The sequence below is a fragment of the Algoriphagus vanfongensis DSM 17529 genome, from assembly GCF_000429465.1.
In the GTDB taxonomy this organism is placed as follows: domain Bacteria; phylum Bacteroidota; class Bacteroidia; order Cytophagales; family Cyclobacteriaceae; genus Algoriphagus; species Algoriphagus vanfongensis.
The window spans coordinates 691,570-749,240 of sequence record NZ_AUBX01000009.1; the positions used below are offsets into that span (position 1 = coordinate 691,570).

The following is a 57,671-nucleotide window of genomic DNA, read 5'->3' on the forward strand; positions in this document are numbered from 1 at the left end:
AAGCCATTCATGACCGGCATCTGCACATCCATCAGCACTATGTCAAAATGAGATTTTTTGACCATTTCTACAGCTTCTTTTCCATTTCTTGCTATTTCATATTCGAAGCCCAGCTGATCCAGCATCAAAAGCATCAATTGTAGATTGAGATCATTGTCCTCCGTCAAGAGGATTTTGAGTGGATGAAGTTTGCTATTTTGTCTTACTTCAGACCAGGAGATACTTTTCTTCGCTTGCTGCAAAGTAGATCGATCAAGGAGCTGCATCATAATCGAAAAACGGAAAGAAGAACCTTTGCCTTCTTCACTTTCTATCAGTAGTTCCCCTCCCATCAGTTCCAGCAGCTTCTTAGCAATAGCCAAGCCCAGACCTGTCCCCTGGTAATTTCGGGTCGCAGAACTGTCAATTTGGTAAAAGGGATCGCTGAGGCGTTCGATATGTTCTTTTGATATTCCGATTCCTGTATCACGAACCAAGCAATTCAAGAAATAGGTACTTCCTCCTACAGAATCTAGCGTCAGAATTACGTCTACTTTGCCATATTCAGGTGTAAACTTGATTGCATTTCCGACCAAATTGAGGAATATCTGATTGAGTTTGACTTTGTCTCCCTCCACCATAAACTCCTCCACATTCGGTTTCTGAAAGGTAAAATCAATGTTTTTTTGCGCTGCAAGGCCCGCAAAAGACTTGGATTGAATTTCGAGTTCTTCGATCGGATTGTAGATTTCCTTGAATAATTCAGCTTTCCCCGCCTCAATTTTAGAGTAATCCAAGATATCCTTAATGATCCCCAGTAGCGTATTGCCTGAGTTTTTGATGATATCTACATACTGCTTTTGAATCTTGCTAAGGTGCGTTTCCTCCAGCAAATCAATGATGCCTAATAGCCCGTTCATCGGCGTCCGGATTTCATGACTCATATTTGCCAAAAACTCTGACTTGGCCTTACTCGCCTGATCGGCAGCATTCATGGCGTCAACGAGTCCTTTTTCCCAGATTTTTTGTGAAGTGATGTCTTTGGAAATCGACATCATTTTTTCAGAATCCAATGGGAAAAATCGCATTTCGAAATGTCTTTCCTTCCCAGAAGTGAGCAATTTCACTGTAACAGTTTGTATTGACTGATTCTCTCGCGCCTCGTCAAACGTCTTGCGCAATATTTTCGCTTCTGACTCCTCCACAAAATCCTCCAGATATTTCCCCAAAGAATCACGCGTAAATTCCTCCTGAGCCTCTTTGTCCTGTCCATGAAAATCAATCACGGCACCTTCATTGTCATAAATGAAAATGGTATCGGGAATATTTCCAATCAAAGTACGAAGACGGTTTTCACTCTCTACGAGATTAATCCGTGACTGATACTGATCTGTGATATCGGTGCAGATCCCCATCCCACCATTGAACCTTCCCTCTTCGTCAAAGATCAATTTTTCAAACACACGAACCCGTATCTTTTTTCCATCTGCCCGTTCAAAATCATATTCGACATTGATCAGATCTTCTCCCTCCGACAGTGCTCCAAATACAATTTCACGTACTTTGAGCGCATCTGGATCTTTGATAGGATACTTAAAGGCATCAATAAAATCCTGAGGACTATGACCCAATGTTTCCTCCACCTCTGGGCTTACACGGGTGATTTCTCCTTTGTAATCATGAAAAAAAACAAAGCCTTTCAGCTCATGAAGCAGCATTGACTGCTGGTCGAAAAGCTCCTGAATTTCCTTGATACTTGCTTCTTGAGAGCGCTGAAAGTCCGTATTGCTTTTCAAAAAAACAGCAAAAAAGCCTACAGTAAGCACCAATAAGACTACAAAACCCAGAAAAAGAAAGAAATAGGTTTTATATATCCCACTAGTCAAACCTTCTGTAGGAATAGCAAAAATCAACGTCCCGTTTTTATTGGAAAGGATGAAACTAAAAGGATACTGAGCTACAATGCCACTGGACTCGACTCCATTCCTGACCCAAGAAGCTTCATAAAAACCCTTCAGCCCAAGAGCAATATCCTCCATTAAAGCCGGAGTGTCTTGCGGATCCCAATCAATGGAATTATTTAATTTGAAAAGTTCGGAGTCAAAAATCATAAATTTTCCTCCGCCAGGATTCAAATAGTAATTGGTGACATAGCCTTCGGTAAATTCCACGAGATTCAGCGAATACAAGACTCTGAACCCTTTTTTACCTAAGATCAAGTGGGAAAATTCCTTTTGATCCACTTGGGGAAAAGCTTTTTTACTCTGATTTCTAAAAAAATCATTTCTCTCATTCATCGAAAAGACCAGCACAGAGTCTTTCATGTCGACCCAAACCGAATCCAAAAGTTTGGGAAAACCATTGAAAAGTCTCCTGGCAGCATAGGTAAACTCCTCATCATAATCATCGAGCTCATGTCCGGGGTCTTCCAAAAAATTGATCAGTTCCTTGGACTCCTCTTCAAAGCGTCTCACTTCCAGCTCCAGTCCTCTCGCCGCTAGTTCAGTTTGTTTGTTGAGAAACTCCTTCCTCGAGTCTATTTGGGTATTGAAAATGGCTGTAAAAAAGCTCAAACCCAAGATAATCACCAAGAGTACCAAGACAGAACCAATCACCACGGTTAGCCAAAAATCCAAACGAATGGGAAAGTTCTTCTTCATCAGGTATCAAAATTAATTTTGATAGCATACCAATCGATCAATGTAAACTTGGTACTGATGGCATCCAGTAGAAAATCCTCTTCTTCAAACACAAACTCCTCTTTACTTTCAAGCAAAAATGCTTTTGCCATCGCCCGCACCTCACGACTCTTACTATTGAAGAGGTTGAAATCGGAAATCCTGAAATTATCCGAGCGAATTGTCTCTCGATACACATGGTTTTTAAGAGGTGGTAGACTCAAAGCCTCAATAGCCGCAGAGGTGCCTCCCACGATATCTCCCTTCCCTGACACCACCAAATAGTCTCCGGGCAGATTATCCAAAAACTCTTCGATAAACTGCTCAATCTGAATGTCTATTCCTATCACAGAAAATAACTCATCCTGCTCATAAACTGGATGCACCAATGACAGGATCCAGCCTTTGCCGGCAGGGTCAACGTAGGGATCAGGGATCCACACGGGGCCTTTCTCAGGATTGTGTGCCAAATCACCTTCATAGTAGAAGTTAAAATCTGTCAGGTCGATACCCGAATCCAAAATATTGGGAGCATCATATGCAGGAAATACGCGCGACACCTGCTGAGCAGAATTCACATAAACCTGAGCGACAATCTGAAACTTATAAAATGTAGAAGCGAAAGCCGAATCCAATGCATTGGTCATGCGAACTTCTTGCCTCGCACGCTCATAATCGATGACATTCTCAGTAATGACTATCGAACTTTTGAGCGAATCCGAATCTGGTGTATTGGAGGAATAATACCCAGCAAAATGATAGCGGTCTGATTGATGGGCCTGAAGTATTTGCTCTTTCTTTTGTAGAATTCGTTCATGATAATCAGCCAAATTGCTGATCTCTCCCATCAGGACTCTAGCTTGCACCTCAAATGACTCGATCAATATTTCCAGTTGTTGCAGCTGCTCCTCTTTACTTGTAGACTCCTGACTGGAGCAAGACACTAGGGTAAAAAATACTAGAAAGAAGAGACTGGGTTTGAGGTTCATTCAAGGTGGCTTTGCGGAAAATTAAAGATTTTCCACCTGAGCACGAAATGATTTGCCCATTTCGTTGAACCTTCCTTTTACTTGATCAAAAAATTGCCCTTCAAAAAATACGTCTAGCTCCTTCTCTTCCAGCACATCATACTCATCCAACTTAAATGTCTGCTCCATAGGACCCAGCTCATATTTGATGATATATTTATTGTTCCAGGAGAATATGCTGATCCGCACATCCTCCCGAGACATTTCTTTGACTACCCTCATGCTCTTCTCACTTCTGAGCTATAGGTTATAGTGGACTTAAGCGATGAGGCCACGGAGCAATATTTATCAACAGACAGTGCCACCACTTTGGCAAACTCCTCCTCAGTGGCATTGGGTGATACCAAGATAAATTTCAAATGGATGTCGGTGAAAAAAGCCGGTACCCCATCATTTCTGTCTCCTTCAACCTCCACAAAGAAGTCCAGTACCTCTTTCCTCTTCTTTTTCATCATCAATACTGCATCCACAGAGGCACAACCTCCCAAGGCAGAAAGTAGCATATCCATCGGAGACTGCGCTTTTTTCTGATCAGGATCATACATATCCATCTGGACGACATTACCTTGAGGGTTGACAGATTCGTATTCATGATCTGCCTTCATTTTGACAGTTACATTTCTTTTAGCCATAGCTTTGATTATTATTCTTTTTTGAAAATCTCCAATTTCGAGATTAAGTTCCTTACATATTTCTACGGTACTGCCCTCCTACTTCATAGAGAGCATGAGTGATCTGACCCAAAGAGCAATATTTACTCGCCTCCATCAATTGCTCAAATACATTTTCATTGCTTACAGCAGCTTTCTTCAAGGCTAGCAGCAATTCCCCCTCTTTGCCTTGATAAGCAGCGTGAAGGTTTCTCAAAGTATTGATCTGATCTTCTTTTTCAGACTGGGTAGCCCGGATGACTTCACCTGGGACGATGGTAGGAGAACCGTCACTGGACAAAAATGTGTTGACGCCAATGATAGGATACTCTCCTGTATGCTTCAATGTCTCATAATGAAGACTTTCTTCTTGGATTTTGCCACGCTGATACATGGTTTCCATAGCTCCTAGCACCCCTCCACGCTCTGTGATTCTATCAAATTCCAAATACACTGCCTCCTCTACCAAGTCTGTCAGTTCCTCGATGACAAAAGCTCCCTGCAATGGATTTTCGTTCTTAGCTAAGCCCAATTCTTTGTTGATAATCAATTGGATAGCCATGGCTCTCCGTACTGATGCTTCAGTTGGCGTGGTGATAGCCTCATCATATGCATTAGTATGCAGAGAATTACAATTATCGTAGATCGCATAGAGTGCCTGCAAAGTCGTACGGATGTCGTTGAAATCGATCTCCTGTGCATGTAGCGATCTACCTGAAGTCTGAATATGGTATTTGAGCATCTGAGATCGCTCATTGGCTCCATACTTTAGCTTCATCGCTTTGGCCCAGATTCTTCTGGCCACTCGACCGATCACCGCGTATTCCGGATCAATCCCATTGGAAAAGAAGAAAGAAAGGTTTGGTGCAAAATCATTGACATCCATTCCTCTGGAAACATAATACTCTACATAGGTGAATCCATTGGAAAGTGTTAAAGCCAATTGGGTAATCGGATTGGCTCCGGCCTCCGCGATATGATAGCCCGAAATAGAAACTGAATAGAAATTGCGGACTTTGTTTTGGATAAAATAATTCTGAACATCCCCCATCAGTCTCAAGGAAAATTCTGTAGAAAAGATGCAGGTATTTTGAGCCTGATCTTCTTTGAGAATATCAGCTTGTACAGTTCCTCTAACTTTCGCGATGGTATCCGCTTTGATTTTTTGATAGATCTCTTGAGGCAAAACCTGATCACCTGTCACACCCAGTAGCATCAGACCCAAACCGTCATTCCCCTCAGGTACAGCTGCATTGTATTGTGGTCTCGAGAGGTTCTTTTCCTTGTACAGTTGCTCTATCTTCGAGTTTATTTCCTCTTTCAGTCCATTTTCCCGGATATAGACTTCACACTGCTGATCAATCGCAGCATTGAGGAAGAAAGCCGTCATCGTTGCTGCAGGTCCATTGATTGTCATCGACACAGAGGTCAGGGGATCCACGAGATTGAACCCTGAATACAGCTTTTTAGCATCATCCAGACAGCATACGTTCACTCCAGAATTACCGATTTTGCCATAGATATCCGGTCTATAGTCAGGATCCTCCCCATAGAGGGTCACAGAATCAAAAGCAGTGGATAGCCTTTTGGCAGGCATGTCTTTGGACACATAATGGAAGCGCTTATTGGTTCGCTCCGGACCACCTTCTCCGGCAAACATCCTAGTCGGGTCCTCCCCTTCTCTTTTAAAAGGAAATACGCCCGCGGTGTAAGGAAACTTACCAGGGACATTTTCTCTTAGACCCCACTTGAGTAATTCGCCCCATGCCTCATATTTTGGCAGGGAAACTTTAGGAATACGCGATTCGGACAGCGAAGTATGATATGTCTTGATTCTGATTTCCTTGTCTCGAACTTTAAACACATAGTAATCATCCGCATAGTTAGCCTGCTCTGTTGGCCAGTCCTCCAGCCATTTTTTGTTTTTGGGATCTAGCCCGAGAGCTACTTGCGCATAGACTTCTTCCAGTTCTTTGATCAGCCTATCCTTGTCTGCCACATCCATCTGTTGGATTGCCTGAATGGATTTCTGGATAGAATAAAGTTGCTGAGCGATTTCCTTTTGATCTTCTACCCATTGATCATAGTTTCTATTGGTCTCTGTGATCTCAGATAGATAGCGCGTTCTGGCCGGTGGAATGATGTAAATTTTTTCAGACTCTCCGGCGGTCAGTTCAAAAGTACTTTCAAATCCATCATAAGATTGCGAGATCCGCTGAATGATAGACTTGTACAGGCTATTCATTCCTGGGTCATTGAATTGTGAAGCGATGGTGCCAAAAACCGGGAGGTCTTCATCGTTCGCTTCCCAAAGATTATGATTGCGCTTGTATTGCTTTTTGACATCTCGAATAGCGTCCAAAGCTCCTCTTTTATCGAATTTGTTGAGCGCTATCACATCTGCGAAATCCAACATGTCGATTTTTTCCAGCTGGGATGCAGCACCGTATTCGGGTGTCATCACATAGAGAGAAAGATCAGAGTGATCGGTGATCTCCGTATCGGATTGACCGATACCGGAAGTTTCCAAAATCACCAAATCAAACCCGGCTGCTTTGACTGTATCTACAGCATCCTGTACATATTTAGAAAGGGCCAAATTCGACTGTCTGGTAGCCAAAGAACGCATAAAAATGCGAGGATGATTGATAGAGTTCATCCGAATTCGATCTCCCAAAAGCGCTCCACCTGTCTTTCTTTTTGAGGGATCTACAGAGATGATAGCCATAGTTTTGTCCTCAAAGTCCATCAGAAAACGACGAACCAACTCATCTACTAAGGAGGATTTCCCTGCTCCACCCGTACCAGTGATTCCCAAAATAGGAATTTTGGATTGCAGGCTCTGGCTCCGCACTTTCTCCAAAAGCAACTGAGATTCCTCTGGAAAATTCTCAAATGCTGAGATGGCACGAGCGATTGTCTGCTTGTCATTTTTATCCAACAGGTGATCAGCCGAGATATTTTCACCTACTGCGAAGTCGGCCTTTTGAACCAAGTCATTGATCATTCCCTGAAGCCCAAGCGCTCTGCCGTCATCTGGTGAATAGATTCTGGCAATGCCATAGTCGTGCAGCTCTTGGATTTCATCTGGCAATATGGTACCTCCCCCGCCTCCAAAAATCTGAATATGTCCCGCTCCTTTTTCTTGTAGCAGGTCATACATATATTTGAAAAACTCCACATGGCCACCTTGATAGGATGTGATGGCGATTGCTTGCACATCCTCCTGAATCGCACAATCCACGATTTCCTGTACAGAGCGATTGTGTCCCAAATGAATCACTTCACATCCCGTAGACTGTATGATCCGCCTCATGATATTGATGGCGGCATCGTGTCCGTCAAACAAAGATGCGGCGGTGACTATTCTGATGTGGTTTTTGGGTTTATAGATCTCTGGTGTGATAGACATTGATATTGGGTATATTCTTTACGCTGTAATCTAAATTTGGGAAAACCGACAATCGATTTTCATCTGCGAATATAGCAAATTATGAAGCTGGCTCGGACTGATCAGAGATTCAAAACAAAATAATATTTGGAGCAGAAAGTTGAGAATCATCCCAAACCTTGATTTTTGTCAGCAATATTTTAGAAATTAGAAAAGTACTTTGACCTCATAACTTTTAAAACTATGCTCAACTATACCACTCCGGAAGAGGCAGTCAAAATCATCGAAAGCCATCAGCGTGTCTTTGTCCATGGCAGTGCCGCTACCCCGACGACCTGTCTCCATGCCTTGGCAGCCAGGAGAGAAGAACTGAAAAATGTAGAAATCGTAGCGATCACTACACTAGGCGACATGCCTCTCGTGGCTCCAGAGTGTAAAGGGAGCTTTTTCATGAATTCACTTTTCGTTTCCACCAATGTACGCCAAGCTGTCAACTCTGATCAGGGAGGCTATGTTCCTATTTTCCTTTCAGAAATCGGCTATCTTTTCCGGAACAAGATTTTACCGATTGATGTAGCTATCATTCAGGTTTCCGAGCCTGATGCACATGGCTATTGCTCCCTCGGCACATCAGTAGATATCGCAAGACCTGCAGTGGACACAGCACGATACATCATCGCCCAAGTCAACAAACAAATGCCCCGAACTCACGGGGACGGACATATACACTCTTCGAGATTCACCCATGCAGTCTATGTAGATGAGCCCTTACCGGAAGTGGACTATGCCGAAAAAATCACCGATAAAGAGATTCAGATCGGCTATCATATCGCTAGTCTAATTGAGGATCAATCCACTCTACAAATGGGCATTGGCGCTATTCCAGATGCAGTTCTGAATGCACTTCACCATCACAAAGATTTGGGAATCCATACCGAGATGTTTTCCAATGGTATTTTGGACCTGATGAAAAGTGGTGCGGTCACCAACTCCTTTAAGAAAAAGCATCCTGGCAAAGTAGTAGCTGCTTTTGCAGCAGGAACCAACGAACTCTATGAGGTACTGCATGACAATCCGGAATTTTCATTTCATGAAGCAGCCTATGTCAATGACACCCATGTGATCCGCAAAAACCCAAAAGTGATCTCTATCAATTCCTGCGTAGAAATAGACCTGACCGGCCAAGTTTGTGCCGATTCCATCGGAAGTTTTCACTATTCAGGAGTGGGAGGACAAATGGATTTTATGAGAGGCGCCTCCCTATCTGTTGGCGGCAAGCCCATCATGGCATTGACTACGACGACTAAAAAAGGAGCTTCTAAAATCGTCCCTTTTCTCAAAGAAGGTGCAGGTGTCGTGACCACCCGAGCCCACATGCAGTACGTCGTGACAGAGTTTGGGATCGCCAATCTCTATGGTAAAAATCTAAGGCAGCGCGCCTACGAACTCATGAGGATTGCTCATCCTGACCATCATGAGATGCTCGAGCAAGCAATCATCGCAAGGTTCGGGAGCTTTATATATCCATTTAGATAAAAAGTAATCTGTTTGAAAGGTTTTATTCGGTGACTTAGTAGATTAGCAGGATACTCTAAACCCTCCTAACCTATGTCACCGAAGAATTATGTCTTTTTCATTTCTATCACTGCTGCATTAGGCGGATTTTTATTTGGCTTTGATACTGCTGTCATCTCTGGTGCAGAGCGGGCTATACAGGAAATATGGCAGCTCAGTGATTGGATGCACGGATTGGCTATCGCCTCGGCGCTATATGGTACAGTCATCGGAGCACTCTTTGGAGGAATTCCTGCAGATCGATTTGGGAGAAAAAAGAGTCTTCTATGGATTGGCATCTTCTACTTGGTCTCAGCATTTGGCTCAGCCATTGCCTGGGACGTGAGTTCTTTTACTTTATTTAGATTTTTGGGTGGATTGGGTGTAGGTGCGTCTTCAGTGGTGGCACCTATGTATATCTCTGAGATTGCCCCCGCCAAAAACAGAGGTTTGCTGGTCGCCTTGTATCAATTCAATATTGTTTTTGGAATCGTGATTGCCTACCTGTCCAACTATCTGATCGGCACAGCGGAACTCGCCCAGGAATGGCGCTATATGCTGGCTGTAGAAGCTATCCCGGCCTTGATATACAGTTTGATGATATTCCGGATTCCTGAGAGTCCAAGATGGCTCATTACCAAATCAAATATGGTAGACAAAGCCAAGCAAATCCTCCAACGAACAGATCCAGAAGGTGTAGATCGTGCTATTCAGTTGGTTTTGGAAGAGGAAAAAAAGGAAAAATCCAAAGGCAGTTTTTCCATGCTCTTCCAAACAAAATACCTTTCCAGCACCCTTTTGGCCGTTATGTTTGCATTCTTCAATCAAGTCTCAGGCATCAATGCCATTATCTATTTTGCTCCAAGGGTTTTTGAAATGGCGGGCATTTCCACAGAAAATGCTTTGATTTCGACCATCGGTATAGGTATCGTCAATCTCTTGGGCACTTTTTTGGGATTATACCTGATCGATAGACTGGGTCGAAAAATCTTGATGTACATCGGATCATGTGGATACATCATTTCACTTTCATTGATGGCCTATAACTTCTTGGGGCCTGGCATTCCCAGCTTTTGGTTACCGATCTTTGTTTTCGGGTTTATAGTCTCCCATGCCATTGGGCAGGGTTCGGTGATTTGGGTATTTATCTCAGAGATGTTTCCCAATGAACTTCGAGCTTATGGACAATCCTTAGGTTCCTTTACGCACTGGATTTTGGCAGCCGTCATTGCCAATGTATTTCCTTTCTTTGCCAATGAATTTGGCCCAGGCTATATTTTCGTGTTCTTTGCAGTGATGATGCTCGGGCAGCTACTTTGGGTATGGCGCAAAATGCCGGAAACCAAAGGCCGTTCGCTGGAAGAAATACAAAAAGAATTACATCCTAGCTATGACTAAGAAAGCAATCGTATTTGGAGAAATGCTCTGGGACTGCCTTCCCTCAGGTAGAAAACCCGGCGGCGCTCCCATGAATGTAGCACTCAATCTCCATCAACTTGGCTTGGATACTCAATTGATCTCTGCAGTCGGACAGGATCCTGATGGGACAGAACTACTCTCCTATTACAGCAGCTTTGGCATCTCTGATCACTTGATTCAGCGTACATCTGACCATGCTACTTCCAAAGTGCTCGTCAATACCAAAGATCCAGAAAATATTACTTACGATATTTTGCCGGATGTAGCTTGGGATCATATCAGTCCAAGTCCAAACACCATTGAAGCTGTTCGCAATGCAGATGTTTTTGTATTTGGGACATTGGCAGTAAGAAGCCCAGGAAGTCTTCAAACCCTGCTCCAACTGCTTCCTGAGGCACAGTTGTGTGTCTTTGATGCCAACCTACGGCCACCGTATTATGATTTTGAAGTCATTGAATCCTTGCTCGGATACACGGAGATTCTCAAAATCAATGAGGATGAGTTGCTTATATTTTCAGATTATTTTAATACATCCTCAGTCCCAGAGGAATGCTGCCAATTTCTTCTCCATCATTTTCCCATTCAATTGATCTGCTTGACTTTGGGCGCCAATGGAGCCAAAATTTTTCAAAACGACACTGTTTTCTCTCATTCTGGCTACAAAATAAAGGTCAAAGATACGATAGGCGCTGGGGACGCTTTTTTGAGCGGATTCATTTCGACGTATTTACAAAAGAAATCACCTGAGCAAATTTTGGATTTTGCCTGTAAAATCGGGGCATTCATGGCTACTCAAGAAGGCGGAGCTCCCAAATATCAAGTTGCTCAGATTATGGAAATCGAATAGCCCAAAGCTCTTTCTTCAAGAATAGGAACCATTCATCCCTTTTTGCAACTTTGTTTCAATTTTTCTGGTTTAATGATTTCAAGGACTCTATTTTTGTGTCGTGAAAAAAATTAAGCTAGTACTTCTTTTCCTGTGTGGCCTCGCTAATCTTTCCTTTGGTCAAGACTGCAACCTAGCCATCAGAGGGAAAGTCATTCATTTAGAAAACAATGAGTCGATCCCTGGAGCCTATATCTGGATAGAGGAAATTAAAAATGGGGCGATTACTGATTTGGACGGCAATTTCCAAATTTGGAATCTTTGCCCTGGTACCTATACAATCAAGATCCAATACTTGGGGCATCAGGACATTACTGAAACGATTGAACTAAAGTCAAATTCTTTCAATAAAACCTACCGGATGGAAGACAGCGCTCTGGATCTGGACGGTGTGGAAGTGCATGGTCACAAAGATGCTGTTCAGACTACATCTACAGTATCAGCACTTTATGGAGAAGGACTTTTGGAAGCAAGAGGTGAAAACCTCGGCGAAAGCCTCAAGAGAATCTCTGGTGTGACTTCCTTTTCTACGGGAAACAGCATATCCAAACCGGTAATTCATGGTCTTCACTCCAATAGAATCATGATTCTGAATAACGGAGTAAGGCTAGAAGGGCAGCAATGGGGCGCCGAACATGCCCCCGAAATCGATCCTTTTTTGGCAGATGAGATCACAGTGGTCAAAGGTGCCGAAACGGTCCGATTTGGACCTGAAGCGATGGGTGGAGTCATCTTGGTAAATCCAGGCGAACTACCTACCAAAAAAGATGGAAAAACTGATCTATACCTCCTTGGTGCTACCAATGGGAGAATGGGTAATCTTTCGATAACTCATGAAAATGGCTCAGAAAAAATTCAAGGTTTGGGCTATCGGATTCAGGGTTCTGTGAAAAGAGCTGGAAATATCCAAAGTCCTGATTACTATCAAAGCAATACAGGGTTGAGCGAAATGAATTTTTCCGGAACGATCGGATATACCCGAGCCAAACTGGGAACAGAACTGTATTTCAGTCATTTCAATACCGAGCTCGGAATCCTGACCGATTCGCACACAGGCAACCTGTCTGACTTAGAAGCAATCATCGAAAATGGAAGACCTTTTTCGGATGGGGAGTTTACCTACGACATTTTGAATCCAAAGCAAAAAGTCAGTCATAACCTGCTCAAACTGAAATCCCACTATCATATCAATCCTCACTGGAAAGCCAACATCCAATATGGCTATCAGGCCAATCATAGACGGGAGTTTGACAAGAGAAGAGGTGATCTCAATGAAAAGGCCAGTTTGGACTTAGAACTCTATACCAATACCCTAGATCTTTTCGTGGATCACACCCATGAAAATGCCCTCAGTGGCACATGGGGGTTCAATCTCATTCAGCAGGCCAATAGCAATGTCCCAGGAACAGGAGTTACCCCTTTGATCCCAAACTATGACATGCTCAATGCCGGGGCATATATGATGGAGAAATATTCCAAAGGCCCATTTGAAGTGGAAATTGGGGCAAGATTTGACTATCGAACAGTAGCCACGGCTCGATTTGTGGACAATGAATTGGAAGAGCGAGATCTCTCCTATCAAAATTTCACAGCCTTCCTTGGTGCCTATTACCAAATCAGTCCTTCCTTGACCTTTTCTACCAATTTGGGTTCGGCCTGGAGACCACCCAATGTCAACGAGTTGTTTTCCCAAGGACTGCATCATGGAGCTGCAGCTGTAGAAATTGGAGACCCGGACCTCGATTCAGAAAAATCATTGAAATGGGTCAATACGCTGGAGTTTTCTGGCAATCAAACCAGCTTTGAATTGACAGGTTATGCCAATCGCATCGCAGACTACATCTATCTCAATCCCACAGGAGAAGTCTATGTGAGTCTCAGAGGTACGTTCAATGTCTATGAGTACCTCCAAGCAGACGCATTTCTGTATGGGTTTGACTTCTCGGGCAGTCATCAGTTTACCAACAGACTGAGTGCCTATGTCAAAGGCTCTATCATCCGAGCCAAGAATTTGGATACTGAGAGCTATTTCCCGTTTATTCCATCTGACCGCATGGATTGGGGTGTCGCTTATAAAATCGGTCAGGAGGGCAATTCTCATAAATTTACCGTGAGCAATCAACTGGTTGCTAGACAAAAAAGAGAGCCTGATTTTGATTTGGCTCCAGCACCAGCGGGCTATGCTTTGGTGAATTTCAACTATCTCAAGCAGTTTCCTATCGGTGAAAATAAAATGAATGTAGGCCTGCAGATCAGCAACTTATTCAATACGAGCTATAAGGAATACATGAATCGGTTCAGGTATTTCACAGACGATATCGGAAGAAACATCACACTCAAACTCAACTATCAATTTTAAAATCAACTACTTATGAAAACACTCCAAAAATTACCGCTTTACTTGCTTTCCGCAGGAGTCTTTGCTTTTGCTTCTTGTGAATCAGATGATCCAGTCATCGAGAATGACGGTGAATTGATCACCGATGTCACCTTGCATTTCACGGAATTGGATGAAGCCGGCAATCCTACTGGACCGGCTATGACTTTCACGGCTTATGATTCAGAAGGAATCGAAGTAGGTACCGCACCTACTGTGGAGACTGTTAATTTGGCCTCAGGCAAAAGCTACCTGCTCGAAATCGAAGTAGCAAACTCTATCGAAAACGAGGACATCACAGAAGAAATTCTGGAAGAATCTGACGAGCATCAGTTTTACTTTCTCGGTAGTGCCTTTGTAGGAACTACAGCTCCCCTTACCTATTCCTACAATGACGACAATGGTGAACTAATCGGTGTCAAAGGCACTGTCATGGTAGTAGAAAGTCCTGCTACCAACAATGCTCAGATCCGAATCATCCTGAGACATGATTTGGATAAAAATTATCCAGGAGCAGACAATCCAAATTTTGAAAATTACAACAGTGCTGGAGGAGAGTCTGATCTGGACATTACCTTCCCGCTTGTCATAGAATAATCGTTCTATTTGAACAGCAAAAAGGGGAAAGAACTTGAGTTCTTTCCCCTTTTTTGTTGGACCTGATGGAAATCAGACATCAAAAATCCTTTCCGCAGATCACCATTTGCTCGATGTCAAATGCCTGAGAATGTCCCAATGCACCGATATTTCCAGCAACTAAGATCGTTTCATAATCCGGGCCGTCACTAGCTAGGTGAACTTTGATATGTCCCTGAAACCCCTCAATCTCATCAAATAGCAAGCGATTTCCATCTGTCAATTGCTCCAAAATCGTGATACTCTCAAGCGAATTTGCTTTGATAGGGTTGAGCATAAAGGCAATCGGTGCATTGGGAGTGCTGTAGCTCCCAAAGTGAAGATGTCCCGGATAACTTACCTCTTCACTACCCCGCTCTCCTTCCAGCTGTATGGTCAACTCCAGGTTTCCGCCGATCATCTCTCTGATCGTAGCTATCCCGGTATAGTCAAAATCCGAAGCCTGAAATAATTGATATTGAACTTGCTTCCCGGTATACTTTTCAGACTCAGCATCTGTACAGGCCCCTATTACCGCAGAGAGTAATAAGATTGCCAAAATATTTTTGAAATAATTCATGGATAGTCAGTTCAGATAGAGATAGGTCGAAAGTTCAGTTTCAAAAGTTTGACAATTTTTGCTACAAATCAAACGAATAAAGACAGCGTCTGGATATTTTGTTGCAGGATTTTGCAAGATTTATCATTTTCATCCAATCCAAAGTCCTCTAAATGGAGTTGTAGCAGTTTAAGATTTGCTATCATCCTATATTCCCATGGCACATCATTCCTTACAGGTTGGAATTCAATATTTTGAGCAAAAAGGCTGGAAACCTTTCCCATTCCAGCTTCAGGTTTGGCAAGACTATCTGGATGGAAAGTCTGGTCTGCTAAATGCCCCGACGGGCTCGGGCAAAACCTTTGCGCTCTGGTTTCCGGTACTGATGGAGTTTATTCATCACAATCCCGACAACTGGAAAACTGCTTCGCCGAGAGGAATCCAGTTGATTTGGGTAACACCTTTGAGAGCTTTGGCACAGGATATCCAGAAAGCCATGCAGGAAGTCTGCGATGACTTGGGAATGACCTGGACCGTCGCCGTCCGCAATGGAGACACAGATGCGAAAACTCGTGCAAAGCTCAAAAGAAATCCTCCGGAGGTGCTCATCACTACGCCGGAAACCTTGCATATCCTGATTTCGCAAAAAAACCATCAACATTTATTCAAGACACTACAAGCCGTTGTGGTGGACGAATGGCACGAACTGATTGGAAACAAAAGAGGTGTCCAAGTACAACTGGCCTTAGAATATATCCAATCCATTTGCCCTACTGCTTTTAAAAGATGGGCTGTGTCTGCTACCATTGGCAATCTAGAGGAAGCGGCCCAAACACTTTTAGGAGAGGACCTTCCTGTCCATATTGTTCAGGCGACCATTACAAAAGAGATCATTCTGGAGTCCGTATTTCCTAAAGAAATCGAAAAGTATCCTTGGACTGGCCACCTTGGTATTCGCATGCTAGATCAAGTAATTCCTATCATCGAATCCGCTCAAACTGTACTACTTTTTACCAATACCCGATCTCAAACTGAGATCTGGTACCAAAAGCTACTGGAGGCCAAGCCTGAATGGGCCGGATGGATAGCCATGCATCACGGATCCCTAGATATGAGTGTGAGGTCATGGGTAGAGCAATCGCTCCATGAAGGCAAACTCAAACTGGTGGTATGCACTTCCAGCTTAGACTTAGGCGTAGATTTCAGACCAGTGGACAAAGTGATACAAGTCGGGAGTCCAAAAGGTGTTTCCCGCTTTGTACAGCGAGCTGGAAGAGCGGGGCATCAGCCTGGTTTACCTTCTGAAATCTTCTTTGTACCAACCAATTCTCTGGAACTCATCGAAGCTGCGGCATTGAGAGATGCCATAGCCAAGCAACAGATGGAACCCCAATTCCCACCCACATTGGCTTATGATGTAATGATTCAGTTTCTTGTCACCTTAGCTGTAGGAGACGGATTTAGGCCGGAGATCATCTATCCGATTATCCGAAAAACACATACCTACCGTCACTTGACCTTGGCAGAAATGGAATGGGTCATGGATTTCATCACCCGCGGAGGCAACTCTCTTGGAAGCTATGAAGATTTCCAAAAAGTAAGTGCTGATGAAAGCGGCCTTTATCAGGTGAAAAACAAGAGAATTTCCATGAAGCATCGGCTTTCTATGGGCACTATCGTCTCAGAGATCATGATCAAGGTCAAATTTAAAAATGGCGCATTTTTGGGAACAGTTGAGGAATATTTCATTTCAAAACTTAAAATCGGAGACAGATTTTTCTTCGCAGGGAGATCGCTTGAGTTACTTCAGTTTCGGGACCTAATTGCCATCGTAAAACTCAGCGAAAAAAAGACCAGCAATGTCGTATCCTGGATGGGTGCGAGAATGTCGCTTTCCTCAATGCTTTCTGAGAAAATCCTTCAAATCCTGCATGAATACAATGAGGGGGTCTATCGATCAGAAGAGGTCAGAAGAATCTTACCCATATTGGATTTGCAAGCGAAACTATCTATCGTACCTGACTCAGATACTTTTTTGATAGAATATCACCAAAGTGAGCAAGGGCATCACCTCTTCTTTTATCCTTTTGAAGGAAGGATGATGCATGAATTGATGAGCGCATTGATCGCTTACAGAGTGTCCGCCAGCTTTCCCGTTACTTTCAATATGGCAATGAATGATTATGGATTTGAGCTGCTCTCAGATGTTCCGCTTCAAATCGAAGAAATCCTAGAAGAGGATATTTTCAGTATCAAAAATCTAGAAAATGATATCCTCCGATGTGTCAATGAAACTGAAATGACCCGCCGCAAATTTCGTGAAATTGCCAGTATAGCGGGACTGGTCTTTCAAGGATACCCAGGCAAGCCGACTACTTTTAAGCATATTCAGGCCAATTCCAGTTTGTTGTTTCAGGTTTTTGAGCAATACGATCCCGAAAACTTATTACTCAAGCAGGCGCACAACGAAGCGATCAACCAGCAAATGGATCAAGACAAACTGATCAAAGCCATGCAAAAGATCAATCGCCTGAAGCTAGTAATCAAGCGTCCCTCTCAGTTTACTCCATTCTGCTTTCCGATCATGGTGGACCGACTCAGCCGAACCAGCATTTCTACCGAAAGTCTGGAAGACAGGATCGTCAAAATTCAAGCACAATTTGAAATTCAGGATTAATTAGCTCTCCAGAAAAACGGCGTAAACAAAATCAAAATTGTAAACAGCTCTAGTCTTCCCAAGAGCATGATAAAAGAAAGGAAGATTTTGGCAGGCCCCGAGAAGAAAGCAAAATTGTCCACTGGTCCTACTTGACCGATAGCCGGACCGACATTGCCCAAGCAAGTAGCTACAGCGCCTAAGGAAGTAGGCAAATCATATCCCATGATCGATAAGACTAAAGCTCCTACAACAAAAGTCAGAAGATAGATCAAAAGGAAATTCATGATATGGGTAATAATCCTTCCTGTCACACGATCTCCATTGATAATCAAAGGAACGATCGCCCTAGGGTGAACCAACCGCTTAAACTCCAACCAAGAATTTTTGATAAAAGTCAGGTGCCTCACAAACTTGATCCCACCAGCCGTAGATCCAGCAGACCCACCTAGAAAAAGTAGCATGAAGAAAATGAAAGTTGCTCCCTGTCCATATTGCGTATAATCATCCGTCACAAAGCCCGTGGTAGTCACCAAAGACACCACCTGAAACAGGGATTTTCTAAAGGCCAATTCATAGTCATAGGCTCCTGTAGCCATGATGGGATAAAATAAAATCACTGCGAATACCAGCAAAGCAAAGGCATAGGTTTTAAACTCATCACTTTGGAAAACTCGTTTGAATTTCCCCATAAGTCCGAAGTAAATAACCGTAAAGTTAGTTCCGGCTAAAAACATGAAAAAGATGGCCACATACTGAATAAAGGCTGAATCGTAATAGGCCATAGAGGCATTTTTAGTAGAAAACCCTCCCGTAGCCAAGGTCGTCAGCGCATGATTGATCGCATCATAGAAGGTCATCCCTCCAGCCCAATAGAGCAAAGTGGCCAAGAAAGTCAATCCCACATAGACATACCAAAGCCTCTTAGCCGTCTCAGAGATCCGAGGGTGGACTTTGTCAGAAGTAGGCCCGGGAGACTCTGCGACAAACAGCTCAATCCCTCCTATTCCCAAAAGTGGAAAAATCGCAACCGTCAGCACAATAATCCCCAAACCACCAATCCATTGAGTCATACTTCTCCAGAAGAGAAGCCCTTTATTCATCGCCTCAATATCTGTCAAAATACTCGCCCCAGTGGTAGTCAAACCTGACATTGTCTCAAAGACAGCGTCAGAAAAAGATTTGATTTCTGAACTCAAGATAAAGGGCATCATCCCAAACAGCGTCATAAAAACCCAGCTCAGCGCTACGATGAGATAGCCCTCCCGCTTCCGGATATTTTGATCCTGTTTGGAAAAAGAAAAAAACAGAATCCCTCCTACGACAGAAGAGATGCAAATGGAAACCAAAATCGGCCATGGATCTTCTTCAAAATATATGGAGAAGATCACCGCAGGGATCATCAAAAATGCAATGAGCAACAAGAGTGCTCCCATGATTTTTGCTATCTCCTTAAAATGAATCATGCCTTAATGAAAAAGTTTTTCCAATGAATTCTTGGCCTGTGGCAATGCCAAAACAATCGCCTTATCATTCATCTGAAGTTGAAAATCTCCATCTGGGATATACACTTCCTCTCCTCTGATCACACCTGCCACAATAGCCGTATCCGGAAAGTGAAGATCCTTCAGAGCATACTTGGTGAGTCGGTTGTTTTTACAAACCGAATATTGAATGAATTCGGCATCTACTCCATAAATTCCGGAAACAGCTTCCACCGTACCTTTTCGTAAGTATCGTGATACCTCGTTTGCTGCTACCAGTTTTTTATTGATCAGTGAATCCACCCCGATACTGTGAGAAATATGGATATATTCTCGGGTATCGACATGTGCGATCGTTTTATATACGCCGTGATTTTTGGCCGTCAAAGAAGTAATAATATTGGTCTCTGAAGATTCAGTCAATGCCAAAAAGGCGTCCATCTGCTCCAATCCTTCCTCTATCAACAGTTCAATATTTTTGTAATCACCATTGATAATCAGTGTGTTGGGAAGATTTTCAGCAAGCCATTTACAGCGTTCCTTGTCTTTATTGACCAAAGTCACTCGAAAGTGATCCTCCAGTTTGAGCGCAGTAGTCAAAGCCATATCATCTCCACCAATGATCATGATATTTTTGATGTCCCTCTTCTCCTGTCCGATCAGATCCAGAATACTTCCTGTATGCTTCTTATTGGAAATAAAGAAAACGTGATCATTGTTGCGAATGATCGTAGAACCTCTTGGAATAATGGTTTTCTGATCTCTCAATATTGCAATGATGCGGATGTCATCAAAAATCGGATTGAGCTTCATATCCATAATCCTCTGATTGACAAGAGGATTAGTCTGATCTAGCGTCACTCCTACGATATTCAATTTTCCTCCCTCAAAATCAAAAACCTCAGTAAAAGAGGAGTTTTGAATCATATTGAAGATCTCCTTGCTACAGAGCATCGTAGGAGAAATCAAATTATCAATCCCCAAGTTTTGGAAATAAGTCAGATTCTCTGGAATCAGATAGGAATGGTTTCTGACACGAGCCATGACTCTCTTTGCTCCGAGCTGCTTCGCCAATACAGCAGAGACTATATTGGTTTTTTCGGAGGTAGTCACGGCCAATACCATGCTGGCATTCGTGACATTGGCGCGCTGCAAGACCTCAATAGAAGTCGCATCTCCCAATACGGTCAATACATCAAGCTTGGAAGAAACATAATCCAGCACCTCCCGCTCGGTATCGACCAGCGTAATGTCTTTGTTGTCATAACTCAACTGCTCGGCCAGGTGGTAGCCCATATCTCCTGCTCCGGCAATTACAATGTGCATCCCCATAGAAATTGTTCTGGTGATAAAACAAGCCACAAAAGTAATAGTTTTCCCAATGACTATCACAGGATAAGCTATTCTTTTGCGAACCGTGGCTAAGTTAACAATGCTCTGGAGGAATCATTCCATTTTGAGTAATTTTCGGACTATTCCTTTAAAAGTCTATCACTTTCTAACTCTGGGAGTTCCTCTACATCTTTGAGTTTCTTTTGAATCATGCGAGTCCTAACTCCCACCAGCTTGTCCAATTCCGAATTGGCTTCGGTGAGTTTCTTCTGGGTTTTCTCGATTAGATCTCCAAATTTTCCAAACTCAGTCTTGATGGCTCCCAAGATTTGCCATACTTCTGAGCTGCGTTTTTGGATCGCCAATGTCCGAAATCCCATTTGCAAACTATTGAGGATCGCAGATAGGGTGGTCGGACCTGTCACCAATACCTTGAAGTCCTGCTGCATCTGCTGCGCTAGGCCAGGCTCCCGCAAAATCTCAGCATAGAGACTTTCCACAGGCAAAAAGAGAATGGCAAAGTCTGTGGTAAAAGGTGTGTGGATGTATTTGCTACGAATGTCGAAGGCGGCTTTCTTCACGGCCTTGATCAACTCGGCTCTTTGAAGCTCGATTTGGGATTTGTCGGCCAAGTCATAGGCATCAACCAGCCTCAGGTATGATTCCTGAGGAAATTTGGAATCAATCGGCAGCAGAACAGGAGAATCCTGACCTGGCATTTTCACAGCAAACTCTACCCGCTCGCGATTTCCCTTGCCCATATCTGCATTGCTGATATATTGGTCGGGTGCGAGCTGATTTTCCAAAATAGCCTGTAGCTGGTATTCACCCAAAACCCCCCGACTCTTCACATTGGAAAGTACACGCTTGAGATCGCCCACCCCATGAGCCAGTTGCTGCATTTCACCCAAGCCCTTTTGAACAGCCTGAAGTTGATTGCTGACCATTTCAAAAGACTGTCCCAACCTTGTTTCCAGTGTCTTTTGGAGTTTTTCATCCACGGTTTCCCGAATCTTCTCTAGCCTAAGTTCGGTTGACTTCATCAACTCATCCTGCCTTCGGTTGAGCTCAGAAAGCTTTTCTCGCTGCACAGAATTAAAATCCTGTACATTTTGACGAAAAACTTCTCCAAATGATTTCAAACCTTCTTTCTGGTCTTGGGAATGATGCCGAAGGGAATTGAAAACTAGCTGAAATTGTGACTGAATCGTCTCTCTGGATTCCTTTCGAACCAAAGCCAGACCTGCATCCAACTCCCGCTTCAAGTCATTCATCTGATGATGCAGTAGCTCCGATTTGGAGTTTTTCTTCTTTTCCGAGAAAAACAAAAACAGCAAAACTACCTGCAAGATCAATACAAATACTATCAAAAACTCAATCTCCATAAGTCATATATTTCGGTGCCTGAAGGTAGTCTTTCCGTACTTCGACTCCCAAAAAGGATAAATATTCTAAGACAGATTCAGTCGGACTTTCTTCCATGGGAACATGGCCTACTCCCTCCAAAACAACCAAATGTGTATTGGGAAGTAATTTCTGAAACTGATACGCATCGGACAGCGGAATCCAGCTATCACGATCTCCCCACATGATCAAGGAAGGCATCGTCAAAACAGAAAAATCAACCTGATTTTTACTCCGTAAATTCAACCTTTCCAAAGTCGCCTGTCTATTTCCTTGGCGGAGCATCAATTCAAAATATCGATCTATCGTCCCTGAATGAAGTTTTTCTTGATCTCCATATACTTCCTTCAGATTCATCGCAAATAGAAACCTCGGAGTGCATTTGAGCAAAAGTTGCGATACGAAAGGATTTTGAATCCATCGAAAAAGCTCAGGCGTAGCATCATCCGCTTCTTCCCCTTCTAATACTCGTGGCTTAAGCTTTGGCAGCCCAGAAGCATCTATCAAATTCAATGAAAGCACTTGATCCGGACGGGTATTCGCCACCTGCAATGCTACCGCTCCACCCATTGAATTGCCAACTAGATGAAATCGCCTCAAATTTAATTTTTCAGCCAGGCGCAGGACAAACTGACTATAATCTTGAACTGTATACCGGCTCATCGGGTCTGGACCTGTCAAGCCATGACCCGGTAGATCAATGGAGATCGTCAAAAAATAAGGACTCAGTTCCTGCTGCCACTTGTCCCAGGTATGCAAGGAAGAGAAACTACCATGTAAGAGAACAATCGGCTCACCTTCCCCCCTCATCCTCACATGGAGATTGACCCCATCTACTTCTATAAAATGCGATTCCGGGTAGGTGTATTTAGGAATCAGTTCCTCCTGTGAGAGATCATTTCTATAAAGCAAGAGGAGAAAAAATACCAGTGAAAGCAAAATCACCAGTCCAACTTTTCCAATCTGGTAAATCGGCGACCGAGTTTTCATAAATATAAAATCCTAAAAAATAGAAATAACAAAAATTCTACCTAAAAGAGTATTTTGGCGAAAAAGAAAAACGGGATTTGAAGAAAATACTTGAAAAAATTGGCCCTGGCCCTATTGTCGCTGCGGCATTTATCGGACCGGGCACTGTGATGGTTTGTACCTTGGCCGGCTTTCAATTCGGTTATTCCCTGATTTGGGGGTTGGTGCTATCCATTTTGGCTACGGTGATATTGCAGGAAATGAGCGGCAGGATCGGATTGGTCACAGGCAAAGATCTCAGCGAGCTGATCAGAAGTCAAAATGGAAACCGTTTGTTTAAGATTTTTCAGTTGGTTTTGGTCCTGACAGCAATTGTACTTGGAAATATTGCTTACGAATCCGGAAACATTACCGGAGCAAATTTGGGACTGGAAGTATTTTGGGATGCGCCTGAAATACAACTAGGTCTCTTTCAATTCAACTCTGGTACTTTTATCTTAGGTATCATTGCTTTGATCCTACTTTGGTTTGGCAATTCTCAGATTCTTGAAAAAGCGTTGGTTGGCTTGGTGATCGTTATGTCAGTTTCATTTTTGCTGACGGTGATTTTACTCAGACCTGATTGGGCTGAGATCGCCAAAGGACTGATTCCTTCACTTCAAGAGGGTCAAATTGCCACCTTGGTAGCTTTGGTAGGTACGACCGTAGTCCCCTACAATCTATTTCTCTATGCCAGTCTGAGCAAAAATAAATGGAAGGCCCCCAAGCAAATCCATCTGATGCGCTGGGATATCGGACTTTCTGTGATTTTGGGAGGCCTGGTATCTAGCGCCATTTTGATCGTCGGTGCTTTGAACGAAAGTGAAAGTATCACCACCGCCAGAGATGTAGCAGCAGGTCTGGAAGGCACTCTGGGTCAAGCCGGCGCTTATTTGATGGCTGTAGGACTACTGGCTGCTGGGCTGACTTCCTCGATCACGGCTCCGCTGGCAGCAGCCTTGGTGATTTGTGGTGTGTTGGGTTGGTCGCAAGAAAACCAGTCCAAATCAATGCGAGGAGCGTTTGTAGCAGTAGTAGGTTCGGGGTTGATCTTCGCCTCATTAGGTATCAAACCTGTTCAATTGATCACCTTGGCCCAGCTTGCTAATGGCATTTTGCTTCCTATGATCAGCGCTTGGCTCATTTGGGTAGCCAATCAAAAATCCTGGATGGGTTCATCCAAAAACACACTGGCCATCAATCTGATATCAGGGATTATTTGGCTGATCACCCTAGCATTGGGTTTGAAAAGTATAGGAGCTGTATTGAATTTCAAGGTTTTTTAAAAAAATCCAATTCAAAACTAAACCTTCACATCATCTCTGGGTCTAAAGACTAGTAATGCAAATCAGCGATCAGGAAATTCTCCAACTCATTCAGAAACCACTCAGCCGGGAGTTGGGCTATCGTCAGCTGATAGAGAAATATCAGAAAAGAGTCTATCAGGTCATTCGAAGGATGGTTTTGATTCACGAAGATGCAGATGATTTGACCCAAAGCACCTTTATCAAGGCTTATCAGCATATCGGCAAATTCCAGGGCAATTCCAGCCTATTCACCTGGCTCTATCGTATCGCAACCAATGAAACGCTGACTTTCTTGGAGAAAAAGAAGAAGCGCTATTTCTTTTCTCTTGATGACCATCAGGAAAAAATGGAGTCCTATCTGGATCACTCAGGAAGTATGGATGGAGACGAGATCCAGATTCGGCTTCAAAAAGCCATCTTGACCCTGCCTGAAAAACAAAGACTAGTCTTTCATCTCAAATACCAAGATGATCTGACCTATGACGCGATTTCCGAAATCACCGGAACAAGCGTAGGCGCCTTGAAGGCCTCCTATCATCACGCAGTAAAAAAAATTGAAGAAATTCTGACCAAAGAATAAACCTATCTATCTAAAAAAAGTCTAAATCTGTAGCTATGTCACCCATACCAAAAATAAAGCAGTTTGAAGCCCCGGAAGGATATTTTGAAAAATTACCCTCTCAGATTCAGGCACGTATCCACCCTAAAACCGACACACCCTGGATGAAATGGGCAGCTGCGGCGGTGATTGTGCTTGGAGTAGGACTATATCAGTTTTGGCCAACGACAAGTACCGAAGATGAACTCCTAGCTATGGATGAGCAGGTCAATCTCCTGATAGATGCCAATTACTGGACTGCCGAGGACATCTTGAGTATGAGTGACGATCCCGACGAGCTCCTCAACGGAATTATCGAAGAAGAATTCCCGATTGTCGACGAGCTATGGCTGGAGGATGATCTTAATTATGAAGAGTTATGAAAATGAGATTCCTAGTAATAGTACCCTTTCTATTCGTATGCAAATTGGTTTTGGCACAAGGTCCTGGGAGAGATTTTGATTCCCAAAAACTTCAGGACGCCAAAATAGCATTTATCACCAGCAGACTTGATCTGACTCCTGATCAAGCAGAGAAGTTTTGGCCGATCTTCAATCAGTTTTCGGATCAGCGCGAAGCTAATCTCAAAAAAATGGCTGCGCTCAATCCAAGAAGAGAATCCGAAAAGCTCTCTGAAAGCCAAGCTCAGGAAAATATCAACCAACGCTTTGCACTGCAGAAAAAAATGATTCAAGACGAAGAGAAGTTTGTCAAGGAAATATCCGGAGTCATCACCTATTCGCAAATACTCCAGTTGCACGGACTGTCAAGAGATTTTGCCAGGATGATTTACCAAAGGCAGCGCAAAAAAGACTGATAGCAATGAAAAAAGCTTCCCATTGGGAAGCTTTTTTAGTTTGGTGATCTTTTGAGAAATAGCTGACTTTACTGCTTCTTGAGCAAATCTCTGATCTCTTCCAAAAGCACTTCAGACTTAGGCGGTGCTGGCGGTGGAGCTGCAGCCTCCTTCTTCTCTTCTTTTCTTTTCATTTTGTTGATCCCTTTGATCGTCATAAAGATGACAAAGGCGATGATGATGAAATCCACCAAATTCTGGATAAACATCCCGTAATTGATCGTCACTGCATTGGTGATGATTTCTCCGGCAGCATCAAGTTCTGCCTCTTTGAGGACTACCGCCAAGTTTCTGAAATTCATCCCACCCAGCGCTAGGCCGATTGGAGGCATGATCACATCATTGACGAGAGAGGTGACTATTTTGCCAAAGGCTCCGCCGATAATGACACCTACGGCCATATCCACGACATTGCCCTTCATGGCAAACTCCTTAAATTCTTTAAGCATTCCCATATAGAAAAGGTTAATGGTTGATAAATACAGATTCAATATTTCGATAATAATCTGCTTACACAATAGGAAAAAGAGAAATCGACGGATTTTAACCTAGTATTTCTGCATTTCCTCACATTTTGGAAGCAGTCCTGCCCTTTTTCACTAACATTGCAGCTGAATCACCACCAAATACATGAAGGCTCCGATAGCAAGCAAAAAACCTCATTCGATCACTTTTCATGGACATACTCGCGTCGACTCCTACTACTGGATGCGCGAAAGGGAAAACCCTGAAGTTATTGAATACTTAGAAGCAGAAAATTCATTTTTGAAGGAGACGCTGAAGGAAACAGAAGAGTTTCAAGAAGCGCTTTTCCTCGAAATGAAAGGCAGAATCAAAGAAGATGACCAATCTGTCCCCTATTCCAAAAAGGGCTATTTCTGGTATATGCGCTATGAGACGGGCGGTGAATATCCGATCTATTGCCGCAAAAAAGACAGTTTGGATAGTCCTGAGGAAATAATTCTGGATGTCAATGAACTAGGCAAAGGCAAAAGCTACTTTCATGTGGCGGGCATCGCGATCAGCTCTGATCAAAAAACGCTGGCCTTTCCTTGCGATGAAGTTGGAAGAAGAATTTATACTATTCGATTTAAAAACCTGGAAACAGGGGAATTGATCGATCAGTCAATCCCGGATACCACCGGCAATCTAGTTTGGGCGACAGACTCGAATATTTTGTTTTATGCCAAACAGGATGCTGAGACCTTGCGATCCAATCAGATATTCAGATATCGACTAGGTGAAAGCTCCGATTCTTCCAAGTTGATTTTTGAAGAAAAAGACGAAGAATTCACTTGCCACGTCCACAAATCAAAATCAGAAGCTTATCTATTCATCCATTCCGAAAGCACCATTTCTTCCGAAATGAGGTTTTTGAAAGCCACTGAACCGGAAGGTAACTTTCAGGTATTGCAGGAAAGAATTCCTTATTTGGAGTATGCTGCCGATCACTATGGTGACTATTTCTGGATCAAAACCAACCATGAAGCTCAAAATTTCAAAGTAGTCAAAGCACCTGTCTCAGCTCCTCAACTTGCTAATTGGGAGGATTTTATCCCACATCGAAAAGAAGTACTGGTTGAAGACTTTGACTTGTTTCAAGATTTCTTTGTTTCCCAAGAGCGAAGCAATGGTTTGACTCAGATCCGGATCCAACCTTGGGACGGATCAGAAGGTCATGCCCTACCTTTTGAAGAAGAGACCTACACTGCGTGGATCGGCAACAATCCCGAGTTTGACACAGACATCCTTCGTTTTGGTTATAATTCTCTCATTTCACCAGCTTCTACCTATGACTATCACATGGTCACCCGAAGCAAAACTCTCCTCAAACAGCAGGAGGTCGTGGGTGATTTTGAAATGGAAAACTATCAATCAGCGCGAGTATGGGCACATGCTACTGATGGAGTGATGGTCCCGATTTCTTTGGTTTATAGAAAAGATCTCTTCAAAACTGATGGTTCCAACCCACTTCTTCTCTATGCCTATGGATCCTACGGATTTAGTACGGACGCTTATTTTTCAAGCACGAGATTGAGCTTGCTAGACCGAGGTTTTGTGTTTGCTATCGCTCATATCAGAGGTGGAGAGGATTTGGGAAGGCACTGGTATGAAGATGGCAAATTGCTTCAAAAAAGAAACACTTTTACTGATTTCATCGCTTGTGCGGAGCATTTGATCGCTAAGCAATATACCAGTAGGCAACATCTCTATGCGATGGGAGGCAGTGCTGGAGGACTTCTGATGGGAGCTGTGATGAACATGCGTCCCGATCTCTTTCATGGAATAGTAGCTGCAGTTCCATTTGTCGATGTGGTGACTACCATGCTGGACGAGAGCATTCCATTGACCACTGGAGAATTCAAAGAATGGGGCAACCCGAAGGACAAAGAGTATTATGACTACATGCTTTCCTACTCTCCTTATGACAATATTGAAGCTAAAGCTTATCCAAACCTCTTGGTCACATCCGGGCTACATGACTCTCAGGTACAGTACTGGGAGCCTACCAAATGGGTGGCTAAGTTGAGAGAAATGAAAACAGATTCCAATTTGCTTCTATTACACACCAATATGGAAGCAGGCCATGGAGGCGCTTCCGGGAGATTCAATGCGCTCAAGGAATTAGCTCTGGAATACACCTTCCTCTTCTTGTTGGAAGGGATACTCCCCGACTCAAATTGAAGCTTTGCAAAGCTTCTAGCAGATAAAAGAAAAATAACGTTTAAATCAAATGGCTCAAGATTGAAGAAAGGATTTTTTTTTAACTTTGAAGCCTACCTATTAAATCAGAATACATGAAAATTGCGCTCATCGCCCACGACGGGAAAAAAGCCGACATGGTACATTTTTTAAGTGGTTTCAAAAATCAATTGAATCAAGCAGATGTGGAATTGGTCGCTACGGGGACTACGGGTTCTCACATCGAAAGAGCCGGCTTTGAGGTGAAAAGATTGCTTTCTGGACCAATAGGTGGAGATGCACAAATTGCAGCCATGGCTGCCCAAAAAGAATTGTCCATGGTGATTTTCTTCAGAGATCCTTTGGACAAGCACCCACACGAACCAGACGTTCAGATGCTGATGCGGATTTGCGATGTTCACAATATTCCTTTGGCCACCAATCCCGCTTCAGCCGAATTGATGTTTAAAGCATTAACTCAAACCTTATAATGGAACCAAAAACCATCAAAAAAATCGGAGTATTGACCTCTGGAGGCGATTCTCCGGGTATGAATGCAGCTATCCGCGCTGCAGTTAGAGCCGGATTTTATTACAATCTAGAAATGTATGGCATCTATCGTGGCTACGAAGGGATGATCCAAAATGAGATAAAAAAACTGGATTCCAAGAATATCACCCATGTACTAGAACGGGGAGGGACCTTTCTAAAATCCGCAAGAAGTGCCGAATTCAGGACTCCTGAGGGAAGACAAAAAGCCTATGACAACTTAAAAAGTCATGGTATCGACGCTTTGGTCGTCATCGGAGGTGATGGCTCATTGACAGGTGCACATTTGTTTTACAAAGAGTTTGGCATTCCGGCAATCGGCTTGCCAGGTACCATCGATAATGATCTCTCAGGTACTGATGCCACGATTGGATTTGATACCGCATGCAATACCGCCATCGAGGCGATAGACAAAATCAGAGATACGGCAACTTCCCATGACAGACTTTTCTTTGTAGAAGTGATGGGACGAGATGCTGGATTTATCGCTGTCAATGCCGGGATTGGTTCCGCAGCTGCTGCGATTTTGATTCCTGAGAAAAAAATGCCGATTGAGGAATTGGTCGACAAACTGAAAGTTAGAAGCAAGGCCAAAAAATCCTCCAACATCGTCATCGTGGCAGAAGGCGGTAAAAGTGGTGGAGCTGCAGAAATCGCCGATAAGGTAAAGAAATACCTGCCTACCTACGACATCAAAGTGACTATTCTTGGGCACTTGCAGCGAGGCGGGGCGCCGAGTTCATTTGACAGACTCCTAGCCTCCAAACTGGGAGTAGCTGCAGTCGAAGGCCTGATGCAAGGCAAATACGATGTCATGGCAGGACTGATCAATCACAAGGTCGTCTACACACCGATCAAGCGAGCCATTGTGGATGATAAGTCCTTGGATGAGGATGATTTCCGGGTAGCAAAAATTTTATCTACCTAAAAAAATCTTAAAAAGGGGCAGAAAAATAATTTCTAGCCCCTTTTTAAGTATTATTACTTTAGGATTTTGCCACTACCAGTCTTACCCATGAAGCCTACAGTTTTACTTTTACTTTTTTTGAGCTTTAGCTCCTTAGCCTTTGGGCAATCGACAGATTTTCTTTTGCTCAAAAGAGGCACCAATACCAAGTCTCAAATCCGATATTATCCCGGGGAGCAGATCACTTACAAAAGTGCCAAATTGGGTTACTATGTCACGGATGTCATCAAGGAGTTCAAGGACAATTACGTCTATCTCAGCGAAAACATCCTATCCGTAGATGATATCGAGGAAATTGATATTCGAAAAAAAGACCGTCGAAACGGAACCTTGAAAGGTTTCAATGCTTTGATTTTAGGGGCAGGAGTCATCTTGCTGAGTGTCGAGAGCATCAACTCGATCTATCATGAAGGCGAGCTCTCCGTCGACAAAGGAGTCGGCATCACTTCCGGCATCTTAATAGGGACGGGCTTAGCTATGCTCCCACTACGCTATAAAACATTTAAGCATCAAGGTAGAAATCGCATTCAGATCATCCAGATGCGGATGACCGACTGATTCTAGCTTTACTTAGCAAATGCAGATTTTTTTTCAGACTTTTGCAGCTCAATTTTCACAAACTAAACATCATGACTTCGGACCAACTGAAAGACTTGAAAGCTCGCACCTCGGCTTTAAGGAGGTATCTTTGACTACGATCGGAAGAAAGCAGAAATCGAAGATCTAGAGGCCGTTTCGGCCCAGCCTGAATTCTGGAATGACCCAGAAGAGGCAGAAAAAACAATGAAACAAATCCAGGTTCGTAAAGGATGGACCAGTTCTTTCGAAGAACTCGACCAGATCATTCAGGACTTGGAGGTATTGTATGAATTCTACTCAATGGATGAAGTCGGCGAGGAAGAAATCAAATCCGAATACCAAAAAGCCAAAACTGCTGTAGAAGAACTGGAGCTGAAGAAAATGCTTTCTTCAGAAGAAGATCAGCTCAATGCCGTTTTGGAAATCAACCCTGGAGCTGGTGGTACCGAATCCAACGACTGGGCCTCTATTCTCATGAGGATGTATATCATGTGGGGAGAGAAAAATGGCTATAAGGTCAAAGAAGTGGACGTACAACCAGGTGAAGTAGCTGGAATCAAATCTGCCACCTTGGAGTTTGAAGGTCCTCTCGCCTATGGATTTTTGAAATCCGAAACCGGTGTACACCGCTTGGTAAGGATCTCTCCATTTGATTCGGGAGGAAGACGTCATACTTCTTTTGCATCTGTCTACGCCTATCCGGAAGTGGATGACACGATTGAGATTGAAATCAACCCTGCCGATGTGGAACTCCAAACTTCCAGATCAGGAGGTGCAGGTGGTCAGAACGTGAACAAGGTGGAGACCAAAGTTCAGCTGACACACAAGCCGACAGGAATCGTCGTGGTATGCCAAATAGAAAGATCTCAGCTTGCCAACCGAGAAAAGGCCATGCAAATGCTGAAATCCAGACTCTACCAGATGGAATTGGAAAAGAGAAATGCCGAATTGGCAAAGATCGAATCTTCCAAGTTACGTGTAGATTTTGGAAGCCAGATCAGAAACTATGTACTGCACCCTTACAAACTCGTAAAAGACAACCGAACCGGCCACGAAACATCAGATACTCAGCATGTTTTGGACGGTGGCTTGAATGAGTTCATGAAATCTTTCTTGCTTGCTCAAAGTGAGGAAGAAGCAAATAAGGAATAGTTGCTGATCCGTTCCGATAGCTATCGGAATCAGAGTCAATAAATAACTAAGCCGGGATTAAAATCCTGGCTTTTTCATTTCCGGTTAAACAAGCTGTTTTTGGGGGGAGCAATCCCAACTGAGATCAAAGGATGCAGCTGTTCGGGATTTGCAATCCCGAACTACTATCCAAGGATTTTTTAATCCATTTAACCTTGACTTGTTTTGGCGAACTGCCCTACCCACTATTGACCCTAAATCGGCCAAAACATGGGGTACTCAAATCATTGGAATCCCCATGTTAAAACATGGGGCTAATACAATGCCGTCACTAAGGAACTATTTCCTATTGAGTCATAAGAGATGGACAATAGATCATTCAAATTCCTTAGGTGTATTCTCCAAAACCTACACTTTGAACTTTGGTTCATGGTACTTATGTCCAAAGTCTAATGTCTAATGTCTTAATTCTCGACTCTCGATTCTAGACTCTTATTACCAGATACTATCCTCCATTTTCTTAATTTCGCAGCGCTTATGCGACTACTTCCTTCCTTTTTCAGCTTTCAGTTTTTCTTGCTTTGCAGCAGTTCCTTTCTGTTCTTTTCATCATTTAATATGATCATTCCAGAGCTTCCTGCCTACCTGACATCCTTGGGCGGGGAAGAATACAAGGGCTTGATTATCTCCTTGTTTACACTTTCCGCAGGGCTTTCTAGACCTTTTAGCGGCAAGTTGGCTGATAAGATCGGGAGGATTCCGGTGATGATTTTTGGGACTTCGGTTTGCTTTTTGGTGGGTCTCCTCTACCCGATTCTAAACTTTGTATCGGGTTTTCTATTCTTAAGGTTTATCCATGGTTTTTCCACGGGATTCAAACCTACCGGCACTTCGGCCTATGTAGCTGATATCGTTCCTTTTGAAAAACGGGGTGAAGCCATGGGCATCCAATCCCTCTTTGGTTCTTTGGGAATGGCTGCGGGACCGGCCATTGGAGGGTGGATTGCAAGTTATTGGGATTTGGACGTCCTATTTTACACCTCCGCCTTTACTTCGATCTTTTCGATCTTGATCTTGGTGCGACTCAAAGAAACCGTGCAGGACAAGGAGCCATTGAGCTTGGAACTTTTCCGACTGAAAAAAGAAGAACTGATCGAAAAGCGGGTGCTCGTTCCCTCCAGCATTCTTTTTCTTGCTGTATTTTCATTTGGAGTCGTGCTGACCATCATTCCGGATTTTTCCGCTCATCTGGGCATCCAAAACAAGGGGCTTTTCTTTGCGGTTTTCACCTTGTCTTCCTTGGGCATCCGACTCTTGGCAGGAAAAGCATCTGACCGCTACGGCAGGATACCTGTCATGCGCATTGCCTGTTTGTTTTTAGTCTTTGCTATGGTACTGATTGCATTTGCAGAAAGCAAAAATGCGCTTTTGCTCGCCGCAGTCCTCTTTGGCTCGTCGGTGGGAATGTACAGCCCTACCACCAGCGCTTGGGTGATCGACCTATCGCTGGCTCAATTTAGAGGCAGGGCATTGGCGACCATGTATATCTTTTTGGAAGCTGGAATCGGTGTTGGAGCTTTGGTGTCAGGCTGGATTTATAGCAATGACACAGCCAACTTCAAATGGGTGTTCCTGAGCAGTGCCGGCATGGCTTCACTGGCATTTTTGATTTTGATTATGCTAAGAAAGGAAAAGTATCAGGGGGAAGTGTTAAGTGATCAGTAATCAGTATTCAATTTGTCCACAGACCACTATAGTGCGTAGTCTGTAGTCCGACGTTATTACATCAGTTCCCCAAATAATCCGTAGAACGCGGTATGGCCATGATTTTCTTCTGGCGTCCATTGTAATAAGTGACTTTTTCTCCATCAAAATAAGCTCCTTCTTCCAGCATAATTCGAACATCCTTTTTCCACTCTTCCACATATACTACTGCGTTTAGTTCGATGGCATAGCCAGTGTTAGCATGAAGAGGAAAATCGCCTGCACCCGGAGTATCTCCTTGATTGTCCCACATGCCAATCGTCGGCCCCGCTGAGTGTCCGTAGTAGCCAAGTGGATGGGTGTAGATACTCCCTTTGATCCCCTCCGAGTCCATTTGTTGTCTAGAGGCTCGAAGGATTTCATTTCCAGTTTTCCCTTCCACGTAGTTGGAAGTCAGAATATCCTGCACCCTATTCCCGACTTCAAAGGCCTTCTGCAAGTAGCTTGGAACTTCTGTTTCACCTGGCTTCAATACATAGGCCATTTCCTGTGTATCGGTATTTAGCCTTAGGTATGTGATCCCAAAATCAATATGCAGCAAATCTCCAGGCATAATCGTCGCATCATCAGGCCTGGAGGCAAAAGAGCGTGTGGATGCCTCAGAATCTGCATCTGCCCGCTGGATATCTACAGATGGATGAAACCAGGTGTCCAATTTCAAAGCCTTGATCTTCTCTCTGTACCACCAGACCACATCATCCGTTGTCGTCACACCGGGTGTGATCACTGCAGATGAAAGCCCTTCCTGTACAATCTGATGTGCTATCTCTTGGATATGTCTGTAAGTGGCAAGCTCAGATTCAGTTCTAGTCTCCAGCCATCTCACCGCCAAAGTCTGCGCAGAAACCACCCGCTCCTGTAGATCATCAGCTAGGTAATCCATAAAAACCTGATGCTCATACGTACTCAATCCATCTGCATGACCATAATCCTTGGCATAGTTCAGCCCTATTTTCTTTGGGTTTTTAGAAGAAATCAAATCCATCAAAGCCTCCCATTGATCCGGTTGCTCCTCTGGATTCCAAGCTCTTTTGAAAGCTTTCCCTACATCATAGCGTGCCACAGCGTAAGTTTCCACTGGCGCATTAGGGTTTGGCTGATACATGACAAGAATGGTCCTCCTTCTAGCTGCCATCCAGGTGGCTGGAAGCAAAGTTCGGATCACAGGATCTTCATTATATTCTCTGGAGATCACCACCCACATATCGATTTCTGACTCGGTCATCAGCTCAGGAAGAAGGTGCTGGATCCTATCATCCAGCCAGGAATCTATCACCTGAGCCTGTATGCGTAGCGGAAGTACTGCCAAATCCTGAGCAATACTGAATGAAGTCGAGAATAAGAGTAAAAAGAAAGGGACTAATCTTAGATTCATGATACAAGTGGTGGTTTGAACCATGAATATAAGCCTAGTCCCTAAAAACAAATGCTCTTTCTGCCTAAATCAGATACTTTTTTGTTGAATGGCTTTTTGGCTGAGCCTATGAAATCTAATAAATAACACAACCGCCGTGATAGTCAAGCCAATCAATAGCCCATACCAGATTCCTTCAGCCCCCATATTCAATTCAAACGCCAAGAAATATCCCAGCGGCAATCCCAAGACCCAATAGGCAATCAAAGTAATCCAAGTCGGGAATTTCACATCTTCCATTCCTCTCAACACACCCAGGCCTGCGACTTGCACACCATCCGAAATCTGAAACATCCCGGCGATAATTAAAAGACTGGCTGAAGTAGCGATCACATGAGGGTCATCGATATATAAAGTCGGCAGAAACTCTCTAAAGCTGACAAATATCAAAGCTGTAATCGCCATAAATACCAAAACCATTGCAAACACGACCATACCTGCTTCGCGCATGGCTTTGAAATTCCCCTTCCCGATCTGATTGCTTACACGGATCATTCCGGCCGTACTCAGCCCTCCAGCCATCATATAGCTGATCGATGCCAGATTGAGTGCAACTTGATGACCTGCTAATGCATTGACTCCGATCCAGCCCATCATAATAGCTGCCGAACCAAAAGCACTTACCTCAAAAATGTATTGAAAACCGGTAGGAATGCCAATTTTTAAGATCCTGCTGACCATCGGAAAACTTAATTTTTTTAGGCCAAGAGTCAGATGATAAAGTCGATAGCGCTTAGATCCCAGAATATACCACCCCATCATAATCGGCATCAAAATCCGCGAGATCAAAGTAGCTAAGCCAGCTCCCACCAAACCCATTTCTGGGGCTCCCAACTTACCGAAAATCAAAACCCAGTTTAAAAACACATTGACCAAGTTGCAGAGCACGGTGATCACCATTGCTTGCTTCGTTTGCGACAGCCCCTCAGCCAACTGTTTGAATGTCTGAAAAAACATAAATGGGAAAAGGGATGCCGTAATGATAAACAAATACGGGATGGCCAACTCCACAACTTCTTCAGGCTGGTTGAGGAAATGAAGCCCCTGAGATAATCCCAAAATAACGCAGGTCAAAGTCAGAGCTGTCCCCATATTGATCCAAAGACCGTGCTGAAACAAACGTCCAATTCTTTTTACCTTACCTTTCCCTTCAGCCATAGAGACCAAAGGAGTAATCCCCAAGGAAATCCCCATTCCAAACATGAGAAGTACAAAAAAGATGGAATTGGCTAAGGATGCCGCCGCCAAAGGCACTGCTCCCAGCCTGCCGACCATCATACTATCGGCAACCCCTACCATGACCTGCCCTAGCTGGCTCAATACTACCGGATAGGCCAGCTTGTAGGTGATCTGAAAATGATCTTTGATTGTCATCTTATAAACCCAACATTCGGGCAACTTTTAATATCCCTGCAATACTGAGAGAATCAGTAATATCTCCTCTCATAACCATCTCTACCACTTCCTTGAATGGAAGCTTTCGAATCTGAAGCACTTCCGTCTCCTCATATTCTGTTTCTCCCTCAGTCAAATCCTGAGCTAGGTAGACAAAGCCTTCTTCATCCGTCACCGAATTAGACGTATGGATCCGAAGTACTTGTGTCCACTTTCCAGCTGTGAGACCTGTCTCTTCTTTCAGCTCCCTTTTGGCACTTTCAAGCCAATCATCTTCGATCGGACCTCCTCCCATAGGAATTTCCCAAGAATATTCATCCAAGGTATAGCGATACTGTCCCACCAGCCAGGTGTTCCCCTCTTCATCGATGGGGATGATGGCCATGGCTTTGTTTTTGAAATGTACCTTCCCATAAAACCCTTCCTTTCCAGCGGGATTGATGATATCATGCTCCTCCAAGCGAATCCAGGGGTTTTGGTAAATCGTTTTTTTGCGGAGTGTCTTCCAGGGATTTTCAAACATAGCTCATAAAAAAAGGGGTGACATTGCCACCCCTTTTGAAAATTTAGATTTAAAACTTTATGCCGGGATCGGCAATACTTTGGAATCTTTGAATGTGGACAAAATTACCATTGATTGCATGGAATCTACCTCCTTGATCTCAGATACTTTTTCCAACATCAGCTTCTGATAAGCGGTGATGTCCTTGGCGATGATCTTCAAAATAAAGTCACCAGTACCTGTAATGTGATGACATTCAATCACTTCAGGTATCCCGTTGATTTCTTTCATGAAAGCATCAATGTTTCCTTTATTATGACCGATAAGACTCACCAATACAAAAGTGCTGACACCCAAACCGATTTTTTCAGGATCCAATTTCGCATGATAACTTTTGATGATGCCGGATTGCTCCAGTTTCTTCACTCGCTCCAAGGTAGGTGCAGGAGAAAGTCCAATATCTTTAGATAGTTGAGCGTTTGTGATTTTCGCATTTCCCTGAAGTATTTCAAGTATTCTGCGATCAATTTTATCAAATTTTATTCTTACGCTATGATCCATGATTTCTTGCTTTTACAAAATTTTATGTCGTGCAAATTTATAATAATTAAGGAAAGTTTTAAAACTATTAAACATTTTTTAATAGACTCAATTCGAAATTTTCTAAAGAATTGAAGGGTTTTTAGCAAAGAATCCTTTCAAAAGCGCCTACACTATTAAGAAAATTCAAATTATCTCCTGTGTTGATTGCTAGAAACGTAAAGATTTTGATTAAAGTTTATTCTTTTTGATAAAATCTCTTGCAGCCTGATGAGCGGGGTGTTTTCGCTTTGCGTACTTCTTGACTTTCTTAAAATATTCCTTGGCTAGGTCTTTCTTATTTTCCTCTAAGGAAATTTTTCCGAGTTCTACCAGAGAATGAAGGTAGTAGCCACTCTCTTGGGACTCGGATTCTTCGCCATAGGATAGCGTTTTCAAATAATAGCGTTTTGCTTCGGACCGATTGCCGATTCTATCTTCATACTGGGCAATATAAAAGGCAGCATACCTCCCACTATTGGACTCATAGCCTTCCTGTCCCGCATCGATACGCTGTAGTATCTCTCTGGATTGGTTTACCGACTCGGTCCATCTTCCTACTGTATAGAGATGCCTCGCATAGGATCTGTGGAAATACGGGTTATTTGGAAATTTGCTATGCAGATATTCGGAAATACGCAGTGCCTCATAAGGTTTCTTCTCTTCGGAAGCATAAAGCCTAAACAAGAAATACATCGCCTCAATACGTGTATAAAATGCGTTCTCTGCCACCTGCTCCAATTGCTGCAGACCTAGCTGCTTACTTCCTTTGGGAAAGAGAGCCATGACCGGTCTGAGTAATGGGTAATTTTCAGGGATCCACACAGAAAAATAGTTGAATAAAGCATCTCCAAGCAGGAGCTCCGGATTAAATTCTTCTTCGCCTCTACTGAGTTCCATGTATTTCAATGCATTCTTTCCTGCCCAGGCAGACTTGGTCCAGCTTTTACGCTCGGCCATCAGCCGTCCTTGAAACCCATATCCTGCTGCCAAAAAGAAAGCTGCTTCTTTGTTTGTTTCATCTTCATCAAAAAGCACCTCGGCTTTTTCTATCGCACGCTCAAGATATCCTAGGAAAACGCGATCGTACTTTTCATTAGTTACATCTACTTCTATTCTCCACCAATAGCTAAGCGCCATCAAAAAATCGGGCAGAGGATGATCTGGATATTGATAGCCTATCACAGCAAAATCATGCTCCGCAGTCGGAAAATCAAAATTGTACATGCTATTGATAGACTTGGTCACGCGGTATTGCAAGCCCCTATCCAATAGTAAATAAGGGGAAGTTTTGACTTCCATACTATCTGGAGTTGCAGATTGAGCCATGCTGTTGAGCAGCGTCGCCATGAAAACTGACAGAAAAATTACAATTCGCTTCTTATACATATTTATGATACTATCGCACGCAAAATTATAGCTTATATCCTACTTTCGATTAGTTTTGGACAAGATTGATCCCAACATGCCAAAAGATCTTAGTCCCCTAGCAAAACGAATTCGAGAACTTTTAGATTTTGACAAAAGACTTTATTTTTTGTTGATAGTAATGCTCTTTTGGGTGATTCGCTATCTGACCAACACGATTATCCTCGAAGCAATTCCCGATTCCGAAAATTTAGAAGCCAGAGGTGACTTTATGATATTTCATGTGTTCAATACCCTGAACTACCTCTGGACTCCATTTGCGCTACTCTGGAAGTTTACCGTCATCGCTTTTTTGTTTTGGTTGGGCGGTTTTTTCTTGGGGTACAAACTCCCCTTCAAAGAACTATGGCAGTTTGCATTGGTCGCTGAGGGCATTTTCCTCATTCCGGAGCTGATTCGATTTCTCGTCTATCTCAGTCCTTCCATTTCTACCTCGTATTTGGAAATTCAAGAATACAGACCACTATCCCTACTTTCACTGATTGGGTTTGATCAGGTAGCTGACAGATGGAAGTATCCTTTGGGAACATTAAATGTTTTCGAAGTCCTTTATGCCACGCTCTGGATTTATGGATTCTATGCGATCAGCAGGAGAAGTATGAAAGAATCTGTGATCGCTGTTTTGGTCTGCTATATTTTCCCCTTGACTGTATGGCTGACGTGGTTTGTGATGGTGTACAGAGATTAAAAATTTGGATTTTAGATTACTTTCTCCTTTGGGAATTCACTTCTTTTTCTTACCCCAAGGATATCTCACTTGCTCCCAAAAACCGCTAGGAAATTCTTCGACATTTTCAAAACCTAATGGCTCGTCCCTGCCGTCATGCGGGATATAGGCTGTACCAAATAAATAATCCCAAAGACTCAGTGAAATCCCATAATTCACTCCATGACTCCCAGCAGGAAGATGCTTGGCATGATGCCAGGTATGCATGATTGGATTATTAAAAATATAACGAAATGGTCCATAGGATATCTTGACATTCGCGTGGTTGAGATGGCCGATCAGGATCGTGAAAATATGCAGGACAAAGAAATCATCCAGCCCAAATCCAATCATAGCCAGCGGGATATACTGCACTGATTTATAGACGACAGTCTCCATCCAGTGATAGCGAAGATGAGCAGCAAAACCCATCTGCTCTACCGAATGGTGTACCTTATGAAACTCCCACAGCCAAGGCACTCTATGCAGCATGCGGTGAACATTCCACTGTATAAAGTCAGCCACCAAAAACATCAGTAAAAACTGCCCCCATACAGGCCAAGTATTCACCTCGAGTGCTACGAGGTTGGTGATTCCAAAAAGTCCGAGAAAATCATTAAAAAGCTCTACGAACACATTGGAAAGTGAATTGTAAACGATCAGAGAAAAGAGAAAGAAGTTGAAAAACATATAGAACGCATCCAACCAAAAATCCTTTCTGAAAACAGGCCGATCTTTCCTCCAAGGAAAAATCAATTCCAATCCCCAAACGGCCAAGGAAAGACCGAGCAACCAGTAAAAATAGTTGTGCCAAGATGGGTATAGAATCTCCGATGTCAGATAATTCCAATAGCCATAATAGCCATCAAGAAAGGTTTTCAGATACTTTTCCACGCTTAGACGTTCATCAGTTCCTTGGTGATAATGTAAATCCCCATAAGTAACACAAACCAGCCAAAACCAGTTTTAAGTGCTTTTTCATTGATCTTTTTAGAGAGTGCAGACCCAATGAAAATACCTACCACTGATAGACCTGTAAATATGAGCAACATCTGCCAGTCAATTGGCTGATTGCTGACATCACCGAGAAAACCGATCAAAGATTTGGCGGCAATAATCAACAGAGATGTACCTACTGCCAGCTTCATAGGCAGCTTTGCCAATAAAACCAAAGCTGGAATGATCAAGAAACCTCCTCCGGCTCCGACTATGCCTGTGACCAACCCTACCACAGAACCTTCCAAGGCAATCATGGGAATATTGAATTTGACCTCGGCATTTTCGTCACAATCCACACACTTTTTGTTTCGAATCATAGAAAAAGAAGCCGCCAGCATGATCAAGGCGAAAAATACCATGATTCCGATATTTTTGGTCAAAACTACATCTCCAACGGTCCACAATGGATCAGGGAGCCAAGGAACCAAAAATTTTCGCGTCAGGAATACTGCTGTAAAGGAAGGAATGGCAAATACCAATGCAGTCCTATAATCCACTAATCCTTGCTTCATATAATTAGCTGCCCCGACCAGTGAGGTCGTTCCCACGACAAAAAGTGAATAGGCTGTCGCCAAAACCGGATCAACCCCCAGAATATACACCAAAACGGGCACGGTCAAAATAGATCCTCCCCCACCTATCAACCCCAAACTCACTCCAATTATAATTGCTGCTGCAAATCCCAATAGGATCACTACATCCATGATTTCATTTTTTTAGATTACAGCACAAAAATGGCTGATCTATTCCCCACAAAGCAGTAACAAATGTCACATCAAATACTTTAAAACTCCTATTTCCTGACATCAGAATCCTGCCAAATTGCTCTAAACCAAAATTCCCCTCCTATGATTATTGACTGATCAACTCTTCAAAATCATCTCGGATATAGATCACATTTCTACCCAGTTCTATCCATTTCTTTTTTTCAAGTTGCTTCAAAAGCCTGGAAATCACCTCCCGAGAGGTCCCCAGCTCCGTAGCAACTTCCTGATGAGTGGTATGGAGTTCATTGGTATGGTGCTGTTTCATTTTGGTAACAATGTACCGCATGAGGCGTTCATCCATTTTTTTAAATGCTACTGCATCCAGTGCCACCAACATCTCTTGAAAACGAGTCTGGTAAGTAGATGAAACGAAGTCTTTCCACTGTTTAAAATCCTCTGCAAGTTGCTCATGCACTTGGATCGGCACTGCCAAAATTGTCGTTGGTTCCTCAACCACTGCTTTTATTTCACTGGGCTTGGAGGCGGAGCAGCATGTCAAGGATAAAGCGCAAGTCTCTCCTGCATCCAGGTAGTACAAAAAGAGCTCTTTTCCGTCCTCGTCCATCCGCAATACCTTGATCGAGCCTGTCAGCACAATCGGAACCATCTTAATAAACTTCCCTGGCTCCATCAATACTTTCCCTGGCTCCACCTGCATCAATTTGCCTTTTTCAAGCAATACATCCAATAAAGATGGATCTGTGAAATTGGGAAGGGAGGTTTGAAGATCTTCTCTAGTCATAGTTTCAAAAGTTAGCGCAAAGGTAACCTGACTCAATTAATTAAAGGTGATGAATGTCACAGAATCCGCCATTCTCACATCAAATGACCAATCGATATTGCGGATAGAAAAACTTTGGGTGATTCTTGAGAATAGTCATCAATTCCAGATCAAAAAGATGAAACTCTAGCAGGATAGAGAAAGATAATTCCATAAATGGCCATTTTTCTCCCTAGATTTCCTTTAGAATAAATCCAAATAAACTAGTTTTGCGCTTCATTCTCCGGAAAATAAGATCCAATGACCGCAGACAAATTACCGATTTCCAAAAGCGCCATCATTCAGTCCATTGCTGATTCTCCCTTGAAAATCAATTTGATGGAGTTGGGATTTCTCCCTGGCAAAACCATCACCTTGCATCATATCGCTCCTCTCAGTGGCCCTATGGCTTTCAAACTAGACGAGACCATCTTGGCCTTGCGCAAATCGGAAGCTGCTCTTTTGGATATCCAAATTCTTTGATTACCCATGTCTGAACCTACCCAAACTCCCCTAGTCAAGCCTTTGAAAATCGCCATTATTGGAAATCCCAATGTGGGGAAATCCACCATTTTCAACCAGTTGACAGGTCTGAGTCAAAAAATCGGAAACTACCCTGGAGTCACAGTCGACAAGAAGACCGGCGTAATGCATCATCAGGGAAGTACCTACGAAATCATTGATTTGCCGGGCACTTATTCCCTTTACCCCAATTCGGAGGATGAGATCATTGCCCATCGGGTTCTCAATCAACTTACGGAACAAGAACGACCGGATTTTGTCCTGATGATCTTGGACTCCATGCAAGTTTCCAGAGGCTTGTTTCTTGCCACGCAGCTGATCGACTTGGGACTGAATCTTGCCTTGGTGCTTAATATGGCAGACATGGCCGAGAAGCAGCAGCTGGAGATCAAAGGGTTTGAATTATACAAAGCACTGGGAGTGCCAATTCTTCATACTGATGCACGTGGTGCCAAAGGAATCGAACAGATACGGGATCTCATTCACCAGAAAAACTTCTCAAAACCCACTGAATTTTTACCAGTCGGTGAATATATCGATGCCCAATCGCTTACGGATGTCAAAGAAAAATTTGAAATCCAAAGCGACTACCAAGCCTATCAAATCCTACGATTTGGTCCTAAGGATAAAGGAATTTCTATCGAAAAAAGAGAATGGCTTCAGCAAAAGACTGCCCAACTAGGTCTCAATCTCGATGCAGCTCAACTGGAAGAGACCAAACTGAGATATGAAAAAATAAATAGCATCGTCGATCAGGCATTGGTCAAAAAGGAAATAAAGGAACGTAAATCGTCAGCAATCGATAAGCTGATCCTTCATCCTGTGCTCGGATATGCCCTGTTTGGTATCATCCTCTTAGTCATATTTCAGGCTATTTTTGCTTGGGCCTCTGTACCGATGGATTTGATTGACGGATTTTTCGGTGATTTAAGTGGATGGGTAAGTAGCAGTCTGCCAGAAGGACCACTTGCCAGTCTGATAGCTGATGGGATCATCCCCGGCATTGGTGGCGTAGTGATCTTTATCCCGCAGATCGCCATGCTTTTTGGTTTTTTGGCAATTTTGGAAGATACTGGCTACATGTCCAGAGTCGTGTTTCTGATGGATCGATGGATGAGGCCATTTGGACTTCATGGTAAAAGTATCGTGCCTTTGGTCTCCGGTGTGGCATGTGCTATTCCGGGAGTAATGGCCGCCAGAAATATCGGTAACTGGAAAGAAAAAATCATCACCATCATGGTCACTCCATTGATGAGTTGCTCAGCCAGGCTTCCTGTTTACATTATTTTGATCGGCTTGGTCATCCCAGATGAGACTGTGTTGGGTTTTGTCAATATGCAAGCTTTGGCATTGCTCGCCCTTTATCTATTGGGCGTAGTAGGTGTTTTGATCACTGCTTTTGGAATGAAGTATATTCTTAAGACAGAAGAAAAAAGTTTTTTGATGGTAGAGCTTCCAAGCTACCGTACTCCAAGATGGAAAGACGTGGTCATCACCATGTACAATAAATCCAAGACGTTTGTAATGGAGGCGGGAAAGGTTATTTTGGCTATTTCTGTCATTCTTTGGGTCTTGGGCTCTTATGGACCACCTTCGAAAATGGAGGAAATCAGAGTAACTGCAGAACAAAGACTAAGTACTGCAACTAGTGAAGAAGAGATCGCTACTATCGAAACGGAAACATCCTCGCTATTGCTTGAGAATTCTTTCATAGGCATCATGGGCAGAGCCATCGAGCCTGCTATCCGACCGCTAGGCTATGACTGGAAGATCGGAATCGCATTGATCACTTCATTTGCTGCAAGAGAGGTATTCGTTTCTACGATTGCCACGATCTACAGCATCGGAGGAGACCTGGAAGATGATTCGACTATTCGAGAAAAAATGAATGCCCAAATCAATGCAAACACTGGCACCAAAACATTTGATTTGCCCACTTCCCTTTCTCTAATGGTGTTTTATGCCTTCGCGATGCAGTGCATGAGTACATTGGCAGTGGTCTACCGGGAAACCAAAGGCTGGAAATGGCCGTTGATTCAAACTGTATACATGACCGTATTGGCTTATGTATCTGCGTTGATCACCTATCAAATTTTCTCCTAAGATGTGGCAAGAAATTATTGTTGGACTAATTGTATTGACGGCTTTGGCTTATTTGGGAAGGAGATTCTTCTTCCCATCCAAAGCCAAAGCAGGATGCGATAAATGTGTCAAGCCTTGATCGTAGATTAAGGTGATGATTTTCCTGATTTTTTGATAATTTCGACGCATGGGCAAAGTTGCCAGCCAAAGTATTCAGACGACCATTTTTTCTTACATCGGAGTAGTCATCGGCTATTTCAATGTGCTTTGGCTATATCCTTATGCACTTGAGGCAGCTCAGTTAGGGACTTTCCGTACTATTCAGGATTTAGGATTGTTATTTGTTCCTTTTGCCCAGTTAGGATTGGGTCATGGTATCACACGATACTTTCCGAAATTGGACAAAGGTCAATCCGCTTTCCTTAGCTTCAGCCTCCTATTGGCCTGTCTGGGATTTCTACTTGTCAGCACCTTGTTCTATGTCTTTCGGGAGCAGGTGATTGGGCTTTTTTCTAAAAATTCCCCTGACGTGATCAACTATCTCTGGATTGTGTTGATGATCACTTTTCTTGCTTTGGCTAATTCTATTTTGGATGCCTACAGCCGCTCCTATCTCAAAGTAGCAATACCCGCCTTTTTCCGGGAGGTATTACTTCGTCTATTGACGGGCTTGTGGATTTTATCTTTTTTGGGTGGCTGGATCGATTTTGATCAGTTGATGGCAGGTCTGATTTTGGTTTACGGCATTCCTTTGTTAGGCATGTTGATCTACCTGATTTGGCTCAAAGTACTGCGAATTGACTTGAACTGGTCCAATTTCCCCTCTGGATTCAGAAGTTCATTTTTGAAATTCAGTTTGATCACATTTTTGGCTACTGCTGCTTCCACCTTGATTTTGAAAATCGACAGCATCATGGTCAGCTCGATGGTGAGTCTGGAGGCCAATGCCATTTACACAATTGCTTTCAGTATGGCTTTGGTGATCGAGATGCCTCGCAGAGCTATCTCTCAAGTCGTGATGCCTGTCATTGCCGATCATTTTTCAAAAAATGAAATCTCCCAAATCAATTTGCTCTACAAACATGTATCGAGAAGACAGCTCTACATCTGTCTGCTTCTATTCATCGGGATTTGGGCAAATATCGATTCCATTTACCACTTCATTCCGAATCGAGAAATCTACGAAAATGGGAAATGGGTCGTCCTATTTATTGGCATAGGCAAGCTTTGTGATGTTGCATTCTCAATCAATGGAGAAATCCTCGTCTTTTCCAATTACTATCGCTTCAACTTGATCGCGACCGTTCTGATGAGTGGAATGATTATAGCACTCAATTACCTGCTGATCCCCATTTATGGGATCGAAGGTGCGGCCATCGCATCGGCACTGGTGATGTTATTTTTCAACTTGACCAAATTCGTTTTCCTAAGAGTAAAACTCCGACTTAGTCCTTTTGATTGGCAGACACTGATGATCCTACTTTCTGGGCTTTTGGTTCTATTCATAGTCCAGTTTGTACCAATGATGGAAAATCCATTGGCTGCTATGGGAATAAAATCAATTTTGATTTTAGGATTCTATGTTGGATTGGCTACTTTGGGTATAGCAGGAAAAGAAGAGCTTAGCTGGATAAGGCAAAAAATAAGAAAGTCCGGATCTTAGAGTGTTACAAACCTCCGTATAGACAAGATTTGAGCTGCCTGAAAACCGCAAACTTCCACTGTTATCCTGCCAGAAGCGAGGCCCCGATAGCTATCGGGGTGAGGCCTGTTTTTGGAAAGGGCTTCACTCGGTAATTATGTTAATTGTGAAGTTTGAACATGTCGGCGACCCGGACTCGTGCAAATATACGATTTAATCAAGGAGGGGTTAAGGATCATGAGATTTATTGACATAAAAAATAAAAAAGCAACACTATCAGCATAGCTTCACGACGACATTATCCTGAATTTAGTATTCAAACCCTTTTCAAAAAGAAGAATAATTTACGCAATCGATATTTTCAAAATTTTATACCGAAACCTTTCTTAACTAATCCTTTTTAACTTTAACTTTGCAAATCGAAATCCCGGAACCATATGTATTTGATTAAAAAATTGATCGTCTGCCTAGACCAAACTTCCCTGGACAAGACTCTGATTCAGCATGCGGCTTTTATCGCTAGAGTCAATCAGACCAAGAAAGTTTATTTTGTCAATGTCATCAAAAACCTCTCTGTTCCAAAAGAAGTCTTAGAGGAGTTTCCAAATCTGGTTGAAAACATGATCAATGAACGACAAGGGGCCATGGAAACTATGGTCAAGGAATATTTCGGCAGCACAAAAGGCATTTCGCTCAATTTTGTCGTCAAGGAAGGTTCTCTTTCTAAAAAAGTGCTCAAACTAGCGGAAGAAAAATCCGCAGATATGATCATCATCGGTAGAAAAATCGAGCTACCGGGTACTGGAGTAGCATCATTGAGATTGGCAAGAAGAGCCTCCTGCTCTCTATTGATCGTACCGGAAGGTAGCCTTCCAAAAATCACAAAAATCTTGGTTCCCTCTGACTTTTCGGAATATTCCAAGGATGCTTTGGAGGAAGCAATCATGATTGCAGAGCGTCATGGCAACGTGGAGATTGTTTGCCAAAATGTTTTCACTGTGCCTTCTGGATACCATTTCACTGGTAAAAGCTATGAGGAATTCACCCAGATCATGCAAATGCATGCCGAGATCAATTACAAAAAATTTATCCGAAAAATAGACACCAAAGGGATCAAAATCAGCCCGATCTACACCAAGGATGATGACGATGATCCTGTTCAGGAAATTGTTTCCAAAGCTTTGGAAATCGGTGCGGATGGCATCATTATCGGGGCTAAAGGACGGACAGCAGCCACTGCATTGTTTATTGGCAGCATGGCGGAGCGCCTGATCCAGTTCAATGACAGTCTTCCTCTATTGGTCACCCGGCCTAAAGGAAAGAATGCAGGGATTCTGGATTACATTTTGGAAATCTAAAGTTCAGAAGCGCTGAAAGTATCTCCCTGACGAAGATCTCCAGTTTCAAAGCCTTTCTTAAACCAACGCATCCTCTGAGCAGATGTACCATGAGTAAAAGAATCCGGTACGACACGCCCAGAGGCTTGTTTTTGGAGTCGGTCATCCCCGATGGCATTGGCTGCATTGAGCGCCTCTTCGAGATCTCCGCTTTCCATCATGCCGCTGATTCGCTGACTATGATGGGCCCATACACCTGCAAGGAAATCTGCCTGTAGCTCCAGTTTCACTGAATACTGATTGTATTCCTTTTCACTGACCTGACCACGAAGATTATGTACTTCGTCTGTTATTCCCATGAGTTTTTGGATATGATGCCCTACCTCGTGAGCGATCACATAAGCCTGAGCGAAGTCGCCGGGAGCATTGAGTTTCCGCTCCATATCTTCAAAAAAGCTCAAGTCAATGTATAATTTCTCATCTCCAGGACAGTAAAATGGCCCTGTCGCAGCACTTGCATTCCCACAGGCAGACGAAACCGATCCTGTAAACAATACCAAGGTAGGCTCTCGATAGTCTTGAAGTAATTGGTTCCAAATGATCTCAGTATCTCCTAAAATAGTCGCACTAAACTCCGCCAACTCATTTTCTTCTGCTGAAGGGGCATAGTTCGTTTCGGTAGTGAAGCCCTGCCCTCCTCCATTCATCAAGCCTCCTAAGAAATTAAGCGGATTGGTCCCTGTCACGACAGAAAAGACAATCACCACTCCCACGATAATCAGGCCTGTCTTTGAAAAAAGAATTTTCAACAGAGGCCCTATCAAAAACGGATTGATTCCACCACCACCACCTGGACCACTCTGCCCTCTCCTATCTTCTACATTTTGACTTTTCCTTCTCCCTTGCCATTTCATAGTTTCATTTTTTGGGTAAAAAAACTGCTTTTTTGACTTTCTATGGAAAATATATTTTCCACTCTCCTAAAATTAACCAAATTGACAAAAAAGCATTTCAATCTTTTAAAATTCATAATCAAACCATAAACCCATGATTCAACTCATTCCCAACCTGAATAAAAAACTCATCCTTCTAGGAGTCTCATTACTTGGCTTTCAGCTCAATTCTTCTGCTCAAGTCGGTGTAGGCACTCAGCCAATACCTGGGGCCGAAGTGGTCCTTGACGGTAGCAAAGAAACGCTTTTGGAAAAGTGGGAATATTGGAAAGGACCTAGATTCCAAGCCAAAGACCCGATCAACTGGGCCGAAGTAAAAGATCCTGTCACAGGAGGAAAGGCAATCAGCTCCAATGATCCGGCTGCAGCTGGAGGACTGTATGGGGCTGCTGATATTGTCACAAAAAAGAAACTCACGGACTTTCGTGCCCATGTCGAATTTTTGATCGAAAAGGAAGGTGGAAATAGTGGGGTGTACTTACAAAACCGCTATGAAATCCAAGTCCTCGACGGTGACTACGGCCTTCACGGCATGGCAGCCGTCATCAATGAGCATTTACCAAAAGAAGAAGCATATCATGGAATCGGCAAGTGGAATGCTTACGATATAGTCTTCAAGGCTGCACGATTTGAAAATGGAAAAATCACCGAACAACCGAGAGTCACTGTTTACTTCAACGGAAAGAAAATCCACGATGATGTAAGTATTCAACAGGTTTGGGGAGGGCCAAACTCCGGACTCGATGGTGGCAATGATGGTGGAAAAGGTATCACTGATCGGCCAGGTGGCTTAAAACTTCAAGCAGAAGGACATGATGTCCTGTACCGCAATGTCTGGATCAAGGAATTGGAACTTGATGGAAAATCCACAGATTTCTAAAAAAGAGTAAAAGCTTAGAATTTGACTGGCCGAGCGGAGTCAAAGTGTCTCTAAAGTATTCCTGGTGTTATTTTGACTTCGCTTGCTTGACTTAATCAACTTCTGATGTAGCTCTCGAGAGTAGAGAACAAAAAAACTCCACTAAAAAAATGGAGCCTTTCAAAAAAAATTGAATCATCTACAATATCAACTCAGTTTAAACCTGATGGGAAGTCTCATTTCGGTTCTCACTTTTTTTCCTTCTTTCTCGCCTGGCAACCAATCTTTGGATTCTTTCACCACTCGAACAGCTTCCTGATCGCATCCGGCTCCTATCCCTCTCAGGATCTCAACATCGGAAACAGAACCATCCGTCTCTACGATGTATTTGACCACGACCGTACCTTCGACTTTTTTGGCTCGTGCAGCTTCTGGATAGCGTAGACTATTGGCTAGATAGTTCATCAATCCGTCCATCCCTCCTGGATATGACGGCATTTTGTCGAGAGTTTGAGCCTCGCTGGATTTGATTAGTTCCGTCTGAGCATGTACTTCCGAAGTATTAAGCATACTTACCATACCCAAGAATAGAACTGCGACGAAAGTTTTTAAGATAGTCTTCATGTCTTTAGATATTGAATGGGTGCAAAAAAATCCCCTTCATCAAAGGGGAATTTTCACTATAAGCACCCCTTTTATTAACTTAATTTAAACCTGATTGGCAATCTCATCCGAGTTCTTACAGCCTGTTCTCGCTGCTTGCCCGGCTTCCAATTTGGTGCGTTCTGAATTACTTTTACAGCCTCTTCATCACATCCGCCACCGATTCCTCTCAGGATCTCCACATCTTGGATCGATCCGTCGGTATTGATCACAAAGACTGCTATTACAGTACCTTCAATTCCCATTTGTCTAGCTTGGGATGGGTATTTCAGATTAGACGACAAGTAACTATTCCATCCGTCCATTCCTCCCGCAGGCTCAGGCTGATCTTCCACCACGTCAAAAATAAGATCTTCTGAAATCTCCACCAGTCTTCCGTTGGTAACTCCTTTGAGGCCTGTAGTTCCATCTTCGTTGATCACCTCTACCAGTTCATTAGGTTTCAGTGGTTCATCTTCCAAGTTTTGCTCGCAGGCAAAAACCATGACCATAAGCGACAGTAAGGGTAGGATCAGCAAAAATCGTCCTTTTTGAATCCCACTCGATTGAGTTCTATTCATCATCATTATTCGTTTTTTGGTTTGAAATTGGTTAAAGCTATTCATCAATTGCCAGCCTTGATCTTGGGTGATCAGACGCAGCAAAAGTCTGGAATAATCAAACTGAGAATACGATTGGGTCACTCCTTGATCCGCCTGATATTCGTGAACTTCACGAAGTGACTTTTCATAGAGATAGGCAAGTGGATGAAACCAAAAAACTGCCTTGACCAATTGGATCAAAATCAAATCCCAGGTATGTCTTTTACTCACGTGAATCGACTCATGAATCAAAATCTGCTGCTGATCAGCATCTTCCGGATCATACTTGGGGAGCAGGATATAATTGAAAAATGAAGCAGGCTCAAAACTCTGATGTACAGCGACCTTCATCCCCCTATAGTCAAATTTATCTACCAGTTGCAGTTGAAAAATTGGTTTGGCGAGTCCTAAGGAAAATTTGACCAAACCCCAAGTCAACCCTATCAAATACACAGCTAGAAGGGCTTCTTGCCAACCAAAGGCTTGCTTCACCTCTTCCACTTCCTGTCCAACTTGGATCGTAGGGAGTGTAAACTCCGCCAGTGTGGACTGCGTCGTGCTCATCTGAAATGAGAGGAAAGGCAACACCAAAACCAAACCTAGAAGTAAGAGTAACACTCTTCTATTCCAGTCGAAAAAAGTCAATTTGTCCAGAACGACCTTATAAAAAACCCATCCCAAAGCCAAAATCAAACTTCCTTCCAGTAGAAAATTGACCAATAGTTTCATTCTTTGCTTTTGTTTTCGAAGTCATCAATCAGCTTTTGCAAGCCTTCCACCTCTCCTTTTGAGATCTTCTTCTCCTTGACCATGAAAGAGAGAAAATTCCCCACCGAACCTTCAAAAAAATGCTTCACCATATGGTTGATGCTTTTTTTAGAGTAATCTTCCTGAGACACTACCGGAGTGTACATATGTACCGTCCCATATACCTTGTGAGTCAAGTATCCTTTTTTTTCCAGCAATCGAATCGTCGATGCCAAGGTGGTATAGGGAGGTTTGGGATCTGGAAATTCATCCAATATATCCCTTACTAATGCTTGTTCTTTTTTCCAAAACAAACGCATGATGCGCTCTTCCTGCTCTGATAATTCTTTCATAAACCTAATGTAAAATGAATTTTTTAAACTTCCTATTATTTTTTAGTAGATATACTTAAAATTCGTTTTTATTGAATTTCAATTCCTTTATTGATTTTCGGTTTCGGGATCTTCTACTTCTATTCGTACTGTTTCGGAAATGATGGGAGTGACCATAAAATAGCCCAAAACTTCTCCTCCTCCCTGCTGGACCTTGATATTGCTATCTGGGTTTTGCGGAGGAGGACTGAATAAGCCTCCATCATTGTAGAGCAATCCGACCATCTGGGTGAAATAGTTGTAAATTTCCTTATTCATCCTAAAGAGCTCCATCCTCACCACATCCTCTGCTTCAAAAGCGTATCCCAACTCAAGTCCATCCTCAAAAAAAGAAAAGCCAAACGTATCATCAAAAAGCAGATAGTCATCCCTATCATTTTTCAGTGAATCATTTTCGATGATGCGAATTCTATAATAATTATCCTCCTCAAAAGGTATCTTTCCGTAGGCTTTGATATAATATCCTTCGTCATAGAGAAAGCGCTCTTCTTGATATTGATACGTCAAACTATCCAAAATAGGAGGTGCAAGCATTTTGCCTGATGCCACATAGTAGTTGTTTTGCCAGGCGACATGAAGCTCATAATCCTTCCCTATCTCAGCCAAAATGTTAGGGTTGAGATTTTTATACGATTGGCTCTTTTCATCAAAGGTAAAAGGTATTATGACATATCGATCTGGGGTCATCACCAGCACATCTGCATCTTTGATGATGACTCGATCCGTGGTATCGTAGTAGTTTTTGGCAAGCGAGATTTTGACCTCATTGTAGTAGTTCTTATCCGACCAGATTCCTTCTATGACGGGAATCTGCTGATCTATCGTATCCAAGGGTAGGTACACCTCCTCTTGACAGGATGCGAAAAGAATCAGCCCAAATAGGTAAAGTATTCGTTTCATCAAAACTCAAAATTATAGGTAATGGAAGGAAGAAAGGTAAACAAGTAAGTCATGACAACTCCCGGTCTGGCACTTTCTATTGGGCCATCATTGGCTCCAAATCTGAAATCATCATTATAGATTTCCCGAAACTCATATGCAAATGGATTCTTTCTGCCATAAAGATTATAGACGCTGAAATTCCAACTTCCTCTCCAGCGTTTTCCTTTATTCGGGTTTTTCCATGTCACTGAGGCATCCATGCGATGATAAGCCGGATAGCGGTCTTCATTTCTATACTTCGAATAGAGCGGCAGTTCCTGGTTGTCCACCGGGTAGGTACCTATAGGAAACGAAACAGCTTGGCCAGTAGAATAAACAAAGGTCAAGCCCGCAGACCAACTAGGCGAAAACTCATGATTAAGCACCAAAGTCACATCATGAGGCCTGTCATAGCGTGGATTGTATTTTTCACCTTCACTGATTCCCTCAATTTGTCTCCATGTTCGAGACCATGTATAGGCCAACCAACCAGTCGTATTACCGACATTTTTTCGAAGCATCATTTCCAGACCATATGCCCATCCCTTACCACTCAGAATTTCTGTCTCTATCTGGTCAGAAAACAAGACCTGAGCTCCGTTTCTCAAATCGATGATATTTCTCAAATCTTTGTAATACCCTTCCAGAGAAAGCTCCCATTGGTTATCTGCCAAATTTTTGAACACTCCCAATGAAAACTGATCCGAGCGAATAGGAGGCACATACGTTCCAGCCAAGATCCATCTATCTATCGGTAAGCCTGCCGAGCTATTGCTGGCAATCTGCACGTATTGAAAATTACGGTTGTAGGCAGCTTTCAACGAGAGACTTTCGTCGAGCAAATATCGAAAAGACACTCTAGGCTCCAATCCATGATAAAATTGGATGCTTTGAAATGAGTCATATTGGATAGAATCAGTAACTGAGACATCGGGATCCGGTACTCCTCCTTCATAGATGTAATCTTGCCCTTTTCCGATTTGATTGTAAAATCCCCACCTTAAGCCAGCTTCACCACTGAGACGTGGGGAAAACTCATAAGTCAAGCCAGCAAACACATTGTTCAAAAGTCCATTTTTGGCACTAGTCCTGATAGCTTCCAAGTCACTATCCTCCAAAGGAGTGAAATCAATCGGGAAAAACTGATACAGCTGAGAATGAAAACCCCAATAACTTTGAAGCTTAGGATTTTTTGCAAGCGTCCATTGAGCTTTTACACCCGATTCTGTCAGTTTGTTTTTCCATTCAAATCCATTCTCAGGATCGTTCAATTCGATTTTGTATTGATAATTAGAATAGTAGGCATCGAGGTCAAAAAACACATTTTCTGAAATGTTGCGTGACCAATGAGCCGCTGTGACCCAGTTGCTCCAGCCCAAACCAAACTCCGCATCTACGCCCAAGAAATCTCTTCCTTGGTAACTGGAGACCGTAAGCTTGTCACGGTCAGATAGACGAAAAGCCAATTTGCCACTGACGTCATGAAAATTCAGTTTGTTTTCCCGGATATCTTCGTCGTTGGATAATTTGAGAAAAACATCTGCATACGTCCTCCTTGCAGAAATCACAAAAGTCGAGCGGTCCGAAAATAAAGGACCATCCAGCGTAAACCGGGATGAGATCGTTCCTATTCCTCCTTCTCCATGAATCTGATTTGAATTGCCTTCCTTCAGTCCCACATCGATCAGAGACGAGACTCTCCCACCAAAACTTGCCGGCATATTTCCTTTATATAATTCCACTCCATCCAATGCATCCGGATTGAAGACAGAAAAGAACCCGAAAAAATGAGATGGATTGTAAACTGGTGCTCCATCAAGCTGCACCAGATTTTGATCTGCAGAACCTCCCCTTACAAACAAACCTGTAGTCCCCTCACCTGCTGTCTGCACTCCTGGCAACAGCTGCAAACTTCTCAATAGATCCACCTCACCAAATAGCGCCGGGATATTTTTGAGTGTTTCGATAGGCAAATCCACCTTGCCTGTTTCCAGATTTCTGATATTCTCATCTGGTTTTTTATCCTGAATCAGGATTTCTTGCAGGGACAGTTCTTCCGGAGAAAGAAAAAACTTGAGCTCTTTCCCTAAATCTTTCTCCACGATGACACGCACAGAGCGCTCATAGCCAATGAAAGACACTATTAATTTGGCGGGCAATTTCTCCAGAGGAATCGTAAAACCCCCATCAATATCACTTACTACTCCAGCTTGGGGGTTTTCTTCCCAATAAATATTAGCTCCAGGAAGCGGTGAAGAATCTTCTACATCTACTACTTGTCCTCGCAAGTCTTCCTTACTTTGGGCCGAAACCCAGGTCGTACCGAAACCTAAGAAAAGAATCAAAAAAAAGGCTGAGCCAAAAGCTTTATTAATCATGGAAATCTAAAATTCATCGCAAATTACTGCCTACACGTCAGCCAACAATTAATGTTTGTTAATTCTGCTGATCCTATGCTGAGTGGGATCAACCATTCGTGGCAAATTTCTTTTAAAGTAAGCTTTATTTTATAATTTCAGGCCATGATTTGGGCTTATCCTGACTATAAGTTATTTGCGATTCTTGGGGGAATATTCACCCTTTTGTATATCATCTATTTGTATAGGTATTGGACGATCAATCGTCGACTACAGGTCGAAAAACGCCGTCTATTTACCAAACTCGTATTGAGAACACTATACTTTCTCCTTTTTCTGATAGCATTGGCCGGACCTTCTATCGGGTCTTCTACCAAGGAAATCAAAGAAGAAGGCAAAGACATTTTTATTGCTGTGGATCTTTCGCAATCCATGAATGCGCAGGACATCGGTCCAAATCGCCTCCAGCGGGTGAAGTTTGAGCTTAAAAATCTCATTAAAAGCTTCCCGTCAGATCGGATCGGCTTGATTATTTTCTCCTCAGAGGCTTACATGCAATGTCCTTTGACATTTGATCAAAATGTGCTACAGCTCTATATCGATGGCTTAAATACTGGATTGGTTCCCAATTCCGGCACCGACCTCAATGGTCCTTTGAGAATGGCTTTGGATCGATTTATCAATGATGAAGGTCAGGAAGTGAAATCAAAGTCTGTGATTTTGATTTCTGATGGTGAAAATTTCGGTGACGATCTGGAAGACATCGGTTCTCAGCTGAATGATGCTGGTGTAAAAGTATTTGCTCTAGGCATCGGAACTGATCAGGGGAGCACCATTCCAAGAGGAAATGGTGTGATCATTGACCCGAGTACTGGCCAACCAGCCGAAACCAAAATAGACCGGGCAGCGTTGCAGCAAGTCGCTTCTGAGACAAGAGGTCAATATTTTGAAATCTCGGATCAAACCCAAGAATTGGGCGATTTGACAGCCGCTTTGGAGCGTCTCGAAGGCGGAACCGTTGGCACCAGACAGATCGAAACTTCCTCCAATAAGTATTTTTATTTTCTACTGGCAGGGCTAATTCTATCCCTGTTGGATATGATTTTACCCATCAAAACTATCAAACTGTAATGAGCTGGAGCAAAATCATCCTTTCCGTATTCTTGCTGATACCGGCTTCCTGGACTCGGGATTCAAGATTGAACTCAGCCATTGATTTGGCCGCAGAGAGCTATGCCAAAGGAGAATATGAAAAATCTATCCAAGAACATTTGGCCATAGTGGAGCAGTTTCAGGTCGAGCCGGCAGAGTTGAGTTTCAACTTGGGCCTGAGCTATCACTACAATGAGCAAGATGATGAGGCCGCCATGTACTTTGACAAAGCTTCCACTGCTGCCAACACTACGCTATCTTCCTTTGGTTTCAATCAAGGTGGAGTCATTTTGGGAAACAAAAAAGAATACGACGCAGCGCTGAGCAAATTCAAGTCAGCACTGATCAAAGATCCACTGAACGAAGAAGCCAGACATAACTATGAGCTCCTGGCTCGCTGGAAAAAAAGAGACGAGGAAAGACAAAACCAAGATCAAAATCAGCCCGAACCATCAGAATTTGCCAAACGCAAAAAGGCAGAAGCTGACAGGTTGGTTGAACAATTTAGGTTCAATGATGCGTTACAGGTAATGTCGGAGGCTCTGCAGCAGGATGAGACTGTCGCAGCCTATCAGGAATTCATAGGAAGCCTTCAAGAGATCAACGAAATAGACCAAAACTAACATGAAATATCTATTCAGTTTTCTATTTGTATTGGCCGCATGGACTGTTCAGGCTCAAAGCGCCGGTGATTTTTTCAACCGTGCAGCGCGCTCCTATGTCAAAACTGAAAAGGAAGATGCGCTCAAAACGATCAATGATGGTCTGAGCAAATATCCTGACGACAGCAAACTTAAAGCTCTCAAAGAAAAACTTGAAAAAGAGCAGGAACAGGAGCAGAATCAAAATCAGCAGCAGCAGGACCAAGAAAACAAAGAACAACAGCAGCAGCAACAGCAAAATCAAAGTCAAGGAGAAGACGGAGAACAGCAGGACTCCAAAGACCAAGGAGAAAAAACAGAGGAGGACAAAGCCAAAGAGTCTCAATCCGGAGATCCTCAAGATAAAAGTGATGATCCCGCAAGTGAAAACGCCAATGACCAGATGGATGCCAATCTCGCTGATCGGCAGAAAGCCATGGAGGAATTCAAAGAAAAGCTTAAAGCAATGAACCTGACTCCAGAGCAAGCAGCTCAAATCTTGGAAAGTATGAATGCTGCAGAACTCCGCTACATCCAACAAAACAAGAAAAAGGCCACAGAAAGACCAAAAAGAGGGATTCCTGATTGGTAAGATGTGGGATGTGGGAGGTAAGGAGGTTGGATAATTGATTGAATACTTTGTACATGGTACCTTGTACTTTGTACTTTCTTAGAATAAACCCAAACAGACATGAGTAAAGAAGTTTATATCGTTTCAGCAGTCCGCACTCCATTGGGAAGTTTCGGAGGCAAATTAGCCAACCTTTCTGCCGTAGAGCTTGGCAGCACCGCAATCAAAGGAGCTTTGAAAAAAGCTGG

Annotated in this window: 51 protein-coding genes and 2 pseudogenes (2 of these 53 only partly in view); 27 read left to right on the plus strand and 26 right to left on the minus strand. The window is 43.1% G+C overall.

Annotated features, from left to right (window positions below; translation table 11 throughout):
* The 5 genes in view from G460_RS22555 to G460_RS0104395 are tightly spaced (at most 52 nt apart) and all read right to left on the minus strand, a layout consistent with a single transcriptional unit that may run on beyond the window.
* A protein-coding gene (locus tag G460_RS22555; protein WP_051315907.1) for a PAS domain-containing hybrid sensor histidine kinase/response regulator crosses the window boundary here: on the minus strand, positions 1 to 2,639 show its 5' portion. The gene continues 199 nt to the left of window position 1, outside the view; only the first 2,639 of its 2,838 coding nucleotides appear in the window; its start codon is at positions 2,637 to 2,639; its stop codon lies beyond the left edge, outside the window.
* Positions 2,639 to 3,646: a PDC sensor domain-containing protein gene (locus tag G460_RS21410; protein ID WP_051315908.1), complete on the minus strand. Its 1,008-nt coding sequence runs from the start codon at positions 3,644 to 3,646 to the stop codon at positions 2,639 to 2,641. The genes G460_RS22555 and G460_RS21410 overlap by 1 nt, the downstream gene beginning before the upstream one ends.
* A 21-nt stretch (positions 3,647 to 3,667) precedes the next feature.
* Positions 3,668 to 3,907, minus strand: coding sequence for a hypothetical protein (locus G460_RS0104385; protein ID WP_026954221.1), 240 nt, complete (start codon positions 3,905 to 3,907; stop codon positions 3,668 to 3,670).
* Entirely contained in the window at positions 3,904 to 4,317 is a 414-nt protein-coding gene (locus G460_RS0104390) for an OsmC family protein (RefSeq protein WP_026954222.1), read from the minus strand. Before G460_RS0104390 ends, G460_RS0104385 begins: the two co-directional genes overlap by 4 nt.
* Positions 4,318 to 4,369: 52 nt before the next feature.
* The gene (locus G460_RS0104395) at positions 4,370 to 7,747 is read right to left on the minus strand and encodes a methylmalonyl-CoA mutase family protein (RefSeq protein WP_026954223.1); all 3,378 of its coding nucleotides are present in this window, start codon (positions 7,745 to 7,747) and stop codon (positions 4,370 to 4,372) included.
* A 222-nt stretch (positions 7,748 to 7,969) separates the two neighbouring features.
* Between G460_RS0104395 and G460_RS0104400 the strand changes: the two genes are divergently transcribed.
* From G460_RS0104400 to G460_RS0104420, 5 genes are all read left to right on the plus strand, one after another.
* Entirely contained in the window at positions 7,970 to 9,262 is a 1,293-nt protein-coding gene (locus tag G460_RS0104400; protein WP_026954224.1) for an acetyl-CoA hydrolase/transferase family protein, read from the plus strand.
* 72 nt (positions 9,263 to 9,334) lie between these two features.
* Entirely contained in the window at positions 9,335 to 10,678 is a 1,344-nt protein-coding gene (locus tag G460_RS0104405) for a sugar porter family MFS transporter (protein WP_026954225.1), read from the plus strand.
* Complete coding sequence (locus G460_RS0104410) at positions 10,671 to 11,546, plus strand: carbohydrate kinase family protein (RefSeq protein ID WP_026954226.1); 876 nt, start codon at positions 10,671 to 10,673, stop codon at positions 11,544 to 11,546. Before G460_RS0104405 ends, G460_RS0104410 begins: the two co-directional genes overlap by 8 nt.
* A 100-nt stretch (positions 11,547 to 11,646) precedes the next feature.
* Entirely contained in the window at positions 11,647 to 13,944 is a 2,298-nt protein-coding gene (locus G460_RS0104415) for a TonB-dependent receptor (RefSeq protein WP_026954227.1), read from the plus strand.
* Between the two features lie 12 nt (positions 13,945 to 13,956).
* Positions 13,957 to 14,559 (plus strand): hypothetical protein, encoded by a 603-nt coding sequence (locus tag G460_RS0104420; protein WP_026954228.1) that lies wholly within the window; start codon positions 13,957 to 13,959, stop codon positions 14,557 to 14,559.
* A 79-nt stretch (positions 14,560 to 14,638) separates the two neighbouring features.
* On the opposite strand, the gene G460_RS0104425 is transcribed toward G460_RS0104420, so the two are convergent.
* Positions 14,639 to 15,157, minus strand: coding sequence for a hypothetical protein (locus G460_RS0104425; RefSeq protein WP_051315909.1), 519 nt, complete (start codon positions 15,155 to 15,157; stop codon positions 14,639 to 14,641).
* Between the two features lie 196 nt (positions 15,158 to 15,353).
* Here G460_RS0104425 and G460_RS0104430 point away from each other — a divergent pair, with 196 nt between their 5' ends.
* On the plus strand, positions 15,354 to 17,813 hold the full coding sequence (locus G460_RS0104430) for a ligase-associated DNA damage response DEXH box helicase (protein WP_026954230.1): 2,460 nt from the start codon (positions 15,354 to 15,356) through the stop codon (positions 17,811 to 17,813).
* Here the strand turns inward: G460_RS0104430 and G460_RS0104435 are convergent.
* The 4 genes from G460_RS0104435 to G460_RS0104450 form a co-directional block, all read right to left on the minus strand.
* Positions 17,810 to 19,258: a TrkH family potassium uptake protein gene (locus tag G460_RS0104435; RefSeq protein ID WP_026954231.1), complete on the minus strand. Its 1,449-nt coding sequence runs from the start codon at positions 19,256 to 19,258 to the stop codon at positions 17,810 to 17,812. The two genes, G460_RS0104430 and G460_RS0104435, sit on opposite strands and share 4 nt — an antisense overlap.
* A gap of 3 nt (positions 19,259 to 19,261) precedes the next feature.
* Positions 19,262 to 20,608, minus strand: a complete 1,347-nt coding sequence (trkA, locus tag G460_RS0104440) for a Trk system potassium transporter TrkA (protein ID WP_026954232.1) — start codon at positions 20,606 to 20,608, stop codon at positions 19,262 to 19,264.
* 140 nt (positions 20,609 to 20,748) lie between these two features.
* On the minus strand, positions 20,749 to 21,993 hold the full coding sequence (locus tag G460_RS0104445) for a DNA recombination protein RmuC (RefSeq protein WP_026954233.1): 1,245 nt from the start codon (positions 21,991 to 21,993) through the stop codon (positions 20,749 to 20,751).
* Positions 21,983 to 23,002 carry an alpha/beta fold hydrolase gene (locus tag G460_RS0104450; protein ID WP_026954234.1) on the minus strand — a complete coding sequence of 340 codons (1,020 nt, stop codon included), beginning with the start codon at positions 23,000 to 23,002 and terminating at the stop codon, positions 21,983 to 21,985. Before G460_RS0104450 ends, G460_RS0104445 begins: the two co-directional genes overlap by 11 nt.
* A gap of 77 nt (positions 23,003 to 23,079) precedes the next feature.
* Between G460_RS0104450 and G460_RS0104455 the strand changes: the two genes are divergently transcribed.
* From G460_RS0104455 to G460_RS0104470, 4 genes are read left to right on the plus strand one after another with little or no spacing between them, the layout of a single operon-like run.
* Complete coding sequence (locus tag G460_RS0104455) at positions 23,080 to 24,306, plus strand: Nramp family divalent metal transporter (RefSeq protein WP_026954235.1); 1,227 nt, start codon at positions 23,080 to 23,082, stop codon at positions 24,304 to 24,306.
* A gap of 55 nt (positions 24,307 to 24,361) precedes the next feature.
* Complete coding sequence (locus G460_RS0104460; protein WP_035463843.1) at positions 24,362 to 24,907, plus strand: RNA polymerase sigma factor; 546 nt, start codon at positions 24,362 to 24,364, stop codon at positions 24,905 to 24,907.
* Positions 24,908 to 24,942: 35 nt separating this feature from the next.
* Positions 24,943 to 25,308 carry a hypothetical protein gene (locus G460_RS0104465; RefSeq protein ID WP_026954237.1) on the plus strand — a complete coding sequence of 122 codons (366 nt, stop codon included), beginning with the start codon at positions 24,943 to 24,945 and terminating at the stop codon, positions 25,306 to 25,308.
* 2 nt (positions 25,309 to 25,310) lie between these two features.
* Entirely contained in the window at positions 25,311 to 25,742 is a 432-nt protein-coding gene (locus G460_RS0104470) for a Spy/CpxP family protein refolding chaperone (RefSeq protein ID WP_026954238.1), read from the plus strand.
* A gap of 68 nt (positions 25,743 to 25,810) precedes the next feature.
* Here G460_RS0104470 and mscL read toward each other — a convergent pair whose 3' ends face one another.
* Positions 25,811 to 26,236, minus strand: coding sequence for a large-conductance mechanosensitive channel protein MscL (gene mscL / locus G460_RS0104475; RefSeq protein ID WP_026954239.1), 426 nt, complete (start codon positions 26,234 to 26,236; stop codon positions 25,811 to 25,813).
* A 175-nt stretch (positions 26,237 to 26,411) separates the two neighbouring features.
* On the opposite strand from mscL, the gene G460_RS0104480 reads away from it, so the two are divergent.
* The 6 genes from G460_RS0104480 to G460_RS0104510 all read left to right on the plus strand — a co-directional run bounded on the left by G460_RS0104480 (position 26,412) and on the right by G460_RS0104510 (position 33,414).
* Positions 26,412 to 28,466, plus strand: coding sequence for a S9 family peptidase (locus tag G460_RS0104480; protein ID WP_026954240.1), 2,055 nt, complete (start codon positions 26,412 to 26,414; stop codon positions 28,464 to 28,466).
* 113 nt (positions 28,467 to 28,579) lie between these two features.
* Entirely contained in the window at positions 28,580 to 28,954 is a 375-nt protein-coding gene (locus G460_RS0104485; protein WP_026954241.1) for a methylglyoxal synthase, read from the plus strand.
* Positions 28,954 to 29,940 carry a 6-phosphofructokinase gene (gene pfkA / locus G460_RS0104490; RefSeq protein WP_026954242.1) on the plus strand — a complete coding sequence of 329 codons (987 nt, stop codon included), beginning with the start codon at positions 28,954 to 28,956 and terminating at the stop codon, positions 29,938 to 29,940. Before G460_RS0104485 ends, pfkA begins: the two co-directional genes overlap by 1 nt.
* Positions 29,941 to 30,027: 87 nt before the next feature.
* Positions 30,028 to 30,537: a hypothetical protein gene (locus tag G460_RS0104495; RefSeq protein WP_051315911.1), complete on the plus strand. Its 510-nt coding sequence runs from the start codon at positions 30,028 to 30,030 to the stop codon at positions 30,535 to 30,537.
* 71 nt (positions 30,538 to 30,608) lie between these two features.
* Positions 30,609 to 31,710, plus strand: a protein-coding gene (gene prfB / locus G460_RS0104505) for a peptide chain release factor 2 (RefSeq protein ID WP_157366857.1) whose coding sequence is annotated in 2 segments (ribosomal slippage) — positions 30,609 to 30,668 and positions 30,670 to 31,710 — 1,101 coding nt in all. Because the reading frame shifts where the segments join, the coding sequence is not laid out codon by codon here.
* Positions 31,711 to 32,226: 516 nt separating this feature from the next.
* Positions 32,227 to 33,414, plus strand: a complete 1,188-nt coding sequence (locus tag G460_RS0104510; RefSeq protein WP_026954245.1) for an MFS transporter — start codon at positions 32,227 to 32,229, stop codon at positions 33,412 to 33,414.
* Positions 33,415 to 33,475: 61 nt separating this feature from the next.
* Here the strand turns inward: G460_RS0104510 and G460_RS0104515 are convergent, their stop codons facing one another.
* From G460_RS0104515 to G460_RS0104535, 5 genes are all read right to left on the minus strand, one after another.
* Positions 33,476 to 34,828, minus strand: coding sequence for a M24 family metallopeptidase (locus G460_RS0104515; RefSeq protein ID WP_026954246.1), 1,353 nt, complete (start codon positions 34,826 to 34,828; stop codon positions 33,476 to 33,478).
* A 69-nt stretch (positions 34,829 to 34,897) separates the two neighbouring features.
* On the minus strand, positions 34,898 to 36,241 hold the full coding sequence (locus tag G460_RS0104520; protein WP_026954247.1) for an MATE family efflux transporter: 1,344 nt from the start codon (positions 36,239 to 36,241) through the stop codon (positions 34,898 to 34,900).
* Position 36,242: 1 nt separating this feature from the next.
* A complete protein-coding gene (locus G460_RS0104525; RefSeq protein WP_026954248.1) occupies positions 36,243 to 36,785 on the minus strand; it encodes an NUDIX domain-containing protein in 543 nt (180 codons plus the stop codon).
* Positions 36,786 to 36,842: 57 nt separating this feature from the next.
* Complete coding sequence (locus G460_RS0104530) at positions 36,843 to 37,325, minus strand: Lrp/AsnC family transcriptional regulator (protein ID WP_026954249.1); 483 nt, start codon at positions 37,323 to 37,325, stop codon at positions 36,843 to 36,845.
* A 210-nt stretch (positions 37,326 to 37,535) separates the two neighbouring features.
* The gene (locus tag G460_RS0104535; protein ID WP_026954250.1) at positions 37,536 to 38,732 is read right to left on the minus strand and encodes a hypothetical protein; all 1,197 of its coding nucleotides are present in this window, start codon (positions 38,730 to 38,732) and stop codon (positions 37,536 to 37,538) included.
* Between the two features lie 76 nt (positions 38,733 to 38,808).
* Here G460_RS0104535 and G460_RS0104540 point away from each other — a divergent pair, with 76 nt between their 5' ends.
* Entirely contained in the window at positions 38,809 to 39,459 is a 651-nt protein-coding gene (locus G460_RS0104540) for a hypothetical protein (protein ID WP_026954251.1), read from the plus strand.
* Between the two features lie 36 nt (positions 39,460 to 39,495).
* Here the strand turns inward: G460_RS0104540 and G460_RS0104545 are convergent, their stop codons facing one another.
* The 3 genes from G460_RS0104545 to G460_RS0104555 form a co-directional block, all read right to left on the minus strand.
* The gene (locus G460_RS0104545; RefSeq protein ID WP_026954252.1) at positions 39,496 to 40,371 is read right to left on the minus strand and encodes a sterol desaturase family protein; all 876 of its coding nucleotides are present in this window, start codon (positions 40,369 to 40,371) and stop codon (positions 39,496 to 39,498) included.
* Positions 40,372 to 40,373: 2 nt separating this feature from the next.
* Positions 40,374 to 41,180 (minus strand): sulfite exporter TauE/SafE family protein, encoded by an 807-nt coding sequence (locus tag G460_RS0104550; RefSeq protein WP_026954253.1) that lies wholly within the window; start codon positions 41,178 to 41,180, stop codon positions 40,374 to 40,376.
* Positions 41,181 to 41,328: 148 nt separating this feature from the next.
* The gene (locus G460_RS0104555; RefSeq protein ID WP_026954254.1) at positions 41,329 to 41,985 is read right to left on the minus strand and encodes a Crp/Fnr family transcriptional regulator; all 657 of its coding nucleotides are present in this window, start codon (positions 41,983 to 41,985) and stop codon (positions 41,329 to 41,331) included.
* Positions 41,986 to 42,264: 279 nt separating this feature from the next.
* Between G460_RS0104555 and G460_RS0104565 the strand changes: the two genes are divergently transcribed.
* From G460_RS0104565 to G460_RS0104585, 5 genes are all read left to right on the plus strand, one after another.
* A complete protein-coding gene (locus tag G460_RS0104565) occupies positions 42,265 to 42,486 on the plus strand; it encodes a FeoA family protein (RefSeq protein WP_026954255.1) in 222 nt (73 codons plus the stop codon).
* 6 nt (positions 42,487 to 42,492) lie between these two features.
* The gene (gene feoB / locus G460_RS0104570; protein ID WP_026954256.1) at positions 42,493 to 44,628 is read left to right on the plus strand and encodes a ferrous iron transport protein B; all 2,136 of its coding nucleotides are present in this window, start codon (positions 42,493 to 42,495) and stop codon (positions 44,626 to 44,628) included.
* A 1-nt stretch (position 44,629) separates the two neighbouring features.
* The gene (locus tag G460_RS23535) at positions 44,630 to 44,746 is read left to right on the plus strand and encodes a FeoB-associated Cys-rich membrane protein (protein ID WP_157366858.1); all 117 of its coding nucleotides are present in this window, start codon (positions 44,630 to 44,632) and stop codon (positions 44,744 to 44,746) included.
* A gap of 48 nt (positions 44,747 to 44,794) precedes the next feature.
* On the plus strand, positions 44,795 to 46,270 hold the full coding sequence (locus tag G460_RS0104580) for an oligosaccharide flippase family protein (protein WP_026954257.1): 1,476 nt from the start codon (positions 44,795 to 44,797) through the stop codon (positions 46,268 to 46,270).
* Between the two features lie 416 nt (positions 46,271 to 46,686).
* Entirely contained in the window at positions 46,687 to 47,607 is a 921-nt protein-coding gene (locus G460_RS0104585; protein WP_026954258.1) for a universal stress protein, read from the plus strand.
* Here G460_RS0104585 and ypfJ read toward each other — a convergent pair.
* The gene (gene ypfJ, locus G460_RS0104590; protein ID WP_026954259.1) at positions 47,604 to 48,500 is read right to left on the minus strand and encodes a KPN_02809 family neutral zinc metallopeptidase; all 897 of its coding nucleotides are present in this window, start codon (positions 48,498 to 48,500) and stop codon (positions 47,604 to 47,606) included. The genes G460_RS0104585 and ypfJ overlap by 4 nt on opposite strands.
* A 133-nt stretch (positions 48,501 to 48,633) precedes the next feature.
* Between ypfJ and G460_RS0104600 the strand changes: the two genes are divergently transcribed.
* A complete protein-coding gene (locus tag G460_RS0104600; RefSeq protein ID WP_026954260.1) occupies positions 48,634 to 49,419 on the plus strand; it encodes a 3-keto-disaccharide hydrolase in 786 nt (261 codons plus the stop codon).
* Positions 49,420 to 49,605: 186 nt separating this feature from the next.
* On the opposite strand, the gene G460_RS0104605 is transcribed toward G460_RS0104600, so the two are convergent.
* The 6 genes and pseudogenes from G460_RS0104605 to G460_RS0104625 form a co-directional block, all read right to left on the minus strand.
* A complete protein-coding gene (locus G460_RS0104605) occupies positions 49,606 to 50,022 on the minus strand; it encodes an energy transducer TonB (protein ID WP_026954261.1) in 417 nt (138 codons plus the stop codon).
* 74 nt (positions 50,023 to 50,096) lie between these two features.
* Positions 50,097 to 50,414: pseudogene (locus G460_RS23425) on the minus strand (energy transducer TonB); the annotation flags it as partial.
* Positions 50,415 to 50,630: 216 nt separating this feature from the next.
* Positions 50,631 to 51,371, minus strand: a pseudogene (locus G460_RS23485) (M56 family metallopeptidase); the annotation flags it as partial.
* The gene (locus G460_RS0104615) at positions 51,368 to 51,742 is read right to left on the minus strand and encodes a BlaI/MecI/CopY family transcriptional regulator (RefSeq protein ID WP_026954263.1); all 375 of its coding nucleotides are present in this window, start codon (positions 51,740 to 51,742) and stop codon (positions 51,368 to 51,370) included. The pseudogene G460_RS23485 and the gene G460_RS0104615, both read right to left, overlap by 4 nt.
* 87 nt (positions 51,743 to 51,829) lie before the next feature.
* Entirely contained in the window at positions 51,830 to 52,681 is an 852-nt protein-coding gene (locus G460_RS0104620; protein ID WP_026954264.1) for a DUF4249 family protein, read from the minus strand.
* Positions 52,681 to 55,080, minus strand: a complete 2,400-nt coding sequence (locus G460_RS0104625) for a TonB-dependent receptor (protein ID WP_026954265.1) — start codon at positions 55,078 to 55,080, stop codon at positions 52,681 to 52,683. The genes G460_RS0104620 and G460_RS0104625 overlap by 1 nt, the downstream gene beginning before the upstream one ends.
* 144 nt (positions 55,081 to 55,224) lie before the next feature.
* Between G460_RS0104625 and G460_RS0104630 the strand changes: the two genes are divergently transcribed.
* From G460_RS0104630 to G460_RS0104645, 4 genes are all read left to right on the plus strand, one after another.
* Positions 55,225 to 56,190 (plus strand): vWA domain-containing protein, encoded by a 966-nt coding sequence (locus G460_RS0104630; RefSeq protein WP_026954266.1) that lies wholly within the window; start codon positions 55,225 to 55,227, stop codon positions 56,188 to 56,190.
* On the plus strand, positions 56,190 to 56,834 hold the full coding sequence (locus G460_RS0104635) for a hypothetical protein (protein WP_026954267.1): 645 nt from the start codon (positions 56,190 to 56,192) through the stop codon (positions 56,832 to 56,834). Before G460_RS0104630 ends, G460_RS0104635 begins: the two co-directional genes overlap by 1 nt.
* A 1-nt stretch (position 56,835) precedes the next feature.
* On the plus strand, positions 56,836 to 57,444 hold the full coding sequence (locus tag G460_RS0104640; protein ID WP_026954268.1) for a hypothetical protein: 609 nt from the start codon (positions 56,836 to 56,838) through the stop codon (positions 57,442 to 57,444).
* A gap of 99 nt (positions 57,445 to 57,543) precedes the next feature.
* Positions 57,544 to 57,671 carry the beginning of an acetyl-CoA C-acyltransferase gene (locus G460_RS0104645; protein ID WP_026954269.1) on the plus strand. It continues 1,054 nt past the right edge of the window, so the window shows 128 of its 1,182 coding nt (coding positions 1-128); it begins with the start codon at positions 57,544 to 57,546; its stop codon lies beyond the right edge, outside the window.

Coding starts and splice junctions, on each gene's coding strand:
- G460_RS21410 (WP_051315908.1), bottom strand. CDS start 3,646: ATGAACCTCAAACCCAGTCTCTTCTTTCTAGTATTTTTTACCCTAGTG.
- G460_RS0104385 (WP_026954221.1), bottom strand. CDS start 3,907: ATGAGGGTAGTCAAAGAAATGTCTCGGGAGGATGTGCGGATCAGCATA.
- G460_RS0104390 (WP_026954222.1), bottom strand. CDS start 4,317: ATGGCTAAAAGAAATGTAACTGTCAAAATGAAGGCAGATCATGAATAC.
- G460_RS0104395 (WP_026954223.1), bottom strand. CDS start 7,747: ATGTCTATCACACCAGAGATCTATAAACCCAAAAACCACATCAGAATA.
- G460_RS0104400 (WP_026954224.1), top strand. CDS start 7,970: ATGCTCAACTATACCACTCCGGAAGAGGCAGTCAAAATCATCGAAAGC.
- G460_RS0104405 (WP_026954225.1), top strand. CDS start 9,335: ATGTCACCGAAGAATTATGTCTTTTTCATTTCTATCACTGCTGCATTA.
- G460_RS0104410 (WP_026954226.1), top strand. CDS start 10,671: ATGACTAAGAAAGCAATCGTATTTGGAGAAATGCTCTGGGACTGCCTT.
- G460_RS0104420 (WP_026954228.1), top strand. CDS start 13,957: ATGAAAACACTCCAAAAATTACCGCTTTACTTGCTTTCCGCAGGAGTC.
- G460_RS0104425 (WP_051315909.1), bottom strand. CDS start 15,157: ATGAATTATTTCAAAAATATTTTGGCAATCTTATTACTCTCTGCGGTA.
- G460_RS0104430 (WP_026954230.1), top strand. CDS start 15,354: ATGGCACATCATTCCTTACAGGTTGGAATTCAATATTTTGAGCAAAAA.
- G460_RS0104435 (WP_026954231.1), bottom strand. CDS start 19,258: ATGATTCATTTTAAGGAGATAGCAAAAATCATGGGAGCACTCTTGTTG.
- trkA (WP_026954232.1), bottom strand. CDS start 20,608: ATGGGGATGCACATTGTAATTGCCGGAGCAGGAGATATGGGCTACCAC.
- G460_RS0104445 (WP_026954233.1), bottom strand. CDS start 21,993: ATGGAGATTGAGTTTTTGATAGTATTTGTATTGATCTTGCAGGTAGTT.
- G460_RS0104450 (WP_026954234.1), bottom strand. CDS start 23,002: ATGAAAACTCGGTCGCCGATTTACCAGATTGGAAAAGTTGGACTGGTG.
- G460_RS0104460 (WP_035463843.1), top strand. CDS start 24,362: ATGCAAATCAGCGATCAGGAAATTCTCCAACTCATTCAGAAACCACTC.
- G460_RS0104465 (WP_026954237.1), top strand. CDS start 24,943: ATGTCACCCATACCAAAAATAAAGCAGTTTGAAGCCCCGGAAGGATAT.
- G460_RS0104470 (WP_026954238.1), top strand. CDS start 25,311: ATGAGATTCCTAGTAATAGTACCCTTTCTATTCGTATGCAAATTGGTT.
- mscL (WP_026954239.1), bottom strand. CDS start 26,236: ATGGGAATGCTTAAAGAATTTAAGGAGTTTGCCATGAAGGGCAATGTC.
- G460_RS0104480 (WP_026954240.1), top strand. CDS start 26,412: ATGAAGGCTCCGATAGCAAGCAAAAAACCTCATTCGATCACTTTTCAT.
- G460_RS0104485 (WP_026954241.1), top strand. CDS start 28,580: ATGAAAATTGCGCTCATCGCCCACGACGGGAAAAAAGCCGACATGGTA.
- pfkA (WP_026954242.1), top strand. CDS start 28,954: ATGGAACCAAAAACCATCAAAAAAATCGGAGTATTGACCTCTGGAGGC.
- G460_RS0104495 (WP_051315911.1), top strand. CDS start 30,028: ATGAAGCCTACAGTTTTACTTTTACTTTTTTTGAGCTTTAGCTCCTTA.
- G460_RS0104510 (WP_026954245.1), top strand. CDS start 32,227: ATGCGACTACTTCCTTCCTTTTTCAGCTTTCAGTTTTTCTTGCTTTGC.
- G460_RS0104515 (WP_026954246.1), bottom strand. CDS start 34,828: ATGAATCTAAGATTAGTCCCTTTCTTTTTACTCTTATTCTCGACTTCA.
- G460_RS0104520 (WP_026954247.1), bottom strand. CDS start 36,241: ATGACAATCAAAGATCATTTTCAGATCACCTACAAGCTGGCCTATCCG.
- G460_RS0104525 (WP_026954248.1), bottom strand. CDS start 36,785: ATGTTTGAAAATCCCTGGAAGACACTCCGCAAAAAAACGATTTACCAA.
- G460_RS0104530 (WP_026954249.1), bottom strand. CDS start 37,325: ATGGATCATAGCGTAAGAATAAAATTTGATAAAATTGATCGCAGAATA.
- G460_RS0104535 (WP_026954250.1), bottom strand. CDS start 38,732: ATGTATAAGAAGCGAATTGTAATTTTTCTGTCAGTTTTCATGGCGACG.
- G460_RS0104540 (WP_026954251.1), top strand. CDS start 38,809: ATGCCAAAAGATCTTAGTCCCCTAGCAAAACGAATTCGAGAACTTTTA.
- G460_RS0104550 (WP_026954253.1), bottom strand. CDS start 41,180: ATGGATGTAGTGATCCTATTGGGATTTGCAGCAGCAATTATAATTGGA.
- G460_RS0104555 (WP_026954254.1), bottom strand. CDS start 41,985: ATGACTAGAGAAGATCTTCAAACCTCCCTTCCCAATTTCACAGATCCA.
- G460_RS0104565 (WP_026954255.1), top strand. CDS start 42,265: ATGACCGCAGACAAATTACCGATTTCCAAAAGCGCCATCATTCAGTCC.
- feoB (WP_026954256.1), top strand. CDS start 42,493: ATGTCTGAACCTACCCAAACTCCCCTAGTCAAGCCTTTGAAAATCGCC.
- G460_RS23535 (WP_157366858.1), top strand. CDS start 44,630: ATGTGGCAAGAAATTATTGTTGGACTAATTGTATTGACGGCTTTGGCT.
- G460_RS0104580 (WP_026954257.1), top strand. CDS start 44,795: ATGGGCAAAGTTGCCAGCCAAAGTATTCAGACGACCATTTTTTCTTAC.
- G460_RS0104585 (WP_026954258.1), top strand. CDS start 46,687: ATGTATTTGATTAAAAAATTGATCGTCTGCCTAGACCAAACTTCCCTG.
- ypfJ (WP_026954259.1), bottom strand. CDS start 48,500: ATGAAATGGCAAGGGAGAAGGAAAAGTCAAAATGTAGAAGATAGGAGA.
- G460_RS0104600 (WP_026954260.1), top strand. CDS start 48,634: ATGATTCAACTCATTCCCAACCTGAATAAAAAACTCATCCTTCTAGGA.
- G460_RS0104605 (WP_026954261.1), bottom strand. CDS start 50,022: ATGAAGACTATCTTAAAAACTTTCGTCGCAGTTCTATTCTTGGGTATG.
- G460_RS0104615 (WP_026954263.1), bottom strand. CDS start 51,742: ATGAAAGAATTATCAGAGCAGGAAGAGCGCATCATGCGTTTGTTTTGG.
- G460_RS0104620 (WP_026954264.1), bottom strand. CDS start 52,681: ATGAAACGAATACTTTACCTATTTGGGCTGATTCTTTTCGCATCCTGT.
- G460_RS0104625 (WP_026954265.1), bottom strand. CDS start 55,080: ATGATTAATAAAGCTTTTGGCTCAGCCTTTTTTTTGATTCTTTTCTTA.
- G460_RS0104630 (WP_026954266.1), top strand. CDS start 55,225: ATGATTTGGGCTTATCCTGACTATAAGTTATTTGCGATTCTTGGGGGA.
- G460_RS0104635 (WP_026954267.1), top strand. CDS start 56,190: ATGAGCTGGAGCAAAATCATCCTTTCCGTATTCTTGCTGATACCGGCT.
- G460_RS0104640 (WP_026954268.1), top strand. CDS start 56,836: ATGAAATATCTATTCAGTTTTCTATTTGTATTGGCCGCATGGACTGTT.